Source organism: Yersinia aldovae ATCC 35236 (assembly GCF_000173735.1).
In the GTDB taxonomy this organism is placed as follows: domain Bacteria; phylum Pseudomonadota; class Gammaproteobacteria; order Enterobacterales; family Enterobacteriaceae; genus Yersinia; species Yersinia aldovae.
In genome coordinates, this window is sequence record NZ_ACCB01000001.1 from 115,344 (window position 1) to 173,014 (window position 57,671).

The following is a 57,671-nucleotide window of genomic DNA, read 5'->3' on the forward strand; positions in this document are numbered from 1 at the left end:
TGCAATTCTGAATTTGGCAATCTCAAATTCTCTCCTGCCGAAGTTGCGGTAATGACCACCCTATTATTACGTGGCGCACAGACACCGGGTGAGTTACGCACCCGCACCAGCCGGATGTACGAGTTTGCTGATGTAGCAGAAACGGAGGCGGTGCTGACCCAATTGTCACTGCGTGAAGATGGGCCATTTGTGGTGCGTTTGGCGCGTGAACCGGGTAAGCGTGAAAGCCGCTTTATGCATTTATTCAGTGGCGATGTGGCTACAGCTCCGGCCGTAGATGAGGGCGATAAAAGCAGCGTAAATAGTCTTGAAGCCAGAGTTGCCCAGCTTGAGCAGCAGGTCACTGCACTGACTCGCCGCCTGGATGAAGTGCTGCTCCAACTGGATGATTGATATGAATTTGATAAAAACGTTAGCTGTGGGCAAAAAGATAAGGATTGGTATTGTGGGGCTGGGCGGCATTGCGCAAAAGGCCTATTTACCTATCCTGACGCAAGCACGAGACTGGCAGTTGGTTGGGGCGTTTTCCCCCAATCAGGCCAAAGCGCAACCCGTTTGCGACAGCTACCGGATGCGCTATTTCTCACGGTTGGACACGTTAGCCGCTGATTGTGATGCTGTCTTTGTCCACAGCAGTACCACCAGTCACTTTCAGGTGGTGAGAGCGTTACTGCAAGCGGGCAAGCATGTCTATGTTGATAAGCCATTAGCTGAAACACTTGACCAGTCCGAACAATTGATTCAACTGGCCGCTAAACAGCATTTGGCGCTGATGGTAGGCTTTAATCGCCGTTTTGCACCTTTATATCAACAACTTAAGCAATGGTTGGCCACCCCGGCCTCACTGCGAATGGAGAAGCATCGTCAAGATAGCATCGGGCCAAATGATGCCCGCTTTACCCTGATTGATGATTACCTGCATGTGGTCGATACGGCATTGTGGTTAGGTGGCGCAGGCGCAAAACTGGGTACTGGGCGAGTACAGGTTAATGCCCAAGGGCAGATGTTGTATGCCGAACATCATTTTCAGCAGGCTGACTGCCTGATCACCACCAGTATGCATCGTCAGGCTGGAACTCAGCGTGAAAGTGTGCACGCGGTCAGTCGCGGTGCCTGCTATCAGGTTACGGATATGCGCCAATGGCAACAGGAGTCGGAGGGGCAGGTCATCAATATCCCCGTCCCTGGCTGGCAAACCACACTGGAGCAGCGGGGCTTTACTGGCGCAGTGCATCACTTTATTACCGCTGCCAGTAACCAAACGGCACCACAGGTTTCAGGTGAGGAAGCCATTTACGCACAACGCATGATTGAGCGAATCCTACAACAGCACGCCGAAGGATAACGGGCGCAATCACACCGGCTGAAAAGCCTATTGGTATCAGCAATCTGTTACACCTTGCTGTGGCTATTTATGTGCGGATACGTAAACTGACGCCTGTTCTAAAACAGCCTTAGGCTCGCTTCCATCGGTGTAGCCAGCATTGGGTAAATATGATGCCTGCTGTGCGCAGGTGTGAGTGTTTACGGCGTATTTTAAAAAACAGATCGAAAACAGGTCTACAGACAGATCAGAAGCCCAGCAGAAAAATATATGAATCTACTTAAATCATTGGCTGCGGTCAGTTCCATGACCATGTTTTCCCGCGTATTGGGCTTTGCCCGTGATGCTATTGTGGCGCGGGTATTTGGGGCAGGGATGGCAACGGATGCCTTCTTTGTGGCATTTAAATTGCCTAACTTACTGCGGCGCATTTTCGCCGAGGGAGCTTTCTCTCAGGCATTCGTACCGATTCTGGCGGAGTATAAGAGCCAACAGGGTGAGGAGGCGACACGCACTTTTATCGCTTATGTCTCCGGTTTGTTAACCTTGATACTGGCTGTCGTCACCGTATTGGGGATGCTGGCAGCACCTTGGGTCATTTTTATCACGGCCCCCGGTTTTACCGATACACCGGATAAGTTTGCGCTGACCTCCGCCCTGCTACGGGTGACATTCCCTTATATCCTGTTGATCTCGCTGGCTTCCTTGGTCGGTGCAATTCTTAATACCTGGAACCGATTCTCCATACCGGCGTTTGCCCCCACTTTCCTTAATGTCAGCATGATCGGTTTTGCGCTCTTTGCCGCGCCGTACTTTAACCCGCCGGTGATGGCACTGGCCTGGGCGGTGGTGGTGGGTGGGGTGCTGCAATTGGGCTATCAACTGCCTCATTTAAAGAAGATAGGCATGTTGGTGTTACCACGCCTGTCACTGCGAGATGCGGGGGTCTGGCGAGTGATGCGCCAAATGGGGCCTGCTATTCTCGGTGTTTCGGTTAGTCAAATCTCTCTGATTATTAACACTATTTTTGCTTCATTCTTGGTTTCAGGTTCAGTCTCATGGATGTATTACGCGGACCGTTTGATGGAGTTTCCATCGGGTGTGCTGGGAGTGGCATTAGGCACCATCTTACTGCCGTCGTTAGCGAAGAGTTTTTCCAGTGGCAACCACGATGAATATTCCAGATTGATGGATTGGGGGTTGCGTCTGTGTTTCTTGCTGGCTCTGCCCAGTGCCGTGGCTCTAGGGATTTTAGCCAAACCACTGACGGTATCGTTATTCCAATACGGTAAATTCAGCGCCTTTGATGCGGCTATGACGCAACGCGCGCTGGTGGCTTACTCCGTCGGCCTGATGGGGCTGATTGTAGTAAAAGTGTTGGCTCCGGGGTTCTACTCCCGTCAGGACATCAAAACACCGGTAAAAATCGCCATTATCACGTTGATATTGACTCAGGTGATGAACTTAATCTTTATCGGCCCGCTCAAACACGCGGGGCTATCACTGTCTATTGGTCTGGGGGCTTGCCTGAATGCCAGCTTGCTTTATTGGCAGTTGCGCAAGCAGAAGATTTTCCAACCGCAACCGGGCTGGGCGGTGTTCCTGACTAAACTGGTGATTGGTGTGGTGGTGATGTCGGTCGTTCTGCTAGGGTTGCTATGGGTGATGCCTGAATGGGATGTGGGTGGCATGGCTTACCGCTTGTTGCGCTTATCGGCAGTGGTAGCGGCAGGGGTTATTACCTATTTTGCGGCGCTGGCGTTACTTGGATTTAAAGTGCGAGATTTTGCGCGTAGAACTCATTGATTTGTCAGTAATAACAAAAGGCCCTGCGGGGCCTTTTGTATTTTGTCGTAATAAAAACTACATCCGTTCGACCGTCTGAATACCCAACGTATCCAAACCTTGTTTCAATGTTTTTGCCGTTAACATTGCCAGCTTAAGGCGGCTTTGACGGCTCTCTTCGCTGTCTGCATTCAGGATCTGGCAGTGTTCGTAGAAACTGGAGAACAACCCTGCCAAATCATACAGATAAGAACACATTACATGCGGAGTACCTTCGCGGGCTACGGCAGTAATGACTTCTTCAAACTGCAACAGGCGGGTTGCCAGCGACGCTTCACGCTCTTCGGTGATGACCAATGGCAGTGTCAGGCTGCTCTCATCAATGCCGGCACGTTTAAACACCGATATCACGCGGGTGTAAGCATACTGCATATAAGGTGCGGTATTGCCATCCAGTGCCAACATGTTATCCCAATCAAAGATATAGTCAGTGGTACGGCTTTTAGATAAATCTGCATATTTCACCGCGCCAATACCAACAGCTTCAACCACTTGCTTGAGTTCATCCGCTGGCATATCTGGGTTTTTCTCGGCAATCAGTTTGCCTGCACGCTCAATGGCTTCATCCAGCAAATCGGATAACTTAACGGTGCCACCTGAACGGGTTTTAAACGGTTTGCCATCTTTGCCCAGCATCATGCCGAACATATGGTGTTCCAATGGCACCGACTCGGGCACATACCCTGCCTTGCGTACGATAGTCCAGGCTTGCATCAGATGTTGATGCTGGCGGCTATCGATATAGTACAGTACGCGATCAGCCCCGAGTGTTTCGTAGCGGTATTTGGCGCAGGCGATATCTGTGGTGGTGTAGAGGTAGCCGCCATCCTTTTTCTGGATGATAACGCCCATTGGCTCGCCGTCTTTATTTTTATACTCATCCAGATAGACAACAGTTGCACCTTCACTTTCGACCGCCAACCCTTTGGCTTTCAGGTCAGCGACAATCCCCGGCAGCATTGGGTTATACAGGCTTTCACCCATAACGTCGTCTTGGGTCAGGGTGACATTTAGGCGATTGTAGGCAATCTGATTTTGCGCCATCGTGATATCTACCAGCTTGCGCCACATTGCACGGCAATACTCATCGCCGCCTTGCAGTTTCACCACATAAGCGCGGGCACGTTTGGCAAATTCTTCATCTTCGTCATAGGTTTTCTTGGCTTGTTGATAGAAAAGCTCCAGATCCGATAGCCCCATATCACTGGCATTTTCATTCTGCATTTTTTCCAGATAGGCAATCAACATGCCGAACTGAGTGCCCCAGTCGCCGACGTGGTTGGCTCGAATGACGTTATGGCCTAAAAACTCTAAAGTTCGTACCGCCGCATCACCAATAATGGTTGAGCGCAGGTGGCCTACATGCATCTGTTTCGCGACATTGGGGGCTGAGTAGTCAACTACAATCGTCAGCGGTTCGACCGGTGCAACGCCGAGTTTCGGTGCGGTTAGCGCATACTCAACTTTTTCTGCAACCCATTGGCGGTCAAGGAAGATATTGATAAAACCAGGGCCGGCAATTTCAACTTTGCTGGCAATGCCGGTGAGGTCAAGCTGCTCAATGACTTTTTCTGCCAGTTGCCGTGGTTGCATACCCAGTTTTTTGGCCACGGCCATCACGCCGTTTGCTTGATAATCGCCAAATTGCACTTTGGCAGATTGGCGAACTTGTGCTTCGCACTCCGCCGGAGCACCTGCTGCAATCAGCGCCTGGCTGACTTTATCTGAGAGAAGAGCCTGAATATTCACCGAGTTACCTTAATTACGCACGAAAGAGTTATTAATTGCGCACAGAAATCTCTGTGCCAGTTAATTCAAACAAGACCTGCCCCCACATGGCAAAGCGTATGGGGCGGCGGTCAGGTAGAGTGTTAGCCACAATATGTCAGGATTTATACCATATTTGATTATCGACGTCAGCATCAGGTCTTTGCAGAGCATTAAACTCAAGCCAAGTGGTGATTTTATTAGCAATACATAATCCATAATAAAGAAACGCTTAGATAAAACATGGCTGCTGCGTTGGAATAAAGGTAAATTATAGCCGCTTAAAATCCCTAAATATCCATCAGCATGGAGAGTCAGATGCGCGCCCTGAAAGATATCGCTGAGTTGCAGGACTTATTAACAGACCAACCCCGGTTTGAGCAAAAACTGTCGCGCTTCGCGGCTAAATTAAAACTGGATTTGGCACAATTCCAGGCTGACCATATTTCATTGCGTTGCCATCAAACTGAAACTGCCGAGCGTTGGCGTCGTGGATTACAACATTGTGGTTATTTGATGTCCGAGACACAAATTAATGGACGGTCAATTTGCTTGTTCGATTTAGCACAGCCTCTGGTTGTTGGGCCGTGGCAGATTGATTGTGTTGAATTGCCTTATCCGGGCAAAACCCATTATCCTCATCAGGGGTGGGAGCACATTGAGTTAGTCTTGCCAGGAGATGCACAAACCCTGATGCAACGCGCCCGCGCGCTATTACCCGATGAATTGCCCGCAGGAGTTAGCGTAAAGTTTAGTTCGCCGCAAGGGGAGGATGAGCGATTGCCAAACCCGACATTGGCTGTCACCGATGGTCAGATAACGATTAAATTTCACCCTTATACGTTACGTCAGATTGTCGCCAGCGAGCAGTGTCGCTAACGTCTATGGGTTATTTATTTCGATATTGATTATCACTTATGGTTGTCCCTGTGACTGACGTCTACTCATAAATTTAAAATGAGTGCCATAGTCAACACTTCAGCATGGCTGAGTGAGTGCGGTTGCCGATTTAATGTGACATTGTTTTTAGATTGAAAATTGTCATTCGATATTTGTTTTATTCAGTAGCGAAATTGTTAGGTGGTTTATATACCCCAGATAGCAGGGGGCACCCACTGTCGCAGTAAGATCCGTCAAACGGGGGAAAAAATGACTATATTGGAAATTTGTTGCTATAGCGTCGATTGCGCGCAAATAGCAGAAAAGGCAGGAGCCGACCGGATTGAATTATGCTGCGGTCAGTCTGAAGGGGGGTTAACGCCTAGCGTCGGTGCATTAATGCAGGCCAGAGAAACCGTCACGATACCGGTTCATCCGATCGTGCGGCCTCGCGGTGGTGATTTTTGTTATAGCCATAATGATTTTGCTATCATCAAAAATGACGTTGCCCGGATTCGTGATCTGGGGTTTGCCGGCGTCGTTGTCGGGGTGTTGGATACTGACGGCCATATTGACATGCCACGGATGCGGGAAATCATGTCCCTCAGTGGCTCACTGGCTGTCACGTTCCATCGTGCATTTGATATGTGCCAAAACCCGATGATCGCGTTACAACAACTGGCCGATTTGAACGTTGCACGTATTCTTACCTCTGGCCAGCAGCAGAACGCAGAGTTGGGTTTATCCTTACTGAAAGATTTGGTTGCCGCGACGCAATGCAGTGGGCCGGTTATTATGGCTGGTGCCGGGGTTCGTTTGACTAATATGCAGAAATTTATTGATGCGGGTATTCGCGAGTTGCACAGTTCTGCTGGCCGCACCATTCCATCGACCATGAAATACCGTAAAGCCGGTGTCACCATGTGCGCAGACAGTGATGTCGATGAATTCGCTCATTACTGTGTGGATGGCGAAGTGGTTGAGGCGATGAAGAGTTTATTGGTAATGGGCACGCCACTTTCACGCAGTGCTTAGAACCTGCGGGCTTAACGCTATAGCCTGATTAGAACGCCCCGGCCTATCAAGTCGGGGCGTTTACGCGTTACGGCTTACGAGCGATTAATACCGCTCTGAGTGGGGCCGGGTAGCCTTCCACGGTTTTACTCGGGTCTTGCGGATCAAGGAATTCAGCCAATGATTCGCTGGTCATCCAATCGGTACGGCGCTGCTCTTCAGTGGTCGTCACTGCGCTATCAACGATTCTGACATCAACAAACCCGCACTTCTCCAACCAGGCTTTCAAGGCTGGCGCTGACGGAATAAAGTACACATTCCGCATCTGGGCATAACGATCACCTGGCACCAATACCTGCTGACTATCGCCTTCAACCACTAGCGTCTCAAGCACTAATTCACCCTCGCTAACGAGCTGATTTTTAAGCTGATAGAGGTGATCCAGTGGTGAACGACGGTGATAAAGCACCCCCATTGAGAACACCGTGTCGAAAGCCGCTAATTCGGGCAGTTGCTCAATGCCCAATGGCAGTAAATGCGCGCGCTGGTCGGCCCCTAACAGTTTGCGAATGGCTTCAAACTGGCATAAAAATAGCTGCATGGGATCGATTCCCACCGCCAGGTGGGCACCTTCGCCAATCATGCGCCATAAATGATATCCGCTGCCACAGCCGACATCCAGAATAGTGCGACCTGCCAGTGGGCTAATGTGCGGCAATACACGCTGCCATTTCCAGTCGGAACGCCATTCGGTGTCAATATCTAAACCGTATAAAGAGAAGGGGCCTTTGCGCCACGGCATCAGCGTGCGCAGCATATTCTCCATGCCTTCACGCTGACCGACGGAAATTGGCGGGGACATGTCAGCACGCACGCCATCACGTAACTCCAACGTGGTAGGGGTGAGTTGGGGTAGATGCTCTACGGCGTTAAACCAGGTTTTGAACTTGCCATGCAGCGATTCACGCTGCCAGGCGCTAAGTTGGGCGGGCAGGGTGTCTAGCCACGGGCTTAATGGGCCTTTGGCAATCAGCCGGTAAAAATCGCCAAAATCTATCATTGCGCCTCCCCTGCTTTCAGGGCAATCAGTGAACCAAAATTAAAACACTGAAACCATACTTCTGTGTGTTCAAAACCGGCCTGATGTAGGCGTTTTTTATGGGTTTTTACGGAGTCGGTCAGCATAACATTTTCTAACATACTGCGTTTTTGGCTGATTTCTAATTCACTGTAGCCATTGGCGCGTTTAAAGTCGTGGTGCATATTGAACAGCAATTCGCCGACATCGCTATCGTCGAAGCTGAATTTTTCAGATAACACCAGCGCACCGCCGGGGCGTAACCCTTGATAGACCTGATTAAGCAGGCGTTGACGATCGGCCGGTTCAAGGAATTGCAGCGTAAAATTCAGCACCACCATGGATGCATTTTCCAGCCGGACATCCAGAATATCAGCTTCAACTACCTCAACCGGCGTATCTGCGCGAAAAGCATCAATGTGACGTCGGCAGCGCTCAACCATCGCCGATGAGTTATCTACTGCGATAATTTTGCAACCATCTGCTTTTATGTTGCGACGCATTGACAGTGTTGCTGCACCGAGCGAGCAGCCAAGATCGTAAACCTGGCTATTGGGTTGCACAAAACGCTCTGCCAACATGCCAATCATCGAAATAATATTGGAATAGCCGGGGACCGAGCGCTGGATCATATCGGGGAACACTTCAGCGACTTTTTCGTCGAAGGTCCAGTCACCTAATTTGGCAATAGGTGCCGCAAATAAGCTGTCATGCAGTGGCTTTATAGCCTCAGACGGCTGTTGCGCATCGTTTTGAGATTGAGTGTCGCGGTTTGGCATGACTGTCTTTGGAATAAACAAGAAATTTAAGCCGCATACTATAGCAGAAAGTGGCACCAATAAGAGCAGGAAGCCGTACAAATAAGCGCGATAAAGTGGTTTTAGCCCGTGGGGATTAATCATGAAGGCGGCCATAAGCCGCCCGGACTTGCGGTTGTTCTGGATGCCTGAACGTAGAATACAGATAAACAGAGCAGGTACTGCTACGCGGATCAGGTCAAACTAAAAACCTGATCCCAAGGTAAATAGTAAGTATTTGCAATAACCATTAAAACCAAAGAAACATAAGTGGCACTCATCCCCGAGCGACGCCAGCGAATCTCACGATGACGCAAACCGTAATAATGCAACAGGCGACCGGTTATCAGCATTAATCCGCAAATATGGATCATCCAGGTCTCGGCACCATTCATTTCCATCATAATGAGCAAAATGACAGCAATAGGTATGTATTCTACAGCGTTACCATGTACACGGATGGCGGTCTGTAATTCATAAAAGCCACCGTCGCCATAAGCGACTCGGTACTGGTTTCTCAATTTAACCACATCAAATGAAAGCTTGATCAATAACAGTGCGCCCAACACCACATAAAGCGAGCTAACCATTTTCAACTCCATTGCCCAACATAGACCGGCCGAATAATGATAACCGCACACTGGGTTACTGTCGCTAGAAAAATGGACAGAATGTCATTTCTTTAGGTTGTGTTTAGTGTCTGGAAAGATGAACTTAAAACAGTGTCTCTTGCTCAGGCCAATCCGGTGGTGCGGCTAATGTTGGTATCAGCGCGGCCAGGTGCTGCCAAATCTTCTGTGCCTGCTGTGGCGAGTCACCGTTATCGGGGGTGTGGATGAAGACATAAGGTTGATATTGCTGTGCCCACAAGGGCAGTTTCTGCATCCACGGTGAGAATAGCGCCAGATTATCATCCAGTTGGTCACCACCAATAAACCGCACCAGAGGCTGGCCGGCGGTGACCACGGCATGAACCGGCAAACGTGGCTTCTTACTTTGCGCATCACGCACCGCAGCGGTTGACGGTTTTGCCGCATGAATAGGGCGGCTATCTAATATCACCCGATTGATTGAACGCTGGTGTAAGCCTTGATTAAGGGCTAACTCAGCGGACCCTTTGGCAAAAAATTCAGGATGGCGCACTTCGACCGCATAATGGAAACCCACAGGTAATTTATCGAGAAATTGCCACAGACGATTCAACTCATTTGGCCCGAAAGCGGCGGGTAACTGCAACCACAACTGACCAATGCGGTCATGCAATGGGGCCAGACAGTGGTAAAAAGCCTGCAAATCTTTATCACAGTCACGCAGGGCCGCTTGATGGCTGATGGTAGAGGGGAATTTAAAGCAAAAGCGGAAGTTATCGGGTGTCATATCGTGCCAGCGTTGTACTATTTCCAGCCGTGGCAGTGCATAAAAAGTAGTATTTCCTTCAACACAGTTAAAGTAGCGGCTGTAATCCGCCAAGTCCTTGATACCCAATCGGTTCCAGGTTGGGTGGTGCCATTGCGGCAGTCCTATATACATCTTTTACCCTTCTTACTTGGCGCTACAGCGTTGTTAGCTGCATTCACGTACCCGAATCACTGACCAACGTCAGCTCATCGGGATTTTTTCATTTGCTGCCTGGCTGTAACGCCAATTAGTTTGGATATTCCATTGCTACTAGACGTTGCCGCGTTGTTAGCACAAATTTAACGTTAAGCGCTCAGGGCTGCAAGGATCTCGGTACTGTTGCGTACGCGGGAGATGCGGGGGAAGATTTTTTCAACCGCGAATTGCTGCATTTCAGCGCTGGCAGTACTGCAACCATCTTCTGCAATCACTAGTTCATAACCGTGCTCCCAGGCGGCGCGGGCGGTGGATTCAACGCCAATATTGGTAGCAATTCCCGCCAGTACGATGGTTTTGATCCCGCGGCGACGCAGTTGTAAATCTAAATCGGTACCGTAAAACGCCCCCATTGGTGTTTTATCACTTTGATATCGCTATCTGTCACCGCCAGCTCTGGCGGGAAAGCCCACCATGACTCAGGTAAACGTCCCGCCGGGCTAGGGTTGGGCTGGTCGACAGGTTGTTTCAGCGCCTCAGCAAATGAGTCTGACCAACCCACGCGCACGAAAACCACCGGGGCACCGAGCTTGCGAAAGCGTTCTGCCAGGCCAGCATTGGTCGTGACGAGCTGTTCTGCACTGTAAGGGGCTTTAGCAAAGGGTAAAATTCCCTGTTGCAAATCAATCAGTACCAATGCGGTGGTTTTTGCATCAAGTTTCATGGTGTTATACCTTGGTATCATTGGAGAAATTCTGGACGATAGACTTCATCTGTTGACCAGTTTATGCCAACAAATGTTATCGGACAGACCTTGTGAGGGGATAATTTTGTTAAATGATGTGTTAAAACAGCAATGAAAACGTTTTTGTCGTGCCTGAGCTGTGCGTTCGCTCTTATCTACGCCACGAATTTCCTTTATAATGACTCCCTTTTTTCAACACTCTTTAATCCTAATACCTGTACATATATGCCTATATATGACTTTTTTTGGATAAAATAGGGCGTGTAGCGCATGCAACCATCGATTAGAGAAATTACAGAAATTTTCTGACGCGCCGCTGACTCAATGTCCTGCGTGTCATCAGCCCGCGTTAACGAAACTTATCTCTGCGGCTGGCATTCAATTGCAAGGTCCGGTTGGTACGCGACAGATTTCAAACCGGGCAGTAACAACAAACCAGATAATAAGAGTAAACCAGACAGTAGTAGCTGAGGCTCAAATTAGGGCTCATCAGAAAACAGCCGCACGGAGTGCAGAACGCGTGCGGCATCGGCTGAGTAAAAGGATATTGTATGCGTACTGAGTATTGCGGGCAGTTGAATCTGTCCCACGTAGGCCAGGAAGTGACACTTTGCGGTTGGGTTAATCGTCGTCGTGACCTCGGTGGCCTAATTTTTATCGATATGCGCGATCGCGAAGGTATTGTACAGGTATTCTTCGATCCGGATCAGAATGCGGCTTATAAGCAAGCCTCTGAACTGCGTAATGAGTTCTGTATCCAGATAGCCGGTACTGTGCGCGCACGTCCCGACAGCCAAATCAATAAAGATATGTCGACCGGTGAAGTGGAAATCTTTGCCAATACACTGAATATCATTAACCGTTCTGAGCCGTTGCCACTGGACTCTAATCAGATCAACAGCGAAGAGCAGCGCCTGAAGTATCGCTATCTGGACTTGCGCCGTCCTGAAATGGCCGACCGCCTGAAAACGCGCGCTAAAATTACCAGTTTTGTCCGCCGTTTTATGGATAGCCACGGTTTCCTGGATATTGAAACCCCGATGCTGACCAAAGCAACGCCGGAAGGCGCGCGTGACTATCTGGTGCCAAGCCGGGTGCATAAAGGCAAGTTCTATGCATTGCCGCAGTCACCGCAGCTATTCAAACAACTGCTGATGATGTCTGGTTTTGACCGCTACTATCAGATTGTAAAATGCTTCCGCGATGAAGATTTACGTGCTGACCGTCAGCCAGAATTTACTCAGATCGATGTTGAAACCTCTTTTATGACCGCCGACCAAGTGCGTGAAGTGATGGAGAAGCTGGTGCGCGAACTGTGGCAGGAGACCAAAGGTGTGGATCTGGGCGATTTCCCGGTGATGACCTTTGCTGAAGCCATGCGTCGTTACGGTTCTGATAAGCCGGATCTGCGCAACCCAATGGAATTGGTTGATGTCGCTGATTTAGTTAAAGATGTCGAGTTTAAAGTCTTCTCTGGCCCGGCCAATGACGCCAAAGGTCGCGTTGCAGCACTGCGCGTACCAGGTGGCGCGCAAGTCACGCGTAAGCAAATTGACGAATACGGTCAGTTTGTCAGCATTTATGGCGCAAAAGGCTTGGCATGGCTGAAAGTCAATGACCGTGCCGCTGGCGTTGAAGGCGTACAAAGCCCGATCGCGAAATTCCTCAGTGCTGACGTGCTGGAAGCGATTCTGGCCCGCACTCAGGCTGAAAGCGGCGATATCCTGTTCTTTGGTGCCGACAGCTATAAAGTGGTGACAGATGCGATGGGCGCATTGCGCCTGAAAGTGGGCCGTGATCTGGCATTGACCCACTTGAACACTTGGGCGCCGCTATGGGTGGTTGACTTCCCGATGTTCGAAGATGATAGCGAAGGCGGCTTGTCTGCCATGCATCACCCGTTCACCGCGCCTAAAGACATGAGTCCGGAGCAGTTGGCTGCGGCACCGACCACCGCGATTGCCAATGCTTACGATATGGTCATCAACGGTTATGAAGTCGGCGGCGGTTCAGTGCGTATTCACCGCACTGAAATGCAGCAGCAAGTGTTTGGTATTCTGGGTATCAATGAACACGAACAGCGCGAGAAGTTTGGCTTCCTGCTGGATGCCTTGAAATTCGGCACCCCACCCCATGCAGGCCTGGCTTTTGGTTTGGATCGTCTGGTGATGCTGTTGACCGGTACTGATAACATTCGTGATGTTATTGCCTTCCCGAAAACCACGGCTGCGGCTTGCCTGATGACTGATGCGCCAAGTTTTGCCAATCCTGCTTCACTGCAAGAGCTGTCTATCAGCGTGGTAGCGAAGAAAGGGGCAACAGACGTAGCGGAAGAAGAGAATCAGTAATGAATTATATATACCCAATAGATTTCAAGATGCAAGAAGGCGGCAAGCAAGATACAAATCGGTCGGGAACCGATTTGAACAGCATTTATGCTGCCCGCAGGGGGAGCCTCAGGGATGAGGCTCATTAATCCCGATGAGCTTACACCGGTAAGTGATTCGGATGATTGAGCGAAGCCAACACACTTGCAGTTTGAAAGATGACGGGTATAAGCGCCCCGAATCAATACTGGCGATTATCTACGCCAGATCCAGTGGTCGGGTGTTGATGTTGCAACGGCGTGATGATCCTGATTTCTGGCAGTCGGTGACCGGCAGTCTGGAAGAGGGGAAGCGCCGCGGCAAACCGCACAGCGCGAAGTAAAGGAAGAAGTCGGCATTGATATACTGGGTGAAAACCTTGATCTACTCGACTGCCAGCGTTGTGTGGAATTTGAACTCTTTGTGCATTTGCGCCGTCGCTATGCGCCGGGTGTTACGCGGAATAAAGAACATTGGTTCTGTCTGGCGTTACCCGAAGAGCGGGATGTGGTTATCACCGAACATCTTGCCTACCAGTGGTTAGATGCTGCAGATGCCGCAGCATTAACTAAATCCTGGAGTAATCAGCAAGCGATTGAAGAGTATGTTCTTTATTCAAGCTAGTATTTTTGGAGATAGTTATTTATGGCAGGTCATAGTAAATGGGCCAACACAAAACACCGCAAAGCGGCACAGGATGCTAAGCGCGGTAAGATTTTCACTAAAATTATCCGTGAGCTGGTGACTGCGGCACGTCTGGGTGGTGGTGATCCCGGTGCAAACCCACGTTTACGTGCGGCCATCGATAAAGCGTTATCGAATAATATGACGCGTGACACCCTGAACCGCGCAATTGCCCGTGGTGTTGGTGGTGACGAAGATAACAATATGGAAACCATTATTTACGAAGGCTACGGACCTGGCGGCACTGCCGTGATGGTTGAATGTCTGAGTGATAACCGTAACCGTACCGTATCTGAAGTCCGCCATGCATTCACTAAGACCGGCGGTAATTTGGGAACCGATGGTTCTGTTTCCTATCTGTTTACCAAAAAAGGCGTCATTTCTTACGCACCAGGTTTGGCTGAAGATACCGTGATGGATGCGGCATTGGAAGCGGGTGCCGATGATATCGTGGTATATGATGACGGTGCTATTGACGTGTTCACGGCTTGGGAGTCACTGGGCGCGGTGAAAGATGCTTTGGATGCAACGGGTCTGGTGGCAGAAGGTGCTGAAGTTGCGTTGATTCCATCAACCAAAGCGGATTTGGATGCGGAAACCGCACCAAAACTGTTGCGTTTGATTGATATGCTGGAAGATTCTGATGATGTGCAAGAGGTTTACCATAACGGTGAAATCTCTGATGAAGTGGCTGCAACGTTGTAACGCAGCGTGGTTTGATCCTACTCTTTAACGCGATATATCATCATCTCTGGCCGCGCGATGTGGCCAGTGTTTTAGAGGTATTACAGATTTTGTGTGGCTGTAATGCCTTTATCCAACGATTTCACCGAACGTTATCTCGTTGAGAAGCAATGCGGCAAACAAGGTAAACAAACAGGCATGGCGATCATCTTAGGCATTGATCCCGGTTCTCGTGTCACCGGTTATGGCGTTATTCGCCAACAAGGTCGTCAACTCATCTATCTGGGCAGTGGCTGTATCCGCACGGTAGTTGATGACATGCCGACTCGCCTGAAACTGATTTATGCAGGTGTCACTGAAATTATCACTCAGTTCCAACCTGATTTTTTTGCTATCGAACAGGTGTTTATGGCGAAGAACCCTGACTCAGCGTTAAAACTGGGGCAGGCGCGTGGTGCGGCGATTGTGGCGGCGGTAAACCTGAATTTACCGGTTTCTGAGTACGCCGCCCGTCAGGTCAAACAGACGGTAGTAGGCACCGGTGCGGCGGAAAAAAGCCAGGTGCAACACATGGTGCGCTCACTGCTAAAACTGCCTGCCAACCCTCAGGCGGATGCCGCAGATGCACTGGCAATTGCCATAACCCATTGCCATCTGAGCCAAAATACCCTGCGATTGGGCAATGACCAAATGGTGTTGGCGCGCGGCAGAATTCGTTAACCCATATTTTAATGCGAGCAGGTTAACTGTTATTGTAGGCTGGATATCCATCCAGCCTTTTTTATGCTATAAACAGCCATTATGTTTATACCCGAATGTGGGTAAACGAGGAGAGAGTCAACGTGATAGGGCGTCTCAGAGGTATTATTCTGGAAAAACAGCCGCCATTAGTGCTGCTGGAAACAAACGGTGTTGGCTATGAAGTCCAATTACCCATGACCTGTTTTTATGAGCTACCTAATGTGGGGCAGGAAGCCATTATCTTTACCCAGTTTGTGGTGCGAGAAGATGCTCAACTGCTGTACGGTTTTAATGATAAGCAGGAGCGTGCGCTGTTTCGTGAGCTGATTAAAGTGAACGGCGTCGGGCCAAAACTGGCGCTGGCCATCCTTTCCGGAATGTCAGCGCAACAGTTTGTGGCTGCGGTTGAACGCGAAGATATCACCACGCTAGTAAAATTACCGGGTGTTGGCAAGAAAACGGCCGAACGACTGGTGGTTGAAATGAAAGACCGCTTTAAAGGCCTCAATGGTGACTTGTTCAACAATACCGGTGATATTCAGTTGCCTGCCAGCAATTCGTCACAAATCTCAGATGCTGATATCGAAGCGGAAGCCGCTTCTGCACTGGTGGCTCTGGGTTATAAACCACAAGAAGCCAGCCGCCTGGTGAGCAAAATTGCCAAACCAGGTGCAGATTGTGAAACCCTGATCCGCGATGCGCTGCGTTCCGCATTATAAAGTGAGTTATAAAAGATGATTGAAGCAGACCGCCTGATCTCTGCCAGTGTTATCAGTGATGAAGAGAGCATTGACCGGGCTATCCGTCCGAAACTGTTGGCTGAATATGTCGGGCAACCGCATGTTCGCGAACAAATGGAAATCTTTATTCAGGCGGCAAAGCAGCGTGGTGATGCACTGGACCATGTGCTGATATTCGGGCCTCCGGGGTTGGGTAAAACCACATTGGCTAATATTGTTGCCAATGAAATGGGGGTCAATCTGCGTACCACGTCAGGGCCGGTATTGGAAAAAGCCGGTGATTTAGCCGCGATGCTAACCAATCTCGAACCGCACGATGTGTTGTTTATTGATGAAATCCACCGCTTGTCACCAGTGGTCGAGGAAATCCTCTATCCGGCAATGGAAGATTATCAACTGGATATCATGATTGGTGAAGGCCCGGCTGCACGTTCCATCAAACTCGACCTTCCGCCGTTTACCTTAATTGGTGCCACCACCCGCGCCGGTTCTTTAACCTCTCCGCTGCGTGACCGCTTTGGTATTGTGCAGCGTCTTGAATTTTATCAGGTGGCCGATTTAGAACATATCGTCGCGCGCAGTGCCAAGTGTCTGGGGCTAGAACTAACGGCTGAAGGGGCGCACCAACTGGCTCGCCGCTCCAGAGGAACCCCGCGTATTACTAACCGCCTGTTGCGTCGTGTGCGTGATTTCGCTGAGGTGCGGGCCGATGGCGCTATCAATGGTGATGTGGCGATGAAAGCACTGGATATGCTGAATGTCGATGCTGAAGGCTTCGATTTTATGGATCGTAAACTATTGCTGGCCGTTATCGATAAATTTATGGGTGGGCCGGTAGGATTGGATAACCTGGCAGCCGCGATTGGCGAGGAGCGGGAAACCATTGAAGATGTGCTGGAGCCGTATTTAATCCAACAAGGTTTTATTCAGCGTACACCGCGCGGGCGGATTGCCACCAACCATGCTTATAAACACTTTGGTATCACCCGCGAAGAGTGAGTCTTTTTGATGCAGGGCTGGCATTCGCCAAGCCCTGGCGGGTAGGGCTGTCAGACAGTGGCGGGTTCAGTGCCAGATGTATTAATCATTCGGTTAAGCCACGGGATAAGTAGCGCCATAACCAACGCAATCACCAGTGTGACCATGCCAATTTTGCCAAACACATCCGTATAGATAGGTAAGGTTTCAAGTGGGTCCGTCATGCCTTCAGGTGTTGCGGTAAAGGTAGCTACATAGCCACCAATCAGGAATGAGGCCGCCTGAGTCAGGAACCACATGCCCAGAATGAACCCCATCAGATATTGTGGTACTAGTGCTGCCACCATCGCCAGACCGAGGGCACTTATCATCAATTCCCCAAGACTTTGGAATAGATAAACCAGAACAATAAACCAAGGTGATGTTAGACCTTGCGCATCCGCAAACCACATTCCCGCAGCCGCCGCGGTGAGGAAACCCAGCGAACATAAAAACATGCCTAAAGTAAATTTAGCTGGCATCGACAAGTCGCGGTTTTTACTGCCCAAACGAGTATAGATCGAGGCCAGAATTGGGCTGGCGACCACCACCCAAAACGGATTTAGCGCCTGGAAGCTGACTGGGTTGATGGTAAAACCGAGGATCTCGTGATGGACATTATTGATAGCGAAAAAGTTGAGCGAAGTTGGCATTTGTGCATATAACACGTAAAAAACAATGGCTTCAATCATCAAAATAAAAGCGACATACATTTTATTTCGCCCAAGTTTATCCTGTTTAAACGCTTCTTTAAAAAAGATAAATACGACAATCAGTGATAAGACGATCAGCACCAGATTGGCAATAACCACATGATTCATTAGCCAGGCACAGACACATATCATGACGGCACTGCCGATAAGCACAAGTAGTAGATAGCGCCAATTCAAGGGTTTTGTATCCGGTTCGGAACCGATATGGCTTACCATATGGCGACAACAAAAATACACGAGCAGGGCAAAAATCAAACCTATACCGCAGATATAATAGGTCACGGTATAACCGAAACGCTCTGCAATAACCGGAGCCAATGACAGGGAGATCAAAGAGCCGATATTAATCGACATATAAAACAGAGTGAATGCACCATCAAGACGCGGATCTTTCGGTGGATAACACTTAGAAAGCAAGCTGGCAGGGTTGGCTTTAAATAACCCATTACCCACAGCAATCGTCCCTAACGCGAAGAAAATCAGGTTTGGTTTGTAGAGGGATAAACCGGTAGCAAAATAGCCCAGAGCCAGAACCACAGCCCCCAAGACCATCGTGCGTTTGGTGCCTAATAAATGGTCGCCAACATAACCACCGATAGAAATCAGGCCGTAAACCAATGCAGCAAAAGCACCAAAGGTAACGAAGGCTTGCTCTTGCGAGAATCCCAACTGGTTGACGAAAAAACGGCCAAAATACCCTGAACGCCGTAATAACCAAATCTTTCCCATAGCTCAACAAAGAAGATCATGAAGAAGGGTTTGGGCTGTTGTAATAAACCCGGTGTAGTGGATCTATCCATGAGAGGTCGCCTCTGCGGAATAATGATTCCGTGTCAATTGGGAGCATACAAGCCCATACAGAAATTCAGTGCTTTTCTGCATAACGTCATATTGCTCATTGGTTTGATTGGTTATCAGGGTATTACACTGCCGATTGGCTGTATTTGTGGTTGATCACACTAATTAAAATATAAAAATCAGAATTGATGATTAACGCTTTTTTAATAAACAGAAGGCAATAATACAGTAGGTAATTGTTATAGCAGGCAGGGGAATCAAAGACGTGTGTAATTAAAGGCGATGAACAGGGCTTAAGACAATAAGCCCTAGTTAATAACATGATTATCCGCGCGCTTTTTGCGACAAACTCAGTACAAACATGGCTGCCGCACAAAGCACCACTGAAGGCCCGGCTGGGGTGTCGTAAAAGGCTGAGAATGTTAAACCACCGGTCACAGCAACAATGCCAATACCGATGGCGATACCCGCCATTTGTTCTGGTGTGCGGGCAAATCGGCGAGCGGCAGCAGCGGGAATGATCAGCAGTGATGTGATAATTAACGCACCGACAAACTTCATCGACAACCCGATGGTCAGCGCAGTTACCAGCATCAGCAGCATCCGCACTCGCTCTAAATTCACCCCATCCACATGCGCCAGCTCAGGGCTAATGGTCATCGATAATAGTGCGCGCCATTGCCAGCACAGCACAGCTAAAACCACCACCACGCCGCCTGCAATCAGCCAGATATCGCTTAGCGTCACCGACAGCAGATCACCAAACAGGTAGGCCATGAGATCGACACGCACGTTATGCATCAAACTGACAACCACCAAACCGAGCGAAAGGGCGCTGTGAGCCATGATCCCCAGCAGTGTATCAACCGCCAGTTGCGGGCGGCGTTCCAGCCAAACCAGAATCAAGGCCAGCACCATTGTCATTACAATGACGGCATAAAACGGATTCACATTGAGCAGTAAGCCAAATGCCACACCCAGTAAAGAAGCGTGAGCCAGTGTGTCGCCAAAGTAGGACATCCGACGCCAAACAACAAAAGATCCCAATGGGCCAGCCGCCGTTGCCAGCAATACACCGGCTAACCAGCCGGGCAGCAATAACTCAATCATGCGTCACGACTCCCGCTGTTTTTCAAAATAATCTTTCCGTGCAAATCGTGACGATGATTATGGTGATGACGATATACTGCTAACTGCTCGGCACCACGGTTACCAAACATGGCAATAAATTCGGGGTGAGTTGAAACCACCTCCGGCGTGCCGGAGCAACAGATGTGTTGGTTGAGGCACAACACGTCATCGGTTTTAGCCATGACCAAATGCAGGTCATGGGAAACCATCAAAACGGCACACCCTAGCTCTTTGCGTAATTGCTCAATCAGGTCATACAGTGCCAGTTGCCCATTGACATCAACACCTTGGGTCGGCTCGTCCAGCACCAACAACTGCGGCCGATTTAATAAAGCTCTGGCCAGTAATACACGTTGATTCTCCCCGCCAGACAGCTTTTGCATCGGTTGATCCAACAGGTGTGCCGCATGTACCCGCTGTAGTGCGGGTAGAATTTCTGTTTTTTTGACGCCCGGTTTTAACCGCATGAAGCGGCTAACCGTGAGTGGCAAGGTAGCATCTAAATGGAGTTTTTGCGGAACATAACCAATGCGCAAACCCGGCTCACGAATAACCGAACCGCTGGTAGGGGCAATAAGCCCTAATACCACGCGAACCAAGGTCGATTTGCCTGCGCCATTTGGCCCAAGCAGGGTAAGGATTCTCCCTGGATGCAAAGAAAGGGAAATATCATTGAGCACCCGCCGATTACCAAAAGTGACGGATATCTTATTAAGAGTTACCAGTGTGGACATTATGATTACGTTTGCAGAACCGAGTGAATGTTATAATATTACGCTTTCCCTATTGAAACGTCGAGAATTCGTATTATGTTACATAAAAATAAGTGGCTGGCACGGGCAATGTGGGCCAGTGCAATGTTAATCGCTAACCCATTAAGTGTTGCTTCTGCTGCGGTCGTTACATCAGTGCGTCCGTTGGGTTTTATTGCCTCCGCTATTACTGATGGCATCTTGCCAACAGAAGTATTACTGCCCGATGGCGCATCGCCACACGATTATGCCTTGCGCCCATCAGATGTCCAGCGGTTACGTAGCGCTGACCTGGTTATCTGGGTTGGGCCGGAAATGGAAGCATTTTTGTCAAAGCCGCTAACGCAACTTGCTGATAATAAAAAACTAGCCCTTGCGCAATTGCCGTCGGTCACGCCGTTGTTGATGAAGGGTGATGAACATGATGAAGCTGAAGGGGAAGGTGAGGGGCATGACCATGATCATGCTAAAGATAATCACAGTGACGAGCATCATCACGGCGAACTAAATATGCATATTTGGTTGTCCCCAACCATTGCTAAACAATCCGCAATTGCTATTCACGACAGATTATTGGAACTTATGCCACAAAATAAGGACAAATTAGATGCAAACCTGCGCCGATTCGAGGATCAACTAGCGCAAAATGAAAAAAATATTGCTACTATGCTAAAGCCTGCCCAAGGTAAGGGATACTTCGTTTTTCATGATGCCTATGGCTACTTTGAAAAACACTTTGGCTTAACCCCGTTGGGGCATTTTACAGTCAATCCCGAAATACAGCCTGGTGCGCAGCGTTTACATCAAATTCGAACACAGTTGGTTGAGCATAAAGCGGTATGCGTTTTTGCTGAGCCACAATTCAGGCCAGCCGTCATTAATGCTGTCGCCAAAGGAACTAATGTGCGTTCAGGCACCTTGGATCCATTGGGGAGTGGCATAGTATTAGGCAAGGACAGCTATGTGAACTTTATGTCTCAGTTGTCTAACCAATACGTGAGCTGCCTGAAGTAAGATTAAAAGGATACTCATAAGTGCAGCAGATAGTCAGAACTATCACCTTGGCGTATAACAATCTCCCACGCCCCCATCGTATCATGTTGGGGTCGCTGACCGTAATGACACTGGCCGCCGTTGTTTGGCGGCCATTTGTCTATCATTCGGATCATGAGCCTATCGCTAAAAGTGTGGTATTAGATACCACTCAAACCCGCATTTTGTTGCCTGAAGCCAGTGAGCCTATCGATCAACCCTCGCCGGATGATGAGATTCCGCAAGATGAGTTAGATGCCAAAGATGTCAGCGAAACTGGCGTCCATGAGTATGTTGTCTCCACTGGGGATACCCTGAGCAGCATTCTTACCCAGTATGGTATTGATATTTCTGATGTTTCTCTGTTAGCAACGCAAAACCGTGATCTGAGAAATTTAAAGATAGGGCAGCAAATCTCCTGGACCGTCAATGACACCGGTGATTTGCAGCGTTTGACGTGGGAGGTTTCTCGCCGTGAAACCCGTACTTATGATCGTGTCGGAAATAACTTCAAAGAAACCAAAGAATTGCAGAAAGGTGAGTGGAGTAACAGCGTTCTTACCGGGCGTCTTGACGGTAGTTTTGTTACCAGCGCCAAAAAAGCGGGGCTAACTGGCGCGGAAATTCGTGCTGTAACCAAAGCATTGCAATGGCAATTGGACTTCGCCAAACTGCGCAAAGGTGACCAGTTTTCGGTATTAATGTCACGAGAAATGCTGGATGGGCGCAGTGAACAAAGCCAATTAATCGGGGTGCGTATGCGCACTGGTGGTAAAGATTATTATGCTATCCGCGCCGAGGACGGTAAATTCTATGACCGTCAGGGTTCTGGTCTGGCGCGTGGTTTTATGCGTTTTCCTACCATCAAACAATTCCGCGTTTCGTCTAACTTCAATCCGCGCCGAATTAACCCAGTGACCGGGCGTATTGCACCGCACAAAGGGGTGGATTTTGCGATGCCTGTTGGCACACCTGTATTGGCTGTTGGTGATGGTGAAGTTGTCATTGCTAAACGCAGTGGGGCGGCGGGAAACTACGTCGCTATCCGTCATGGTCGCCAATACACCACACGTTATATGCATTTGAAAAAGTTATTGGTTAAGCCTGGCCAAAAAGTAAAACGTGGTGATCGTATCGCATTATCAGGTAACACCGGCCGTTCAACAGGCCCGCATCTGCATTATGAATTTTGGATGAATCAGCAAGCAGTTAACCCATTGACCGCCAAGTTACCGCGTTCAGAAGGGTTAAGCGGTAAAGACCGCAGCGAATATCTGGCGCTTGCCAAACAGGTCATTCCGCAGTTGCAACTGGATTAACAACACGCCGGTAGCCCTGTGCTACCGGCGTGTTGTTAATCCAGCGGTATATAATTAGCCCATCGCCAATTCCAAGAGTTTCCCATGCATAAAGAAAAAAACGACGCAGCTGGTTTTATTCCGGTATTTCAAAAATCGTTCCTGCACCCACGTTTTTGGGGGTGTGGTTAGGTGCTGGTGCAATGGCGGTGATGGCGTATGTGCCGCCGAAATTCCGTGATCCTCTGTTAGCCGGCATTGGTCGCCTTGCCGGAAAGTTTGCCAAAAGCGCCCGTCGTCGCGCCCGAATTAACCTGCTTTATTGTATGCCAGAACTGCCGGAAGCCGAACGCGAACATATTATCGATCAGATGTTTGCCACTGCCGCACAACCATTAATGATGATGGCAGAACTTTGTTTTCGTGATCCCAAAAAAGTGTTGTCTCGTGTTCATTGGCATGGACTGGAGATATTGGACGGACTGCAACAACAGGAGCGTAATGTTATTCTGTTGGTGCCCCATGCGTGGTCTATCGATATTCCAGCGATGCTCTTGGCCGAGCAGGGCAAACCTGTGGCCGGTATGTTCCACCATCAGCGCAATCCGTTGGTGGATTATTTATGGAATAGTGCGCGTTTGCGCTTTGGCGGTCGTATCCATGCGCGTGAAAGTGGTATTAAGCCTTTTATTAGCTCAGTGCGCCAAGGCTTCTGGGGTTACTATTTACCTGATGAAGATTACGGCCCTGAGCAAAGTGAGTTTGTTGATTTCTTTGCGACTTATAAAGCGACATTGCCAGCGGTTGGCCGCTTGATGAAAGTCTGCCGTGCTGCAATCGTGCCGATGTTCCCGGTATATAGCTATCGTGAGCACCGCCTTGATATCTACATTCGTCCACCGATGGATGATTTGGCCGATGCAGACGATGCCTATATTGCGCGCCGGATGAATGAAGAGGTTGAATTGTTGGTTAAGCCGAATCCAGAACAATACACCTGGATTCTTAAGCTGCTGAAAACCCGCAAACAGGGTGAGATAGAGCCTTATGTTCGTAGGGATATCTAACCGTAGTAACCCTTACCCGGTTTGAATTTAAAAGGCCCGCTACCAGTAAGCGGGCCTTTTGCTTTTAGTCGCTTAAAATAAATTATTCAACACGCAGGATGCGGCTGGTGTTGGTGGTGCCAATCGTCCCCATTACATCGCCCTGAGTGACAATAATCAGATCGCCAGACACCAGGAAGCCTTTATCTCTCAAACAGTTAACCGCTTCAGTCGCGGCGAGAACACCATCGGTATGAGTATCACAGAATACCGGTGTCACACCACGGTAGATGGCGGTCAGATTTAAGGTGTGTACATGGCGTGACATGGCGAATATCGGTAAGCCGGAGCTGATGCGCGACATCATCAGTGCGGTGCGGCCTGACTCGGTCATGGCAATAATCGCAGTGATACCTTTTAGGTGGTTTGCCGCATACATGGTCGACATCGCGATAGCTTCTTCGACATTATCAAATTGCATATCCAGGCGATGTTTTGACACATTGATGCTTGGGATTTTTTCAGCGCCCAGGCAAACTTTTGCCATCGCCGCAACGGTTTCCGCTGGGTACTGACCTGCGGCGGTTTCGGCAGACAACATTACCGCATCGGTGCCATCCAGCACCGCGTTGGCCACGTCCATGACTTCAGCACGGGTTGGCATCGGGTTGGTTATCATTGACTCCATCATCTGAGTTGCGGTGATAACCGCACGATTGAGTTGACGAGCGCGGCGAATCAGTTTTTTCTGAATACCAACCAGCTCAGGGTCACCAATTTCAACGCCTAAATCACCACGCGCCACCATAACAACATCGGAGGCCAGAATGATGTCATCCATCGCTTCATCGCTGGCAACGGCTTCTGCCCGCTCCACTTTGGCGACGATTTTTGCATTACAGCCTGCATCACGGGCCAAACGACGGGCGTAGTTTAAATCTTCACCGGTACGAGGGAAAGAGACTGCCAGGAAATCCACACCAATCTTGGCTGCGGTAATAATATCGGCTTTATCTTTTTCGGTCAGTGCCTCAGCGGAAAGACCTCCTCCTAACTTGTTGATACCTTTGTTGTTAGAGAGTGGGCCGCCAACGGTGACTTCAGTAAAGACTTTCATGCCCTGAACTTCGATAACCTTCAACTGCACGCGGCCATCGTCTAGTAACAAGATATCGCCGGGAACCACATCAGCAGGTAATCCTTTATAGTCGATACCGACTTTTTCTCTGTCGCCTTCGCCTTTCGCCATATTGGCGTCTAACAGGAATTTATCACCGATGTTAAGGAAAACTTTGCCTTCCTTAAAGGTAGAAACACGGATTTTAGGACCTTGCAAATCACCCAGAATCGCTACATGACGCCCTAATCTGGCGGCGATTTCACGGACATTTTTGGCCCGCAATTCATGATCTTCAGCGCTACCGTGGGAAAAGTTCAGGCGGACTACGTTCGCACCTGCAGCAATAACCTTTTCCAGATTATTGTCGCGGTCAGTAGCTGGCCCCAGTGTAGTAACAATTTTAGTCCTTCTAAGCCGTCTGGACATCTCTTACTCCGTTGACTGGTGAAGCATGGTGTTGTTAAAACAGCGGATAATAAACCTGAGTGTAAAATGGGCTTATTTTACGATGACATGCTTTATGACTACATGTTTACCGCCACATGACCTCATACATGTTATCCGCTTGCGGATGTAAAACGATTGATGTGTTCTATGGCCCAATTTGCCGGCTCATAGAGCATCAATGACAACATTACAAAAGCGAGCTATTTATCCCTATCTGCTCAGATAATATTTACCTGAGTTATGACAATGATCATTTTCAGATAATACGTCAAATTATTCGGGCAGAAGATGCGCTAACACAAAACAATGCCATTTCTGCCGCCGTCACCATTTTAGTGCTACCACTATTCGCTACTATTGACTGATGATGAACTTTTATCAAAGCGCGACTCTTTCAATGCATCTTTAACCCGCTTCAGGTTATCTCTGAATTTCGCTCCCCGACGTAGAGTGAACCCGGTTGCCAGCACATCAATTAAGGTCAATTGGGCGATACGGGATACCATCGGCATATAAACATCGGTATCTTCCGGCACATCTAATAGCAGAGATAGCGTAGCCTCATTAGCGAGTGGGGTATCACGCGAGGTAATGGCAATCACGGTGGCATCGTTTTCACGCGCCAAATGTGCCAGTTCTACCAGGCTTTTTGTCCGGCCAGTGTGTGATATCAACACTACCACATCCCCTTCACTGGAGTTCATGCAACTCATACGTTGCATCACGATGTCATCGAAATATATAACTGGGATATTGAAACGGAAGAATTTATTCATTGCATCATGGGCTACAGCGGCGGATGCCCCTAAGCCAAAGAACGAAATTTTCTTCGCTTGTGTCAATAGATCCACCGCCCGGTTAATGGCCGCGATGTCTAAATTGGTTTTCACCATATCGAGGCTGGCCATCGTCGATTCGAAAATTTTCCCCGTGTAAGCGGCTACACTATCATCTTCTTCGACATTGCGGTTTACATAAGGTGTGCCATTCGCCAGACTTTGTGCCAAATGCAGTTTAAAATCAGGGAAGCCTTTGGTATCCAGACGGCGGCAAAAACGGTTAACCGTCGGTTCGCTGACATTGGCCATTTTGGCGAGTGTGGCAATGCTTGAATGGATGGCAGTTTGTGGGGAGGCGAGGATCACCTCAGCGACTTTCCTTTCCGATTTGCTCAGGAGGTCCAGATTATTTTGGATATTTTCCAGCGTATTCATATTGCGAGAGCCACCCATGGGTTTTGCCGATTGCATTTAAAGGAGAAATCTATGTCGGTTTAATGAAAATATACTACGAGCTGGTACCCGTTGGCAGTGGCATCTGATGGTAAGTAAGGCTTTTTCATCAGAATATGACCTGTGTCTAATTTTCATAATGGTAAATAGTTGTCAAAAACGTCATAAAATTACATTTCTAGCAAGCGCCGCCTGATTTGACGCGGCCTGGCGCTTAGGAGGGTGTTTTTTGAGCTTTTTTGAACCGATTTTATCTGGGTTTACTGGCTATGGTCAAAGAGAGTACATTAGTAATGTAAGAAAATTACAAATATCCTGCAACGAGGAGAATAACATGGCGGTAACTAATACAGCCCAGGCAGCCCAGGCGTGCGATCTGGTGATTTTCGGCGCTAAAGGGGACCTGGCTCGCCGCAAACTGCTGCCTTCCCTTTACCAATTAGAGAAAGCGGGTCACATCCACCCTGATACTCGGATTATCGGCGTAGGCCGTGCCGATTGGGATAAAGACGCGTACACAGCCGTGGTAAAGGAAGCCCTCGATACCTTTATGAAAGAGAAGCTGGATGACGAACTGTGGGAAAAACTCAGTTCACGTCTCGACTTCTGTAATTTAGACGTCAATGACAGCAAACACTTTGCCAAATTGGGCAAAATGTTAGACCAAAAAAATCGCACCACTATCAACTATTTCGCCATGCCGCCTAATACTTTTGGTGCAATTTGCAAAGGCTTGGGTGAAGCGGGTCTTAATAAAGAACCGGCGCGCGTGGTCATGGAGAAACCGTTAGGGAAAGATTTAGCCTCTTCGCGGGTAATTAACGACCAGGTTGCTGAATACTTCAACGAGTGTCAGGTTTACCGTATCGACCATTATCTCGGCAAAGAAACCGTGCTGAACTTATTAGCGTTGCGTTTTGCCAACTCTTTGTTTGCATCAAACTGGGATAACCGCACGATTGATCATGTGCAGATCACGGTTGCTGAGGAAGTGGGGATTGAAGGGCGCTGGGGCTATTTTGATCAGGCGGGACAGATGCGTGACATGATCCAGAACCATCTGTTGCAAATTCTGACCATGATTGCCATGTCGCCGCCTGCGGACTTGAGCACCGACCGTATCCGTGATGAAAAAGTGAAAGTGCTGCGCTCTCTGCGCCGTATTGATCACACTAATGTGCGTGAAACTACGGTTCGTGGCCAATATACCGCAGGTTTCGTGCAGGGCAATAAAGTGCCGGGCTATTTGGAAGAGGAAGGCGCGAATAAGAGCAGCAATACCGAAACCTTCGTTTCCATTCGTGTCGATATCGATGACTGGCGCTGGGCCGGTGTACCATTCTATCTCAGAACCGGTAAACGTTTGCCAAGTAAATGCTCTGAAGTGGTGGTGTACTTTAAAAACCCCGCGCTGAACCTGTTCCGTGAATCTTATCAGCAATTACCCCAAAACAAGCTGACCATTCGTTTACAACCGGATGAAGGCATTGAAATTGAAGTGCTGAATAAAGTGCCAGGCCTTGAGCACAAACACCGCTTACAAACCACCAAGCTTGACCTTAGCTTCTCTAAAACCTTTAACGAACAGCATATTGCTGACGCTTATGAACGTCTGTTACTGGAAACCATGCGCGGCATTCAGGCACTGTTTGTACGCCGTGATGAGGTTGAGGAAGCCTGGAAGTGGGTCGATTCCATCATGGATGCCTGGGCTGCTGATAATGAAGCGCCTAAGCCTTACCAATCCGGGACATGGGGGCCAGTTGCATCTGTTGCCATGATCACTCGTGATGGTCGTTCATGGAATGAGTTCGAATAAATATTTAGGTTATGACTATACCCTAAATAATTCGAGTTGCAGGAAGGCGGCAAGCGAGAGACAAATGGGTTGTAAACCACTTTGAACAGCGCTTGCGCTGGCCCGCATGGTGATTCTTTATGGCAGGCAGAAGGCAGGAGTCATTATTCTGCCTGCCATATTTCAACTGACACCTTCGGGTGAGTACATGCCAATCGGCATAAGTGGAGAAAACAACTGATGAAAAGCTGGAAAACGAGCGCAGAACAAGTCATGACCGCAGGTCCCGTTGTCCCGGTGATTGTGATTAACAAGCTTGAGCAGGCAGTGCCGCTGGCGAAAGCGTTAGTGGCAGGTGGTGTTCGGGTGTTGGAAGTCACGTTGCGTACCGCTTGTGCTGTTGAGGCTATTCGTGCCATTGCGAAAGAAGTTCCTGAGGCTATGGTGGGGGCCGGTACTGTGCTTAACCCGCAACAGTTAGCGGATGTGGTTGAGGCGGGCGCGCAATTTGCCATTAGCCCAGGGCTGACAGATGAACTTCTGAAAGCTGCCACTGAAGGCTCTATTCCATTGATTCCAGGGATCAGCACGGTTTCAGAACTGATGCTGGGTATGAGCTATGGCCTGCGTGAGTTCAAATTCTTCCCGGCGGAAGCTAATGGCGGTGTGAAAGCGTTGCAAGCCATTGGCGGCCCATTCTCCCAAGTGCGTTTCTGCCCAACTGGCGGTATTACACCTAACAACTATCGTGATTATCTGGCACTGAAAAGCGTGTTGTGTATCGGTGGCTCATGGTTGGTTCCTGCGGATGCGTTGGAAAAAGGTGACTACGCTCGCATTACAGAATTAGCAAAACAAGCCGTAGCGGGTGCAACGGCATAAACCGTGGTAACTCCCTGAGCTGACGGGAGAATCCGCGCTTTTTTGCTGAAAATAAAACCTCTGTCATACAGGGGTTTTGTTTTTTTGAAATCCCTAACTTATTATTTTTTAATCTCTTTTTTAAAGTATTTATTAAATTGATGGTTTGCTTTCTAAAATCGGCTGTGGTAAAACTAGCGTAGTTAATTATTCTAATTTTATGAGGGTTTTAGGCGTATCACACTGGTTTTAGCATACAAGAATGTAGCTAAAGCGCGTGTGGCTAAAAAAAAGAGATATATTATGATGAAAATTAATGGAATCACTTTCAAACCTTCTACCTGTCAACTCTTCCTGTCAGCCATTTTGGCCAGTGAGCATCACTGGTGCAGCGAGCTATAGCGTCTTTCTTCTCCCATTTTAGTTAAAAATTTATACGCCAAGTGAGTTTCTATTTCTTACGGCCTGCACACGTCTGATCCCTGTGAATTGAGGGGCTACGTGAGGATAACCGTAACAAATAGACCTTAGCGTGCGTTTGTGCGTGTTAGGAGAAGAATGATGATTTATTGGATATTCTTAGGTTTAGCGATTGTTGCAGAGATTATCGGCACCTTATCAATGAAATACGCCAGTATGAGCGGTGAGATGACCGGGCATATTGTGATGTATTTTATGATAACTGGCTCATATATCCTGCTGGCGTTGGCGGTTAAAAAAGTGGCGTTGGGTGTGGCTTATGCGCTGTGGGAAGGGATTGGTATTCTGATTATTACCGTATTCAGTGTGCTGTGGTTTGATGAAAGCCTCTCACCGCTGAAAATAGCCGGTTTAGTCACCTTGGTCGGCGGCATCATGTTAGTGAAATCAGGGACTCGTAAGCCGAACAAACCAAACAGTTCGAGCCGAAATTCAGGTGAGCATCATGCAGCAGCTTGAGTTTTATCATATTGCGTTTCTGATCCTGGCGGTCATTCTTGAGATTATTGCTAATATCCTGCTGAAAATGTCGGACGGTTTTCGCCGGGTATGGATAGGTATCTTGTCGCTATTGTCGGTGTTAGGGGCATTCAGCGCCTTGGCGCAAGCGGTGAAAGGTATTGAGCTGTCAGTGGCTTATGCGTTATGGGGCGGGTTTGGTATCGCGGCTACCGTGGCTGCCGGTTGGATTCTGTTTAATCAACGGCTGAACTATAAAGGCTGGATCGGTTTGCTCTTGCTCTTGGCGGGTATGGTGATGATAAAGCTATCCTAATATCCCCTTTGTACTTGAAGCTGCAGGGGTGTTGGCTGCGCGCGCAAACCCGAATCACTTACCGGTGTAAGCTCATCGGGATTTGTTTGCTGGCCGCCTACCTGCAACTCCAATTACTTTGGGTATATCGAGTGACAGTTTTTAATCGAAGCTGATAAGCGGGGAAATGTACTGAATGGGTCCTTATTTGTTTAAAATACAAGGGGCGTAAGCGACCGGAGTGCCCATCAGTGCAGTCGTCCCGCCGATCGCAAAATCAAATAGCCGCAATAATTTTGATTTCAACTTTATACTTTGGATTCATCAAGTTGGCTTCGACCGTACAACGTACAGGTGCACTGCCATCAACCACCCAGGCATCCCAGGCGGCATTCATACCGGCGAAGTCCGCTTTATCGGCCAGAAAAATGGTCGCATCGAGGATACGGCCTTTATCCGAACCCAGTTGATTCAGCATCATATCAATTGCTGCTAGCGTGTTTGCTGTCTGAGCGGTAATATCGGCATCCAGATTTTCCGGAACACTGGTGTAATAGATTGTGTCGTTGTAGACCACGGCGTCAGACCAACGTTTTTCTGGATTAATGCGCTCAATACTCATTTTCGCTCCTGTGTGTGAATGGCGATGTCAGTTGTTGGGGGATAGGGTAGCATAACAAAGGGCGAGAATGTGTGGTCGCGGGGCGATAGGCTTGGCATAATCAGCGCTGATTTCACTCGGAAGAGAAAGTGTGATAGACGATTTTGCAACAGACGGCGCATTAGCGCAGGCCATTACAGGTTTTAACCCCCGTGAGTCTCAGCGTCAGATGGCTGCGGCAATCAGTGATGCTATCGATACCAAACAACAACTGGTGGTGGAAGCGGGTACAGGTACCGGCAAAACATTTGCCTATTTAGCGCCGGCACTGCGGGCTGATTGCAAAGTGATTATCTCCACCGGCTCCAAAGCATTGCAGGATCAACTCTATTCCCGCGATCTGCCCACCGTTGCTACGGCACTAAAATACAAAGGTAAGATGGCGCTATTGAAAGGGCGCTCAAATTATTTATGTCTGGAACGCCTTGAGCAGCAATCGCTAGCGGGAGGGGAGCTTGCCGGTGAAACGTTGGTTGATCTGGTGCGCTTGCGGGGGTGGTCTGCTGAAACCGTCGATGGGGATATTAGCACCTGTGGGCAGGTGGCGGAAGACAGCTTTGTCTGGCCACTGGTGACCAGTACCAATGATAATTGTCTGGGCAGCGATTGCCCGCTGTATAAAGATTGCTTTGTCGTGAAAGCGCGCCGTAAGGCAATGGATGCGGATGTGGTGGTGGTTAATCATCACCTGTTCTTGGCGGATATGGTGGTGAAGGAGAGTGGTTTTGCCGAACTGATCCCCACCGCCGACGTGATGATTTTCGATGAAGCCCACCAGATTCCGGATATCGCCAGTCAGTATTTTGGTCAGCAACTGACCAGCCGGCAATTGATGGATTTGGCGAAAGATATCATTATCGCTTATCGCACCGAAGTGCGTGACTCCGCGCAATTGCAAAAAAGTGCTGATCGCTTGACGCAAAGCACGCAAGACTTCCGTCTGGTACTTGGCGAACCGGGTTACCGCGGTAACTTGCGTGATATCATGGAACAACCGGCTATCCAGCGCGCCTTATTGCTGCTCGATGATGCGCTGGAGCTGTGCTACGACGTCATGAAGCTGTCTCTTGGGCGTTCAGCGATGCTGGACGCGGCTTTTGAACGGGCTACAGTATATCGTAACCGCCTCAAGCGTCTAAAAGATGTAGCCACCCCAGGCTACAGCTACTGGTATGAATGTAATTCGCGCCATTTCGTGCTGGCACTGACACCGCTGTCCGTCTCAGACCGTTTCCGCGAATTGATCGAAGAGAAGCCCGGCACCTGGATTTTTACCTCCGCTACGTTATCGGTGAACGATCAGTTATCACATTTTACTTTGCGCTTGGGGTTGACCCATGCCAAGACCTTGCTGTTACCCAGCCCATTTGATTATGCCAATCAAGCGCTACTCTGTGTTCCACGCGATCTGCCTGCGGCCAATGAACCGGGGGCGGCGCGCAGACTTGCCGTGATGCTCAAACCCTTGATTGATGCCAATCAAGGGCGCTGTTTTTTCCTGTGTACTTCACACCAGATGATGCGGGGGCTGGCAGAAGAGTTCCGCGCCAGCATGACGTTACCCGTATTGGTGCAGGGTGAAACCAGTAAAGGGCAGTTATTAGCGCAGTTTGTCGCCGCAGGTAACGCGCTATTAGTTGCCACCAGCAGTTTCTGGGAAGGGGTTGATGTGCGTGGTGATGCGCTCTCGTGCGTTATCATCGACAAATTGCCGTTTACCTCACCGGATGACCCTTTGTTGAAAGCGCGTATTGAGGATTGCCGCCTGCGCGGTGGTGATCCATTCAATGACGTACAATTGCCTGATGCCGTTATTACCCTTAAGCAGGGCGTGGGCCGGTTGATTCGTGACATTGATGATCGCGGGGTGCTGGTCATTTGTGACAATCGGTTGGTTATGCGGCCCTACGGAGCCATGTTTTTAAACAGTTTGCCGCCAGCGCCGCGCACCCGGAGCCTGGCGAAAGCCATTGCTTTTCTCAAGCAGCGTGATTGAGGGTAAAGCGAGCAGGGGTGTGCTATCATGCGCGCCCTGTATTGAATTCATTCTACTTTCCTGCCGAGGTTGGTTGGCATGTCCACGCGAATTTTAGCAATCGATACTGCGACAGAAGCTTGTTCGGTCGCACTCTGGAATAACGGCGAAGTTCAGGCTCTGTTTGAACTTTGTCCACGGGAACACACCCAACGTATTTTACCGATGGTACAGCAGATATTGGCTGATTCGGGCTTATCACTGCAACAACTTGATGCACTGGCGTTTGGCCGTGGGCCGGGGAGTTTCACCGGTGTGCGCATTGGTATTGGTATTGGTCAGGGGCTGGCATTAGGCGCTGATTTACCGATGATCGGTGTTTCAACCTTACAGACGATGGCGCAAGGCGCATTGCGCCTAACCGGTGCGACGCGGGTGCTGGCCGCAATAGATGCTCGTATGGGAGAGGTCTATTGGGGGGAGTTCGAACACAATAGCGCAGGGGATTGGGCGGGTGATGAAACCGAAGCGGTGATGAAACCTGAACAGGCTGTGGCCCGTGCGCAGTCGTTAAACGGCCACTGGGCGACGGTAGGTACTGGCTGGCAAACTTATCCTGACTTGATCAGCGGCAGCAACATGGTGCTGACTGACGGGCAAATTGCCCTGCCACATGCTGAAGATATGCTGCCTCTGGCATTGTCATCCTGGGCGAATGGGCAAGCAGTGCGTGTTGAACTGGCTGAACCGGTTTATCTGCGTAATGAAGTCACTTGGAAAAAACTGCCGGGGCGTTAGAAAACGGGCAACTTGTTATCAAGATTAGAGTCTAAAATATTAAGACAGCTAAGAAATAATAAGGGGTAGCAAGTGATGGAGAAAAATACGTCAATAACTCACTCGATGAAATACAGAAGCCGCAAAGGGATGTATGGTTGGCTGGGGCTAGGGGTATTGCTACTTTCGGGTTGCGTAACGGTTCCTCCGGCGATTCAAGGAACCACGGCGACGCCGCAGCAAAATCTTAATCTGGTGAGAACGTCACCACAGACTTTTATGGGTCAGGAAGCACGTTTTGGCGGCACGGTGATTAATGTGAACAACGAACAGCATCGCACCCGGCTTGAAATTGCCAGTGTACCGCTGGATTCTGGTGCGCGTCCTACTTTGGGAGAACCTTCACAAGGGCGTGTTATTGCCTATGTAAATGGGTTCCTTGAACCGGTCGATTTCCGTGGGCATCTGGTTACCGTTGTTGGCCCCATTGCGGGTGTTGAAGCCGGCAAAATCGGTACGACACCTTACAATTTTGTGGTGATTAATGCGACGGGTTACAAGCGTTGGAATCTTGAGCAACAAGTGATGATGCCGCCGGCAATGGGGCCTTGGGGCTATCGTAACCCAGGAATGTGGGGGCCAGGATGGGGCGGTTGGTATAATCCAGGCCCGGCACAGATACAAACTATCGTTACGGAATAAAGAGTTGTTATAATAATTAGCAATATATTTATAGTTGTTATTCTTTGAGAAGGGCGCTGATGTCAGCGCCTTTTTTTATGACGGTTTGCCGCTGAATTAGTGGGCTAAATACGGCAGGTGGATAACCTGTGTGATGATTAAGCAATCAAACGAATGGCCGCCGTTATCGCACTGAAAATCACTAAAACGGTATATAATCAATAGGTTACAGTTTTCCGCGGCAGGGGTTACTATAACTAATTGATTTATTAAATAATTACTGGTTGATATTGGCACCGCTAATTATTTTTGTGATCTCAGCGCTGGAAAATAGTGACCTATATCGCAACCTCAAAATTGTTTAAAAGCAAACTGGTAAGCTGAGTTAAAATATTGTTAAGGTTCTGGTGTGGATTGGTGTCCGACCATAACGACCAATAATCATTTCAGGAGTACTACCTTGGAAAAAGTATGGCTAAAGCGTTATCCGGCAGATGTCCCCGCAGAGATCGATCCGGATCGCTATTCTTCTTTGGTGGAAATGTTTGAGAGCGCGGCTTTACGCTATGCAGATCAGCCTGCGTTTATCAATATGGGGGAGGTGATGACCTTCCGTAAGTTGGAAGAGCGTAGCCGTGCTTTTGCCGCCTATCTGCAACAAGGTCTTGGTTTGCAAAAAGGTGACCGCGTGGCATTGATGATGCCAAATCTGTTGCAATATCCTATTGCCCTGTTTGGCATTTTACGTGCGGGTATGGTTGTGGTGAATGTGAACCCACTGTATACCCCGCGAGAACTTGAGCATCAGCTTAATGATAGCGGGGCTGCCGCCATCGTTATTGTCTCCAACTTTGCTCATACCCTTGAAAAAGTGGTGTTTAAAACTCAGGTAAAACACGTCATTTTAACCCGCATGGGTGACCAGCTATCGACGGCAAAAGGAACGCTGGTGAATTTCGTGGTGAAATACATTAAGCGATTGGTGCCAAAATACTATCTGCCGGATGCTATTTCATTTCGCACCGCGCTGCAAAAAGGCCGCCGCCTGCAATATGTTAAGCCCGACGTGATCAATACCGATATGGCATTTTTGCAATATACTGGCGGAACAACCGGTGTTGCCAAAGGCGCGATGCTGACGCACCGTAATATGCAGTCGAACCTGGAACAGGTAAAGGCGGCTTACGCACCGTTATTGCAACCCGGCCATGAGATGGTCGTCACCGCACTGCCCCTCTATCATATTTTCGCGTTGACCATGAACTGTTTGCTGTTTATCGAGTTGGGTGGGCGCAGTTTATTGATAACCAACCCGCGCGATATTCCAGGCATGGTGAAAGAGCTAAGTCGCTATCCTTTCACGGCGATAACCGGGGTAAATACGCTATTTAACGCATTGTTAAATAACGAGGAGTTTACCAAACTTGATTTCTCCGCTCTGCGTCTTTCAGTTGGCGGTGGAATGCCAGTGCAAAAAGCGGTTGCTGAACGGTGGGAAAAACTGACCGGCAAGCTCCTACTGGAAGGTTATGGTTTAACTGAGTGTTCACCGCTTGTTACCGGCAATCCCTATGATTTGAAGCACCATAATGGCAGCATTGGCTTACCGGTGCCTTCAACCGATGTACGTCTGGTTGATGATGAGGGCCATGAGGTTGCATTGGGTCAGCCAGGTGAACTATGGGTGCGCGGGCCACAAGTTATGTTAGGCTATTGGCAGCGGCCAGAGGCTACCGATGAAATATTAAAAGACGGTTGGCTGGCAACGGGTGATATTGCGACGTTGGATGAACAAGGGTTCTTGCGCATTGTCGATCGTAAAAAAGATATGATTCTGGTTTCAGGTTTCAACGTTTATCCAAATGAGATTGAGGATGTGGTAGCGTTGCATACGAAAGTGCTGGAGTCTGCCGTTGTTGGGGTGCCTAATGAGGTCTCCGGTGAGACGGTAAAACTTTATGTGGTAAAAAAAGATGCGTCACTAACAATAGATGAGTTATTGACCCATTGCCGCCGCTACCTTACCGGGTATAAAGTACCGAGAATTGTAGAGTTCCGTGACGAGTTGCCGAAGTCAAATGTCGGTAAAATTTTGCGCCGAGAACTACGTGATGAGCAGGTTAAGCCTACGGTGGATGACCAAAACGCCGCTTAACCTAAGCGAGTCACCTAATCATCATCAACAACGCCGGTCATCACCGGCGTTGTTGTGTTTGTCATAGACTACCGACTATATAGAGAATGACGTTTTGAATTATCAGTTGATCACTACCAACAGTGCGTTACAGCAGGTTTGCGAACAAGCCAGAACACACACTCATGTCGCGCTGGATACCGAGTTTGTCAGAACACGTACCTACTATCCTCAACTGGGGCTGATTCAACTGTTTGACGGTGAACAACTTTCACTGATTGACCCTTTGCCCATTACGCAGTGGCAACCCTTCCGCGCGTTACTGCAAGATTTGAGTGTCGTGAAGTACCTACATGCGGGTAGCGAAGATTTGGAAGTGTTCTTAAATGCTTTTGAGCAGATGCCAACGCCGATGATTGACACGCAGGTGCTGGCGGCATTTTCAGGGCGCACGTTGTCCTGTGGATTTGCCATGTTGGTGAATGAATTTGAAGGTATCGAGCTGGATAAAAGCGAGTCACGCACGGATTGGATAGCGCGCCCCCTGAGCGAAAAACAGTGTGATTACGCTGCCGCCGATGTGTTTTATCTTTTGCCGTTGGCCGCGAAATTGGTTGAGGCGACTGAAGCCGCAGGGCGTATGGATGCCGCAATTGATGAGTGTGAATTGTTGTGTCGCCGCCGCAGTGAAACACTTGATCCAGAGCTGGCTTACCGCGAGATTACCAATGCCTGGCAGTTGCGCGGTCATCAACTGGCCTGTTTGCAGATGTTAGCGGCATGGCGTTTGCGTCAGGCACGCGAGCGTGATTTGGCGGTTAATTTTGTGGTGCGTGAAGAGAACCTGTGGCAGGTCGCCCGTTATCAGCCGACCTCGTTAGGTGAACTGGACTCTCTGGGCCTGAGTGGGCAGGAGATCCGGTATCATGGGCGCACCTTACTGGCGCTGGTGGCAGAAGCAAATAAAGTACCTGAAGAGCAGCTCCCGCTGCCCGTGGCTAATCTGATTGATCAACCTGGCTACAAGAAGGTCTTTAAAGATATTAAAGCATTAATTACGTCAATCAGTGAGCGCAGTGGATTAAGCAGTGAACTACTGGCATCGCGTCGCCAAATTAATCAGTTACTCAGTTGGCACTGGAAATTGAAGTCGTCTGAGATACAACCTGAATTATTAAGTGGCTGGCGTGGGGATCTGATGTCTGTAGAATTAATGGCGATTTTACAGCAATATTAATCAATATTCAGGGTGGAGGTGACTTCACTCTGGATATATATACAGCCGTTTGAAGGAAATACCCCCTGTAAATAAATACAGGGGATAGTTATTGCGAAGAAATCATTTAGGTGTTTCTTCCGTTTCCGGTAATGTCACGTTAAGTTCAAGCACCGAAATATCATCCCCTTTTTGCTCAAATTGCACATGCAGCATTTCAGGATCGATCTGGATATATTTACAAATAACCGCCAAAATATCGCGTTTCAAGTCAGGCAAATAATGGGGTTCACTGTCCCCACGACGACGCTCAGCGACGATAATTTGCAGCCGTTCCTTGGCTATATTGGCTGTCGGTTTTTTGCGGGACAGAAAAAAGTCTAACAAAGCCATGGTTTATCCCCCAAAAAGGCGTTTCAGGAAGCCCTTCTTCTCTTCTTCAATGAAGCGGAAGGGGCGTTCTTCTCCTAGCAAACGGTCAACGGTATCGTCATAAGCTTTACCGGCATCTGACTCTTTGTCCAGAATAACAGGCTCGCCTTGGTTCGAGGCGCGCAGTACTGATTGGTCTTCTGGAATAACGCCAACCAACGGTATCCTTAGAATATCGAGGACATCTTCCATACTAAGCATATCACCGCGATTAACACGCCCTGGATTGTAGCGGGTTAACAGCAGATGCTCTTTAATGGGCTCCTGGCCTTTTTCAGCACGACGTGACTTAGATGACAATATCCCGAGGATTCTGTCTGAGTCACGTACTGAAGAGACCTCAGGGTTGGTGGTGATAACAGCCTCGTCGGCGAAATAGAGCGCCATTAGCGCACCGCTTTCGATACCTGCCGGAGAGTCACACACCACGAACTCGAAATTCATTTCACCCAGATCGTGCAAAATCTTCTCAACACCCTCTTTGGTCAGGGCATCTTTATCACGAGTTTGTGATGCGGGCAGAATATAGAGATTATCTGTACGTTTATCTTTGATTAATGCCTGATTCAACGTGGCATCACCTTGAATAACATTAACAAAATCATAAACGACCCGGCGTTCACATCCCATAATCAAATCAAGGTTCCGCAGGCCGATATCGAAATCGATGACCACGGTTTTCTTACCTTTTTGGGCCAAGCCGGTTGCGATAGCCGCGCTTGATGTGGTCTTGCCAACGCCCCCTTTACCCGATGTAACAACAATAATGCGTGCCATGAAATGGATTCCTTGTCAAAAGGGCTTAATTTAAAGGTTGTATAGTTAACGCGTTATCCAGCAGATGCAGACGTGCTGCCTGACCGAAATAGCCCGGCGGAATCTGATCACTTAACCAGTACTGCCCTGCGATAGAGACTAGTTCAGCACCCAGATGCGTGCAAAAAATCTGACATTGGGCATCACCGGATGCACCTGCCAGCGCACGGCCTCGCATCATTCCATAGATATGAATATTGCCATCGGCAATTAATTCAGCACCGGCACTGACACTGCTGATAACAATCAAATCGCAATTTCGGGCATAGATCTGTTGGCCAGAACGGACAGGAGTACTGATGATACGTGTCTTGACAGGGGCATTCTCTGGTGGGCTGACGACAGGTTCAGGGGCCATTTTCTGACCTTTGCCTTCGCTCAATAACGGCAAACCTGCCCGTGCTATTGCCCGCTTTTGACGCTCATCCTGACAACCACTGATGCCAACAATACGCAGACCTGCTGAAGTGACAGCCTGTTGTAGATCTTTCCAGTTAGCACCGTTAGGTAACGTTGCAACGTTAATCACAACAGGGGCGTTTTTCAGGAAAGCGGGGGCTTGGTCCACCTTTTCCTGTAAAGCCTGACGGATTACCTCTGGTCGGGCATCATGCAAATGAATGACCGATAGGGTAAAACTACTGCCTTTTAACTCAATTGGCGATTGTGACATCTATCCTGACTCAGTTTCAGCTACGTTTAATCCCCGTAATATCATTCGGGGCACAATATTCCGATGTTCCTAAGCATGTTATAGGTAATATAAAAATAAATCTATCCGTATCAATATATTGAGATCTTAAGTTCACAATTACTCCAAACTGATAGGAAATTACAGCATAAGTTCCTCCTATTCGCTAGCCCCGACCTGCCTATATTTAATTGTTATCACTGTTGTTTTGTACTTGTGTATTTTTTCAACAAATGAATTTGCTGACCTAAAATTTATTTCTACCCATAAAAAGGGCTGTTTTGTATCGAATAGACTTATAGCTCACCAATATTACGGCTTTTAAGATGATGAAATAGAGACAATGAAGAGGTTATTATCCGTTGGTCGAAATACGCAACCGTATTTATTTCAGAAAAATCTCACCTGGGGTCGGGTATTAGTTTTGCTAGTCACTAGTGATTCCTTATTGAGAATGATAATTATTTTGTGATAACTTACGGGTTCGATAAAACATTAGTACAGGAAAATAACGATGAAAAGGAACTTCATCCTGCCATCATTCATCTGTGGTGTAGCTCTATCTTTATCACTTGCGGCACATGCTGATTTTAATTATCACGCTGAAATACCGAAGGATAATAAAGTCCCCACTGACTATTTGGAAAAGCGTAAAGCACTGGCACCCACTGCACCCGACGCGCAATCCTGGCAGCGTCAGGTAGACGAGGCGCAAGCTCGTGCGGATGCAGAGGCGGCAAGACGTAAAAGTGAGAAAAAAGCGAAGTGCGAGGAGCAGGCGTACCACCAAGTCAGGCGTATTGACCGAGACAAGCGCCAATATTATGTACCGCCGCCTTGTATTGGTATCTATTGATATCTGCAACGTGTGAACGTGCAGTCGTGGTATAGTTATCTGCTAATTATGCAGGTTTACTATCGAATTCATCAAATAGAGTCCAGAACATGCTTTGTGCGATTTACAGAAGCCCGAAACGGGATCAAACCTACCTTTATATTGAAAAAAAGATGATTTTTCTCGGGTGCCGGCTGAATTACTCACCCGTTTTGGTCAGCCACAGTTTGCGATGTTGCTGTCGTTAAATGAACGTAAAACCCTCGCTACCGCTGATGTCGAGAAAGTGAAGAACTCATTGGTTGAGCAAGGCTTCTATCTGCAAGTTCCGCCTCCACCAGAAAGCTTGTTAAAAATGCATTTAGGCGAAACTAAAGCATAATGGCGGCGCGGTGTGACCAATGGCGATAAACCCATCGCCATAATCTTTATTTTCATAACGCTCATCGTCATAACATCCACAGCTACAATAGAAGGAAGTTACGGCGTGAAACCCGTCTGACTTGGGATCTTCACACCTGCACAGGGTAGCATTTTAACCAAGGAATACGCCGATGAAATTGTCAATGATCGCACTCGCGCTGGCAGCATTAGTGTCTGCGGGGTGCGCCCATAAAAATACGGCGACACCGCTTATCGTTAGCGCACAGGCGGCTCCTGCGCCCCAATCGATGTTAAGTTCGCCGTCGTCGGCGGGTAACCACACAGCAACTACGTTGTCTCAGCAGGGGCGCTCCCCGGCTGAATTCCCTGCCTATGTTGATGAGTTAAAAGCACAAGCGAGAGCCAAAGGGATTAGTCAGGCGACCCTTGATGTTGCTTTTGCCAACATTCATTTTGTTGACCGGGTTATCCAATCAGACCGTAATCAGTTAGAAAAGAAAGTGACTCTGGATGATTATCTCGCCAAAGTTCTGACTGCGACCAAGATAGAGCAGGGCAAAGAGATTTATCAGCGCTATCAGCCGCAATTATCACAAGTGACCGCACGCTATGGCGTACCCGAACGTTATATTGTTGCGCTGTGGGGCATGGAAAGCGGTTTTGGCAAAATTCAGGGCAAAGAAGATGTGATATCAGCGCTCTCTACGCTGGCCTTTGAAGGGCGTCGGGAAACCTTCTTTACTAACGAATTAATTGCTGCGCTGAAAATAATTCAACAAGGAAAAGTTGATGATCCACAGCTTAAAGGCTCATGGGCCGGTGCGATGGGGCAGAGCCAGTTTATGCCAAGCTCTTTCCTGACCTATGGGGTCGATGGTGATGGCGATGGAAAAATAGATATTTGGAATAATATTGATGATGTATTTGCTTCCACGGCTAACTATCTGTCTACTGAAGGTTGGAAACCCGGCATAGGTTGGGGTCAGGAGGTTGTCTTACCTCAAACTTTTGATGTAAACCAGGCTGGATTGAAAAACGGACAAGCAAAGACAGTCGCTCAATGGCAGCAGTTAGGGTTGACACCGGCTACGGCTGGCCAGTTTGCATCATCTGACCTCCGGGCCTGGGTCATCATTCCGGATGATGTGCGAGGAAGAGCATTTCTGGTTTATGATAATTTCCGGACCATTATGCACTGGAACCGTTCTTACTATTTTGCCATCAGCATCGGTATGATGGCCGATGCTATAAGCCAATAGTCTCTGTTTGCATGGGGAATGGGCTGCGGTGGGGCGTGTCTATCAGCGTGAAACTTCAGGAGAGACAGTATGTATCAACATAGAGACTGGCAAGGGGCTTTGCTGGATTTCCCCGTAAATAAAGTCGTTTGCGTCGGCAGTAACTATGCCGCACATATTAAAGAAATGGGAAGTACAGCCTCTGTCGAGCCAGTGCTGTTTATCAAACCTGAAACGGCACTTTGCGATATTCGCCAGCCTGTCTCTATCCCGAAGGATTTTGGTTCGGTACATCACGAGGTTGAATTGGCCGTTTTGATTGGCACCCCGTTGAAACAAGCGAATGAAGACCGCGTGGCTCGCGCTATTGCAGGGTATGGTGTGGCGCTTGATCTAACCTTGCGTGATTTGCAAGCGGGGTTCAAAAAAGCAGGTCAGCCGTGGGAAAAAGCCAAGGCATTTGATGGCTCTTGCCCCATGTCTGGCTTTATTCCAGTGGCTGAATTTGGCGATGCGCAGCAGGCGGATCTGTTGCTGACAATCAATGGTGAAATCCGTCAACAGGGTAATACCCGTGACATGATCACCCCTATCATTCCGTTAATTATCTATATTAGCCGTTTCTTTACCTTGCGTGCAGGCGATATTGTGCTGACCGGTACACCTCAGGGAGTCGGGCCAATGCAATCGGGTGACATGCTGCAAATCTCATTGAATGGCAAGACGCTGAATACCCGCATAATCTAAGCTAAAATCTGCCGCCAGCGTAATATCCGCAGGCGGCAAGGCTTGCATCTGACCGCTAAAGCGTCTATAACGAGCCGCTTATTTAACGCTATGCTTATTAACTATACCGGATATCGATATGTCACAACTTCCTTTTTGGCAGCAAAAAACACTCGCTGAAATGTCAGATAGTGAATGGGAATCACTGTGCGACGGATGCGGTCAATGCTGTTTGAATAAGCTGATTGATGAGGACACCGATGAGATTTATTTCACCAATGTGGCCTGTGATCAGCTCAATATTAAAACATGCCAGTGTCGTAACTATGAGCGGCGCTTTGAGCTGGAAGAAGATTGCATCAAGCTAACCCGCGAGAATCTGGTGACATTCGAGTGGTTACCACCTACCTGCGCTTATCGCATGGTGGGAGAGGGCCGAGGTTTACCCGACTGGCACCCTTTGTTAACCGGTTCCAAGGCGGCGATGCACGGCGAGCGTATCTCAGTACGCCATATTGCGGTGCGCGAAAGTGAAGTGGTTGACTGGCAAGACCACATTTTAAATAAACCACAGTGGGCCAGATAGTCTGAATTTACTAAGCCAGCTATGGCATACTGGCATCGCAATTTAACCAAGAAACTCAATAAAATGAAATATTCAACATTCGTTGCTGCTATCTTCACCGTTTCAGCGACTTTCGCTAGTATTTACCAGGTTCAAGCCGCTGGGACGTCATTGATTAATCTGGATTGCCAACTGAAAAATGGCGGTAATCTGGCGGCGATATTAGATGGCCCCAATCAACAACTGACCATCGATAAATCCGTTTTTCAGTTCATAAAAGTTAAGCCAGAGGGTCAGGGCGAAGCACTCATATTCCAGAAGGCTAACAGCGAAGAACCGGTTATCGCTTCACTTAATATTTCAGCCATGCCGATACGTCTGGCTATCGTTGATAATGAGCAGGTCAGCCAATATATTTGTACCTATACTTCGGCATAATCTGTTGTTCGCTTAATCGAAAGGGCTACTTTGACTGTGGCCTTTTTGTTATGTATCATGTTGATATTTAAGTTATTTTATAAAATATATGAAAAATAAAAAACAGCAAAAACCATCTTGAATGAGAGGTTTTCTCGAATAAGCTTGATGAATGGTAATAACAGTGTATAATTATTAGTCTGCTAAAATAATAACATAATTAGATCAACGGCAGTTGATAGATAAGATGCTATGCTGGGAAGCTTATTGGTTGGCAGTGTGCTTCTCTGTTGTGCAATGGTCATGCTTAGGCTGTGTAACGTCGGAGTGTACGATGAACGCTTACACCATAATATGACGGCCGGGAAAGTACCGGCACCCTTTCAAAACCCTGGTGACCACTGGGGTTTTTGCTTATGAGCAGCTAAACCGATATAGCAAATCAATTTTTCCCTTTTTTATCAGTAAATGCCTGCTAAAACAGCGAATAGATTAATTCTGAGTCGGCAATGACGCTACCCGCAAAGCAGTTGAGTGAGCCATACATCTGGGGAATTAAATAGCGTGATTGATAACACCGCGGTTATCGCTGCTTCTGCAATCATTGAGGAGGGGGCGGTCATTGGTGCGAATGTACAGATTGGGCACTTTTGCTTCGTTGGTTCTCAAGTCATTATTGGTGCCGGAACAGTACTGAAATCCCATATTGTGATTAATGGTATTACCGAGCTGGGGCAAGACAACCATATTGGGCAATTCTCCTCTATTGGTGAGGTAAATCAGGATCTTAAATATAACGGTGAGCCTACCCGCGTTATTATTGGTAACCGGAATGTGATTGAGCAAAATGTCACTATTCATCGTGGTACGATTCAGGGCAGTAGCCTGACCGCTATGGGTGATGATAATTACCTGATGAGCCATGTGCATATTGGCCATGATTGTATTATCGGTAGCCATTGCTCACTGGCATCGAATGTGGGTTTGGCCGGTCATGTGGAACTGGATGATTTTGTTCTTATTTACGCAGCAAGTGCCATCCATCAGTTTTGTATCATCGGTGCTTATGCACAAATTAATCTCAGTACCTGTGTGGTACAGGATGTACCGCCCTATGTTATTGCGCAGGGGAATAGGGCAAAACCGGTGGGTGTCAGAAGCCAGGGGATGAGTGCCGACGGGAATGAACACCATGCGATTGAACGTGCTTACCAGCTTATCTATCACAGCGGCAAACCGGTGGCTGATGTTAAAGATGAGATTGACGTAATGGCCAGAGAGTGGCAAAGACTGCGAGTTTACAACGCCTTTTTCTCGCGTTCAGCTCGTGGAATTATTCGTTAATCAATTATGGATTGATTAACGAATAAATAAAAATGGCACCATAGCGGTGCCATTAATAGATAAAGATACGTATGGAAATTATCGACCAAACAGATCACGTCTTTTCGGTTTAACAAATTGGCTGATCAGAACCAGAACGCCGATTAACAGGTAGGCGGTAAAAATACCCACCAACCACTGCGGCATCTCCAGTGACAGGAATTCCCATTGTTTTACCGAGCAATCACCGCTGGCGAGAAATACCGCCGGGAACCATTTGTCCAACGGTAGCCACGAGGGGAAGTTGACAAAGAAATCACAGGTGGTAAAAGGCGATGGATGCAGTTGCAGCATCGTATGCACCCAAGCCAACTGAACCCCTCTCCAGGCACTGTAGATCCAGACGGCAATAGCCAGATAACGCAGCGGTGATTTAGGGGCTATTGCACCCAGCAATGATGCGCCGAGAATACCGAATAATGCGGCACGTTCATAAATACACATTACGCAAGGCTGTAGTAGCATAACGTGTTGAAAATAGAGCGCGACTAATTCTAGTGCAAGTGCAGTCAGGGCCATTAATAGCCAAGCACCGCGCCCTTTAGAGCAGCGGTTAAGGAATTGCAACATATCTTTATTTTCCATGCAGTAAGCAATTGTACCGGCAGTGTAAACCAATTCATCTTTGCTGCCAGCCACCCAACTGCAAAATTAGGTAAAAATCAGCGATTTCTCGCGCGTGACAGGGTATCACGAATATCAATTTAACTTTTCGTAAGATATTGGTTTGTTCTGCCAGCGCGTAAACGCCTCTCGGCAAGCCATTGAACGTTGCCGAGAGAAAGTGTAGGGCTGACAGCAGCTATAATGCAAGGTTCAGTGTGTGGTGACAACCCCTGCGGCTATTTTGGCAAGCTTATCCAGCCACTCTGCGTCATCCACTCCGTTGCCGGCACCAATAAAAACTCCACCCCCAGCAGCCCGACTACCGTCATCACAATAGTATAAGGCAGAGCCATATAAACCATGCGGCCATAAGACAGCCGGATTAGTGGTGCCAATGCGGAAGTCAGCAGGAACAAGAAAGCCGCCTGACCATTCGGCGTTGCAACTGAGGGCAGGTTGGTTCCGGTATTAATTGCGACCGCTAATAACTCAAACTGCCCAAGTGAGATAATGCCCTGTTCAAATGCGGTGCGGGCCTCATTGATATAAACGGTACCGACAAAAACATTGTCGGATACGGAGGAGAGCAGGCCATTAAACAGATAAAACAGCGATAACTGCGCCGATGGCGAAGATTGCAACACGAATTGGATGATTGGCGTGAACAGGCTTTGTTCGATTATAACGGCGACCACGGCAAAAAATACGGTCAATAAGGCCGCGAACGGCAACGCTTCCTGAAACGCTTTACCCAGTGAGTGCTCATTCGTGATACCACACAATGAAGTGGCCAGAATAATCACCGATAGCCCTACCAACCCTACCTCGGCCAGATGTAACGCCAGCGCCAACACCAACCAGACGCCAATTAGCGCCTGGATGACCAACTTCATTTTTTCTTGTTTGGTGCGTTTCGCGCCGGCTTGCTTGTCATAATCAGTCAACACCTGGCGCACCCGGCCCGGCAATTGAGCGCCGTAACCAAACAGCTTGAAACGCTCGACAAACAGACAAACTAGCAGGCCGCAACACAGAACCGGTAAGGTCACCGGTAGCATACGCACAAAGAATTCACCAAAATGCCAGCCGGCACTTTTGGCGATAATCAAGTTCTGCGGCTCGCCGACCATGGTCATCACCCCGCCCAAGGCTGTTCCCACACCTGCGTGCATCATCAGACTGCGCAGAAATGCCCGAAACTGCTCCAGTGTTTTGTGGTTCTCCTGGCTCTCAATACCACTGTCATCAGTAATGTCTTTATCGCTATGATTTGACGTAACATGATGATAAATAGTGTAGAAACCAACAGATATGCTGATAACGACTGCAATTACAGTTAATGCATCAAGGAATGCAGAGAGAAAAGCAGAAGCGACGCAAAAGGCTAACGAAAGGATGGTTTTAGAACGGATACTCAGCAACAGTTTGGTAAAGACAAACAACAACAGTTGCTTCATAAAGTAGATGCCTGCCACCATAAATATCAGCAGTAAGAGAACGTCCAAATTAGCAGCTATCTCTTCTGTGACCTGATGTGGGCTGGTCATGCCGATAGCAATGGCCTGAATAGCGAGTAACCCTCCTGGTTGTAATGGGTAACATTTCAGCGCCATCGCCAGGGTGAAAATAAATTCGATTACCAGCATCCAGCCAGCAAGGAAGGGGCTGACAAAGAAGAACACCAGTGGGTTAATGATGAGAAACCCTATTATTGCCAGTTTGTACCAATCGGGTGAGTTACCCAGAAAATTTCTAAGAATAGCTTGTCTGTTTGTCATATCCATCGTCAGTTACAATCCCCTGAATAAATTATTGTGATGCATTACCGCTAAAAGTTATATTTTCCGTTACGTCATTGCTGTAAAAACAGTTCGTATAAACTGCCTGTCATAACAACTGCACAATTTTCGCAACTTTATGACCGCTTTCACCATTTGTTCGGCAGAGTTGCTATATCCGGTTACAGTGGTCTGGTATGATGAGCGCACTAAATTGCTGAAATGTATCGCTACGGAACGTCAAAAAATATGGTTATAAAGGCGCAAAGTCCTGCCGGTTTCGCGGAAGAGTATATTATTGAAAGTATTTGGAATAATCGCTTCCCTCCAGGCACTATTTTGCCCGCGGAGCGTGAACTTTCAGAGCTAATTGGTGTTACCCGCACAACATTGCGTGAAGTGCTGCAACGGCTAGCCCGCGATGGCTGGCTCACTATTCAGCACGGTAAGCCGACGAAAGTAAACAATTTTTGGGAAACTTCTGGTCTCAGTATCTTGGAAACTCTGGCGCGCTTGGATCATGATAGCGTGCCACAATTGATAGATAACTTACTGGCTGTACGAACAAATATTGCGACTATTTTTGTTCGCACGGCAATCCGTAATCATCCGGAGAAGGCTCAGGAAATTCTGGCTGAGGCTAAAACCGTCGATGACAGCGCAGAAGCGTTTACTGCGTTGGATTATGGTATTTTCCGTGGTTTAGCTTTTGCTTCAGGCAATCCGATTTATGGCTTAATCCTGAATGGTTTAAAAGGGTTATATACTCGCGTCGGGCGTTACTACTTCTCTAATCCAGAAGCGCGCCAGTTGGCATTGACGTTCTATAGCAAGCTGTCGCAGTTGTGTGATGATAAAGCCTACGATCAGGTACCGGATAGCCTGCGTGCATACGGTAAAGAGAGTGGTGCTATTTGGCACAGTATGCAGGGCACTATGCCCAGTGATTTGGCGGAAGCCCGTCGCTAGCCGCGTATCGTGATGCAAAGCAAAGGGGCACTGAGTGCCCCTTTTCGTGGCTGTCGGTGGCTATCTAGCACTTATTCGCTTTGGGTGGCACACTATCGAGCAATTCGATGCTGCCATCATCATTCAACTGTTCCATATGAATATCAAATCCCCATAGGCGGTGAATATGTTTCATCACATGCTGACGGCTTTTATCTAATGGTGCCCGATCATGGGGAATGTAACGCAAGGTTAGAGATCGGTCGCCGCGTAAATCCACATTCCAGACCTGAATATTTGGCTCATGATTGCTTAGATTATATTGCGCTGACAATTCATTACGGATAGCACGATAACCCTCCTCATTATGAATGGCTGAAATCTCCAGATAGTTATTCTTATCATCATCAAGCACAGTGAATAGACGAAAATCACGCATTACTTTAGGTGATAGGAACTGGCTAATAAAGCTTTCATCTTTAAAATCGCGCATCGCAAAATGTAGCGTATCCAACCAATCTTTACCGGCGATATCCGGGAACCAGTAGTAGTCTTCTTCCGTCGGCGATTGACAGATACGTTTAATGTCCTGGAACATGGCAAACCCAAGTGCGTAGGGGTTTATTCCGTTGTAATAAGGGCTGTTATACGGCGGCTGATACACCACATTGGTATGGCTGTGCAAGAACTCCATCATAAAACGGTCAGTCACCCGGCCTTCATCGTACAGGTGATTAAGAATGGTGTAATGCCAAAATGTCGCCCAGCCTTCATTCATCACTTGTGTTTGTTTTTGCGGATAAAAATACTGGCTGACCTTGCGCACAATGCGTAATACTTCTCGCTGCCATGATTCCAGTAGCGGTGCATTCTTCTCCATAAAGTAGAGCAGGTTCTCTTGTGGCTCACTGGGGTAGCGGTGTGCCTGCGCCAGCACTTCGCCCTTATCTTTGCGGGGTAAGGTTTTCCATAACGAGTTGACCTGACTTTGCAGATACTCCTCACGACTTTTCTGACGAGCGGTTTCCTCGACCAACGAAATTTTTTGCGGCCTTTTATAGCGGTCAACACCGTAGTTCATGAGTGCATGGCATGAGTCGAGTAACCGCTCAACTTCCTCTACGCCATAGCGCTCCTCGCATTCACTGATGTAATGGCGGGCAAACAATAGATAATCCACGATGGAGCTGGCATCAGTCCATGCGCGGAATAAGTAGTTGTTTTTAAAGAATGAGTTATGGCCATAGCAGGCATGAGCCATCACCAGTGCTTGCATAGTGATGGTGTTTTCTTCCATCAAATAGGCGATGCAGGGATTGGAGTTAATCACAATTTCGTAGGCTAACCCCTGCTGGCCATGTTTGTACTTTTGTTCGGTTTCAATGAATTTTTTGCCAAACGACCAATGGGTATAGTTAATGGGCATACCAATACTTGAGTAAGCATCCATCATTTGTTCTGAGGTTATTACCTCAATCTGGTGGGGATAGGTATCGAGCCGGTAATGTTTTGCCACCCGGTCTATCTGATCCAAATAGACCTGCAACAATTCAAATGTCCAGTCCGGGCCGTCAGTCAGGCGCTTATCTTGCGCAGTTTGTTTCGGTGTTGAAGTTGTCATTAGCGCATCCTCACGGTTTATAACCCTGCAAAATACCAGTCACTTCAATAATCCTAGCTCAATATGAACAAACTGAGGCATGGCAAGACCTTATGTCAATATAGATTATTTTTTAGCGTGAGAAGGGATATTCTCAAAAATGATTTTATCGGGATAATGTCCTGATTATTTGTCTATTTTACAGAATATAAATCTAATAAAATAGCGTTTGGCGATATGCGTATTATCCATGCTATTAATATGGCTAATAGCATCATTTTATTGTCTTTATCCCTCTTGTAGGGTGAAAAATAGGGATTTATCGTTATTTTTCTAAAACCATTGAATGGAGAAGTTATCGCAAGGTAAATTAATTGTGAATAATCTCACAGTCTGTAATTAATCTGTTGGCTAGTTTTTTCCACTGGGTTAACTTTCTGTCAACAGAATATTATGCTTTGTGTCTGATGTTGAGGTGAGGATGATATGCGCGTTGTCATTTTAGGAAGTGGCGTGGTCGGGGTAGCCAGCGCCTGGTATTTAGCGAAAGACGGTCATGATGTTACCGTGATTGACCGTCAAGCGGGGCCGGCACAGGAAACCAGTGCCGCCAATGCGGGCCAGATTTCACCGGGATATGCCGCACCCTGGGCCGCGCCAGGGGTGCCTCTTAAGGCAATCAAATGGATGTTCCAACGCCATGCACCTCTGGCAATCCATCTGGATGGCAGCAGTTTCCAATTACGCTGGATGTGGCAGATGTTGAGAAACTGCGATACCTCTCACTATATGACCAATAAAAGTCGCATGGTGCGTCTGGCCGAATATAGCCGTGATTGCCTAAAAGACCTGCGGGAAGATACCGGTATCCAGTATGAAGGGCGTCAGGGCGGCACATTACAACTGTTTCGCACCGAACAACAATTTGATAATGCGGCGAAAGATATCGCGGTGCTGGATGATGCAGGTGTGCCGTATTCGCTGTTGACCGCAGAGCAACTGGCAACCGTTGAGCCTGCACTGGCTCAGGTTTCGCATAAACTGACCGGTGGTTTACGTTTGCCAAATGATGAAACCGGTGACTGCAAGTTATTTACCGAACGGTTGGCAAAAATGGCAGAACAGGCTGGGGTGAAGTTCATTTTTAATTGCGCCGTGGATCAGTTGCTGGTGGACCGCGATCAGATTGCTGGCGTGCTATGTGGTGATGACATTATCAAGGCTGACGCCTATGTGGTGGCTTTTGGCGCTTATTCTACCTCGCTCCTGGCCGGATTAGTGTCGATTCCGGTCTATCCGCTGAAGGGCTATTCTCTGACCATACCCATTACAAATCCTGATTATGCGCCGGTATCCACGGTGCTGGATGAAACTTACAAGATTGCTATTACTCGTTTTGATGATCGTATCCGCGTTGGGGGAATGGCTGAAATCGTCGGTTTTAATACCCAACTGGCATCCGCGCGACGAGAAACACTGGAAATGGTGGTCGGTGATTTATATCCCCACGGTGGCAATATCAGCGAGGCGACATTCTGGACCGGTTTACGCCCAATGACGCCGGATGGCACGCCTATTGTGGGCAGAACTTCGCTTAAGAATCTCTATTTAAATACCGGTCATGGCACATTGGGCTGGACGATGGCATGTGGGTCGGGCCAATTATTGGCTGACATTATGTATGGCCGCCGGCCGGCTATTTTAGCTGATGACCTCTCCGTCGCCCGGTATAGCGCGGGTTTTCGGCCACTGAATCTCGCGCCTTTACACGATATTCATCCGGTTCGTTAATGAGATTCAACTGATAATGACTGCCGACCCGATATTTCACACCGTTGGCAGTGAATAACTGAAGACTGTTTTGGAAGGAACGCCCATGCCTCGCCCCATTGCCGCTAAGCTGAATTTATCTGCTCTGAATCATAATCTGAATATTGTTCGTCAACATGTTGGTACAAGCAAAATCTGGTCGGTTGTGAAAGCCAATGCTTATGGCCACGGTTTGGCACGAGTTTGGCCGGGGTTGGCCGCCACGGATGGGTTTGCGTTGCTGGATCTCAATGAGGCGGTGCTGCTGCGTGAGCAGGGCTGGCAGGGGCCGATTTTGCTGCTCGAAGGTTTTTTCCAACCACCGGATTTGGCCCTGGTCGATCATTACCGGCTGACCACCACAGTGCATAGTGATTGGCAGCTTGAGGCGATTCGTGCAGCCCGCCTGGATGCGCCGCTCAATATTTATTTGAAACTTAATAGCGGTATGAATCGTCTCGGTTTCCCGTCTGAGCAAGCTGAGGCGGTGTGGCAATGGGCCAATAGCCTGAGCAATGTGGCTGAGGTGACACTCATGAGCCATTTTGCCAATGCAGATAATCATATTGGTGCGGGTGAGCAATTCGCACGGATTCAACACGTCAGCGAACATATTTCGGCGGCGCGCTGCTTTGCTAATTCGGCGGCAATACTGCGCCACCCTGAAACCCATTATGACTGGGTGCGTCCGGGGATCATTCTGTATGGTGCGTCTCCCAGCGGCGACATTGCCGATATCGCCGCTTTAGGTTTGCGCCCGGTGATGAGTTTGCACAGTGAAATTATCGCCTTACAAACGCTGTCAGTCGGGCACAGCGTGGGCTATGGCAGCCACTATTGCGCAAGCGAACCGCATCGTATCGGTGTGGTTGCTTGCGGCTATGCCGATGGTTACCCTCGGCTGGCTCCAGGTGGAACACCAATAAGGGTCGATGGCGTATTAACGCATACTGTCGGAGCCGTTTCGATGGATATGCTAACGGTGGATTTGACGCCATGCCCGCAGGCGGGTGTCGGCAGTAAGGTGGAGGTCTGGGGGGAGCATCTGCCTATCGATAATGTCGCCGCAGCGGCAGGTACGGTAGGTTATGAGTTGATGTGTGCGCTGGCAGGCCGCGTGCCAGTGACCGTCCAGCGCAGCTAGATTAGTGTTAGTTTATTTTTTCCAGTTTGCCGCGAACATGTCTGCTGGCGCGGCGTGCCTGCCATGCCAGTAGGCACCCTGCCAGCATCACGATAGCCAGAGATAACTTAGGCTCAATAGGTAACGCCATCGCCAACAGGCCCAATGCGGCTCCACCGGCCATTTGCACAAAACCGACCAACGCCGAAGCCACACCCGCTTCATTGGCATAGGGTTCCAGTGCATAACTGGTGGCAGGCCCCATCATAAAGGCTAAACCGGCGCAGGCACTGGCAACGGGTAGCATATAAACCAGCCAGTGTTGCTGTAGCTCTGGCGACAATCGAAGGCCATACAACAGACTGAAACACCCGAGTGCCATCAACACGCTACCGGTCATCAGGCAGGCAGGGCGGCCCACTTTTTGGATAATCCTATTGGCAAAGAAGCTCACCGCCATAATCCAAAAACCATTAGCACCAAAAACCAGTGAGAATTGTAATGGACTCAGCCCTGCACCCACCATTAAGACATTCGGTGCCAGCGAGACGTAAGTGAGAGCCATACCCATCGCGCCGGCGTTAACCAGAGCGAATACCAAAAAGCGATCATCGCGCAAAATGCGCAGATAGTTCTTTATCGGCAGCCCGTTCACCGCTTGCGTACCCGCTGGGCGAGTTTCTGGCAGGAAGACGATAATCAGGATTAACACCAACAACCCATATAACGCGAGGAACCAGAAGGGTGCCCGCCAGCCAAATGCTTCTGCGAGTAAGCCACCCAGCAGTGGCGCTAAGGCAGGAACGATATTCAGCGTACCATTAAGAAATCCAAAAGCTCGCGCCGCATCATTGCCACTTAGACGGTCACGCACACCGCTGAATGCCACTACCGCTGTGCAGCATACCGCTACACCTTGTAACAGGCGGGAACTGACGAACATGGTTGGGTTAACGGCAAGGGCGGCCATTATCGCTCCCAGCATGTAAAGAATGATGCCGATAATGGCGATGGGTTTGCGGCCATATTTATCAACCAGCGGCCCGGCAATCAGTTGACCTATGCCTAATACCATAATAAATAAGGCGATTGTCGATTGAATCAGTGATTCACTGCTATTTAGCCCTTTGGCTATGGCAGGGATGGTCGGTAAGTAGAGGTCGATACCGAGCGGGCCAAGCAGGATCAGACTTAACAGCAGAAAAAGGAATTTTTGCATAACAGAAAAACAACATCCAAATGACGAAGGTGGTGAGGATAAAGAATTTACCGACAGATGAAAAGATTTAGCACAACCTAAACTGACGATAGTGACAATGTCACTTATTCACGCTCTTAAGACTCTAGTAGATTACTACAACTGATGATATATCTCTTGTTATTCATTAGTTAACTTGGATTAGTTAACGGCTGGTGCGGTGTTCCAGCCATTGTTCCAGTTTGATGGCGGGAAGGGCTTCTGAGAACAGAAAACCTTGACCAATTTGATAACCCTGCCGACTTAATAACGTGCGTTGGGCTTCATTTTCTACTCCCTCGACAATCACCGACAGTTGCAGGCTTTCGCCAATACGGATGACGGCTTCGCTCAAGGTACGGCTGGTTTCGTCATGTTCAAGGTCGTGGACAAAGCTTTTATCGAGCTTGATCTCGTCTAAATCCAAGCGGCGTAGATAACTTAAGCTGGAATAACCGGTGCCAAAGTCATCCATCGATAACCGTACGCCCATTCGATGGATTTTTTCTATGGTGACGAAAATTGCGGCATTATTTTCAATTAATATATCTTCGGTAATCTCCAGCGTTAGATCCTGTGGTGGTAAATGATTGCGCTGCAAAATATGTAAAATCATTTCAGGCAAACCGGGATTATGAAAGTTGGTGGGTGATAAGTTAACCGAGATCGAGGGCACTTCAATCCCCCGTAACCGCCAATCCGCCAGTTGCCGGCAGGCGGTTTCAATTGCCCAGAGCGCAAGTTCATTGATCAAACCACACTCTTCGGCCAGCGGAATAAAACGCTGGGGCAGGATATTGCCCAATATTGGATGAACCCAGCGACTCAACGCCTCCACGCCATACAGATGCCCATCTTTGAGCATAACTTGCGGTTGATAGAATAATTCAAGTGAGCCGATATGGAATGCGTTACGCAGTGCATCTTCCATGTCCTGACGCTGCTGATTGAGATTATTCATTTCGGCACTGAAGAAATTGAAATGCCCATACCCCATATTCTTTGCTTTGTGCATGGCGATATCAGCATGGATCATTAGCGTATCCAGATCGCTGCCATTTTCCGGGTATAAACTGATCCCAACACTGGCTGAAGGGATAATATTCATATCTGCAATCTGACACGGCTGGGACAGCAGACTGAGCATTTTTTCCACTTTGAGGGTGGCTTGCTGCATGGTGCTGGGGGCTAAAATAATAATAAATTCATCGCCAGACAGTCGGCCAAGGGTGTCACCTTTTGACACGTCGTTACGTAACCGTTGAGCGATGGCGGCGAGCAGTTCATCACCCGCGGCATGGCCGAGTGAATCATTAACCTGTTTAAATCGATCCAGATTAATCACTAATACCGCGAGTGTGTGGCCACGTTCATCAGCCTGTACGATGGCTTGTTTAGCATATACCTGAAACTGATTGCGATTCGGCAGGCCCGTTAGCGAATCATAAAATGCCAGGTGCTGAATCTGTTTACGCGATTGTTCCCGTTCCATCGCTAAAGCGCACAAATTGGCGATCAATTTTACCAGTTGATAATGAAACTCGCTGGGGCCGCGTATTTCTTTGTAATAAAAAGCAAATGTGCCCAGAATCTGCCCCTGGCTGGAGAGAATCGGCGTTGACCAACATGCCAGCAGCCCATGAGGTAGAATTAAGTGACGATAATTATCCCACAGTGGGTCGGTGGCAATGTCCTGGACTTCAACCGGTTTTTTACGAAATGCTGCCGTACCACAGGAGCCATCGAACGGACTAATGGGTACACAGGCCAATGCTGCCGTGTAAGTGAGTGGCAGACCTGGAGCCGCCAGATGGCTGAGGTGGTTTTGTCCGTTGGCCTGCAAGATGCTGGCGGTGACTTCTGGTGCGATGCGCTCAACTTCGTGACACAGCAGTGACATCACATCTTCCAGTGAGTGTTCTTTTATCAGTGCTTCCAATACCTTATATTGCAGCACTTCATACATTTTAGTCAGGGTAATATCGGTTAATACCCCGATGCTATAACTCGACTTTCCCTGTTTATCCACCAGTGAATTGATAACCGCTGAACACCAGTGGGGTTGCTTGTCTTTGCTGTAAAACAGCTCTTTAGGTAACAATTGTTGTTGTGCATTTGGCGAAGTCGAATCGTTCAACACCAATTGTTCAGGATGCGCACTTTGTAGCAGGCCAACCATGTTCTGGCCCAGTGCCTGCTCGGGCGTGTAACCGAATAACTGGGTAAAACCCTGATTAATGTAGACGGCCTGTTGTCCATGTACACTGTTTGCAGCAATGAACATGGCACTGTCACTGCGATCTGTTAATTGCGTTAATAGCTCTACCCATCCCTGAGTCGCTTTTTGCTGTTCAATCAGGAGCGTAATGTCTTTGGCAATTTTCACCATTCGGTTCACGCTGCCATCCGGCCCACGTACCGGTTGATAGATAGCGGCCAGCCAGACCGTTGAGCCATCTTTATGTAACCGTTCAAAACGGCCTTCTAACGACTCGCCAGCTAATAGGCATTCTTTTAAGGTTTGGTATTCCTCACTGGCGGCATAGTTTGGGTGACAAAACATTAAATGATACTGACCAATTACGTCTTCACGTTGATAGCCAAAATAATCCAGATAGTTTTGATTAACGTCGATAATACGGCTGGTAAGATCAAACTCAATAATTGCCAATGAGCTATCCAGGGCGCTTAATAGCGCACTATTTTCATCAAACTCAGGCTGAAGTACTCCTGGCGACACGGCTGTTTTTTGGGATTTCATGGTGAATTCCTATGCGATGCATCCGGTAGCTGTCTTAGTTAAATAACACGGCTGTTATAACTATTCAGATATCACTATTCTTTATTAAAAAAATAGGGTAAAGGATAATTATCAAAATATGAGTTAACTAAAAAATACGGCAGTCTTCTTTATTTCGGCAGAGTGCTAACTTTATGATTAA

50 protein-coding genes and 4 pseudogenes (1 of these 54 only partly in view) are annotated in these 57,671 nt (G+C 48.4%); 34 read left to right on the forward strand and 20 right to left on the reverse strand.

Annotated elements, in window-relative coordinates:
- From YALDO0001_RS00480 to murJ, 3 genes are all read left to right on the forward strand, one after another.
- A protein-coding gene (locus YALDO0001_RS00480) for a YceH family protein (protein ID WP_004698984.1) crosses the window boundary here: on the forward strand, positions 1 to 393 show its 3' portion. Its footprint begins 249 nt before the window's first position; only the last 393 of its 642 coding nucleotides appear in the window; its start codon lies beyond the left edge, outside the window; the stop codon is at positions 391 to 393.
- Position 394: 1 nt separating this feature from the next.
- Entirely contained in the window at positions 395 to 1,345 is a 951-nt protein-coding gene (locus YALDO0001_RS00485) for a Gfo/Idh/MocA family protein (protein ID WP_004698987.1), read from the forward strand.
- Between the two features lie 249 nt (positions 1,346 to 1,594).
- On the forward strand, positions 1,595 to 3,130 hold the full coding sequence (murJ, locus tag YALDO0001_RS00490) for a murein biosynthesis integral membrane protein MurJ (RefSeq protein ID WP_004698989.1): 1,536 nt from the start codon (positions 1,595 to 1,597) through the stop codon (positions 3,128 to 3,130).
- 57 nt (positions 3,131 to 3,187) lie between these two features.
- Here the strand turns inward: murJ and argS are convergent, their stop codons facing one another.
- Positions 3,188 to 4,918 carry an arginine--tRNA ligase gene (argS, locus tag YALDO0001_RS00495; protein WP_004698990.1) on the reverse strand — a complete coding sequence of 577 codons (1,731 nt, stop codon included), beginning with the start codon at positions 4,916 to 4,918 and terminating at the stop codon, positions 3,188 to 3,190.
- A 336-nt stretch (positions 4,919 to 5,254) separates the two neighbouring features.
- Between argS and YALDO0001_RS00500 the strand changes: the two genes are divergently transcribed.
- A complete protein-coding gene (locus YALDO0001_RS00500) occupies positions 5,255 to 5,815 on the forward strand; it encodes a VOC family protein (RefSeq protein WP_042546020.1) in 561 nt (186 codons plus the stop codon).
- Positions 5,816 to 6,085: 270 nt separating this feature from the next.
- Positions 6,086 to 6,850 carry a copper homeostasis protein CutC gene (gene cutC / locus YALDO0001_RS00505; RefSeq protein ID WP_042839178.1) on the forward strand — a complete coding sequence of 255 codons (765 nt, stop codon included), beginning with the start codon at positions 6,086 to 6,088 and terminating at the stop codon, positions 6,848 to 6,850.
- A 67-nt stretch (positions 6,851 to 6,917) separates the two neighbouring features.
- Here the strand turns inward: cutC and cmoB are convergent, their stop codons facing one another.
- The 5 genes and pseudogenes from cmoB to YALDO0001_RS00530 form a co-directional block, all read right to left on the reverse strand.
- Positions 6,918 to 7,889 carry a tRNA 5-methoxyuridine(34)/uridine 5-oxyacetic acid(34) synthase CmoB gene (gene cmoB, locus YALDO0001_RS00510; protein WP_042839179.1) on the reverse strand — a complete coding sequence of 324 codons (972 nt, stop codon included), beginning with the start codon at positions 7,887 to 7,889 and terminating at the stop codon, positions 6,918 to 6,920.
- Positions 7,886 to 8,686, reverse strand: a complete 801-nt coding sequence (gene cmoA / locus YALDO0001_RS00515) for a carboxy-S-adenosyl-L-methionine synthase CmoA (RefSeq protein ID WP_042839213.1) — start codon at positions 8,684 to 8,686, stop codon at positions 7,886 to 7,888. The genes cmoB and cmoA overlap by 4 nt, the downstream gene beginning before the upstream one ends.
- A gap of 212 nt (positions 8,687 to 8,898) precedes the next feature.
- Positions 8,899 to 9,294 carry an MAPEG family protein gene (locus YALDO0001_RS00520; RefSeq protein ID WP_042546016.1) on the reverse strand — a complete coding sequence of 132 codons (396 nt, stop codon included), beginning with the start codon at positions 9,292 to 9,294 and terminating at the stop codon, positions 8,899 to 8,901.
- 124 nt (positions 9,295 to 9,418) lie between these two features.
- Positions 9,419 to 10,234 carry a DUF72 domain-containing protein gene (locus YALDO0001_RS00525; RefSeq protein ID WP_004699002.1) on the reverse strand — a complete coding sequence of 272 codons (816 nt, stop codon included), beginning with the start codon at positions 10,232 to 10,234 and terminating at the stop codon, positions 9,419 to 9,421.
- A gap of 173 nt (positions 10,235 to 10,407) precedes the next feature.
- Positions 10,408 to 10,982: pseudogene (locus YALDO0001_RS00530) on the reverse strand (hydrolase).
- 337 nt (positions 10,983 to 11,319) lie between these two features.
- Here YALDO0001_RS00530 and YALDO0001_RS22490 point away from each other — a divergent pair.
- The 7 genes and pseudogenes from YALDO0001_RS22490 (at position 11,320) to ruvB (ending at position 17,217) form a co-directional block, all read left to right on the forward strand.
- Positions 11,320 to 11,565 (forward strand): FmdB family zinc ribbon protein, encoded by a 246-nt coding sequence (locus YALDO0001_RS22490; protein ID WP_231583150.1) that lies wholly within the window; start codon positions 11,320 to 11,322, stop codon positions 11,563 to 11,565.
- Positions 11,555 to 13,351, forward strand: coding sequence for an aspartate--tRNA ligase (gene aspS / locus YALDO0001_RS00535; RefSeq protein WP_004699010.1), 1,797 nt, complete (start codon positions 11,555 to 11,557; stop codon positions 13,349 to 13,351). The genes YALDO0001_RS22490 and aspS overlap by 11 nt, the downstream gene beginning before the upstream one ends.
- 160 nt (positions 13,352 to 13,511) lie before the next feature.
- Positions 13,512 to 13,993, forward strand: a pseudogene (gene nudB / locus YALDO0001_RS00540) (dihydroneopterin triphosphate diphosphatase).
- A 21-nt stretch (positions 13,994 to 14,014) separates the two neighbouring features.
- A complete protein-coding gene (locus tag YALDO0001_RS00545) occupies positions 14,015 to 14,758 on the forward strand; it encodes a YebC/PmpR family DNA-binding transcriptional regulator (RefSeq protein ID WP_004699015.1) in 744 nt (247 codons plus the stop codon).
- 177 nt (positions 14,759 to 14,935) lie between these two features.
- Entirely contained in the window at positions 14,936 to 15,457 is a 522-nt protein-coding gene (ruvC, locus tag YALDO0001_RS00550; RefSeq protein ID WP_042839214.1) for a crossover junction endodeoxyribonuclease RuvC, read from the forward strand.
- 122 nt (positions 15,458 to 15,579) lie between these two features.
- Positions 15,580 to 16,197 (forward strand): Holliday junction branch migration protein RuvA, encoded by a 618-nt coding sequence (gene ruvA / locus YALDO0001_RS00555; RefSeq protein WP_004699018.1) that lies wholly within the window; start codon positions 15,580 to 15,582, stop codon positions 16,195 to 16,197.
- A gap of 15 nt (positions 16,198 to 16,212) precedes the next feature.
- Entirely contained in the window at positions 16,213 to 17,217 is a 1,005-nt protein-coding gene (gene ruvB, locus YALDO0001_RS00560; protein ID WP_004699021.1) for a Holliday junction branch migration DNA helicase RuvB, read from the forward strand.
- A gap of 50 nt (positions 17,218 to 17,267) precedes the next feature.
- Here the strand turns inward: ruvB and dtpB are convergent.
- The 3 genes and pseudogenes from dtpB to znuC form a co-directional block, all read right to left on the reverse strand.
- Positions 17,268 to 18,748 (reverse strand): annotated as a pseudogene (gene dtpB, locus YALDO0001_RS00565) (dipeptide/tripeptide permease DtpB).
- 322 nt (positions 18,749 to 19,070) lie between these two features.
- Positions 19,071 to 19,856 carry a zinc ABC transporter permease subunit ZnuB gene (gene znuB / locus YALDO0001_RS00570; RefSeq protein ID WP_042546007.1) on the reverse strand — a complete coding sequence of 262 codons (786 nt, stop codon included), beginning with the start codon at positions 19,854 to 19,856 and terminating at the stop codon, positions 19,071 to 19,073.
- Positions 19,853 to 20,611: a zinc ABC transporter ATP-binding protein ZnuC gene (gene znuC, locus YALDO0001_RS00575; RefSeq protein WP_004699029.1), complete on the reverse strand. Its 759-nt coding sequence runs from the start codon at positions 20,609 to 20,611 to the stop codon at positions 19,853 to 19,855. Before znuC ends, znuB begins: the two co-directional genes overlap by 4 nt.
- A gap of 75 nt (positions 20,612 to 20,686) precedes the next feature.
- On the opposite strand from znuC, the gene znuA reads away from it, so the two are divergent.
- The 3 genes from znuA to lpxM all read left to right on the forward strand — a co-directional run bounded on the left by znuA (position 20,687) and on the right by lpxM (position 24,026).
- Complete coding sequence (gene znuA / locus YALDO0001_RS00580; RefSeq protein ID WP_004699030.1) at positions 20,687 to 21,643, forward strand: zinc ABC transporter substrate-binding protein ZnuA; 957 nt, start codon at positions 20,687 to 20,689, stop codon at positions 21,641 to 21,643.
- A 20-nt stretch (positions 21,644 to 21,663) separates the two neighbouring features.
- Entirely contained in the window at positions 21,664 to 22,980 is a 1,317-nt protein-coding gene (gene mepM, locus YALDO0001_RS00585) for a murein DD-endopeptidase MepM (protein WP_042546005.1), read from the forward strand.
- 155 nt (positions 22,981 to 23,135) lie between these two features.
- Positions 23,136 to 24,026, forward strand: coding sequence for a lauroyl-Kdo(2)-lipid IV(A) myristoyltransferase (gene lpxM, locus YALDO0001_RS00590; RefSeq protein ID WP_289844110.1), 891 nt, complete (start codon positions 23,136 to 23,138; stop codon positions 24,024 to 24,026).
- Positions 24,027 to 24,108: 82 nt separating this feature from the next.
- On the opposite strand, the gene pyk is transcribed toward lpxM, so the two are convergent.
- Both pyk and YALDO0001_RS00600 read right to left on the reverse strand, forming a co-directional pair.
- The gene (gene pyk / locus YALDO0001_RS00595; RefSeq protein ID WP_004699036.1) at positions 24,109 to 25,551 is read right to left on the reverse strand and encodes a pyruvate kinase; all 1,443 of its coding nucleotides are present in this window, start codon (positions 25,549 to 25,551) and stop codon (positions 24,109 to 24,111) included.
- A 365-nt stretch (positions 25,552 to 25,916) separates the two neighbouring features.
- Positions 25,917 to 26,786, reverse strand: coding sequence for a MurR/RpiR family transcriptional regulator (locus YALDO0001_RS00600; protein ID WP_042548467.1), 870 nt, complete (start codon positions 26,784 to 26,786; stop codon positions 25,917 to 25,919).
- A 352-nt stretch (positions 26,787 to 27,138) separates the two neighbouring features.
- Between YALDO0001_RS00600 and zwf the strand changes: the two genes are divergently transcribed.
- From zwf to mdtI, 4 genes are all read left to right on the forward strand, one after another.
- The gene (gene zwf, locus YALDO0001_RS00605) at positions 27,139 to 28,623 is read left to right on the forward strand and encodes a glucose-6-phosphate dehydrogenase (protein WP_004699040.1); all 1,485 of its coding nucleotides are present in this window, start codon (positions 27,139 to 27,141) and stop codon (positions 28,621 to 28,623) included.
- Between the two features lie 219 nt (positions 28,624 to 28,842).
- Positions 28,843 to 29,484: a bifunctional 4-hydroxy-2-oxoglutarate aldolase/2-dehydro-3-deoxy-phosphogluconate aldolase gene (locus YALDO0001_RS00610; protein ID WP_004699043.1), complete on the forward strand. Its 642-nt coding sequence runs from the start codon at positions 28,843 to 28,845 to the stop codon at positions 29,482 to 29,484.
- A 540-nt stretch (positions 29,485 to 30,024) separates the two neighbouring features.
- The gene (mdtJ, locus tag YALDO0001_RS00615; protein ID WP_042546002.1) at positions 30,025 to 30,402 is read left to right on the forward strand and encodes a multidrug/spermidine efflux SMR transporter subunit MdtJ; all 378 of its coding nucleotides are present in this window, start codon (positions 30,025 to 30,027) and stop codon (positions 30,400 to 30,402) included.
- Positions 30,389 to 30,718: a multidrug/spermidine efflux SMR transporter subunit MdtI gene (mdtI, locus tag YALDO0001_RS00620; RefSeq protein WP_042546001.1), complete on the forward strand. Its 330-nt coding sequence runs from the start codon at positions 30,389 to 30,391 to the stop codon at positions 30,716 to 30,718. The genes mdtJ and mdtI overlap by 14 nt, the downstream gene beginning before the upstream one ends.
- A gap of 256 nt (positions 30,719 to 30,974) precedes the next feature.
- On the opposite strand, the gene YALDO0001_RS00625 is transcribed toward mdtI, so the two are convergent.
- Entirely contained in the window at positions 30,975 to 31,319 is a 345-nt protein-coding gene (locus tag YALDO0001_RS00625; RefSeq protein WP_004699050.1) for a RidA family protein, read from the reverse strand.
- Positions 31,320 to 31,449: 130 nt separating this feature from the next.
- On the opposite strand from YALDO0001_RS00625, the gene yoaA reads away from it, so the two are divergent.
- The 5 genes from yoaA (at position 31,450) to rnd (ending at position 38,162) form a co-directional block, all read left to right on the forward strand.
- A complete protein-coding gene (gene yoaA, locus YALDO0001_RS00630; RefSeq protein ID WP_004699052.1) occupies positions 31,450 to 33,354 on the forward strand; it encodes a DNA repair helicase YoaA in 1,905 nt (634 codons plus the stop codon).
- A 78-nt stretch (positions 33,355 to 33,432) separates the two neighbouring features.
- A complete protein-coding gene (tsaB, locus tag YALDO0001_RS00635; protein ID WP_004699054.1) occupies positions 33,433 to 34,131 on the forward strand; it encodes a tRNA (adenosine(37)-N6)-threonylcarbamoyltransferase complex dimerization subunit type 1 TsaB in 699 nt (232 codons plus the stop codon).
- Positions 34,132 to 34,206: 75 nt separating this feature from the next.
- Positions 34,207 to 34,812 carry a Slp family lipoprotein gene (locus YALDO0001_RS00640; RefSeq protein WP_004699056.1) on the forward strand — a complete coding sequence of 202 codons (606 nt, stop codon included), beginning with the start codon at positions 34,207 to 34,209 and terminating at the stop codon, positions 34,810 to 34,812.
- 439 nt (positions 34,813 to 35,251) lie between these two features.
- Positions 35,252 to 36,946: a long-chain-fatty-acid--CoA ligase FadD gene (fadD, locus tag YALDO0001_RS00645; RefSeq protein ID WP_004699058.1), complete on the forward strand. Its 1,695-nt coding sequence runs from the start codon at positions 35,252 to 35,254 to the stop codon at positions 36,944 to 36,946.
- A gap of 94 nt (positions 36,947 to 37,040) precedes the next feature.
- Complete coding sequence (rnd, locus tag YALDO0001_RS00650) at positions 37,041 to 38,162, forward strand: ribonuclease D (RefSeq protein WP_004699060.1); 1,122 nt, start codon at positions 37,041 to 37,043, stop codon at positions 38,160 to 38,162.
- A 102-nt stretch (positions 38,163 to 38,264) separates the two neighbouring features.
- Here rnd and minE read toward each other — a convergent pair whose 3' ends face one another.
- Genes minE through minC form a run of 3 tightly spaced genes read right to left on the reverse strand, consistent with a single transcriptional unit; the run spans position 38,265 to position 40,062 of the window.
- The gene (minE, locus tag YALDO0001_RS00655; protein WP_002211180.1) at positions 38,265 to 38,534 is read right to left on the reverse strand and encodes a cell division topological specificity factor MinE; all 270 of its coding nucleotides are present in this window, start codon (positions 38,532 to 38,534) and stop codon (positions 38,265 to 38,267) included.
- A gap of 3 nt (positions 38,535 to 38,537) precedes the next feature.
- Entirely contained in the window at positions 38,538 to 39,350 is an 813-nt protein-coding gene (gene minD / locus YALDO0001_RS00660; RefSeq protein ID WP_004699063.1) for a septum site-determining protein MinD, read from the reverse strand.
- Between the two features lie 25 nt (positions 39,351 to 39,375).
- The gene (gene minC / locus YALDO0001_RS00665) at positions 39,376 to 40,062 is read right to left on the reverse strand and encodes a septum site-determining protein MinC (protein WP_004699065.1); all 687 of its coding nucleotides are present in this window, start codon (positions 40,060 to 40,062) and stop codon (positions 39,376 to 39,378) included.
- A gap of 532 nt (positions 40,063 to 40,594) precedes the next feature.
- Here minC and YALDO0001_RS00670 point away from each other — a divergent pair.
- From YALDO0001_RS00670 to lpxA, 7 genes and pseudogenes are all read left to right on the forward strand, one after another.
- Positions 40,595 to 40,936 (forward strand): hypothetical protein, encoded by a 342-nt coding sequence (locus YALDO0001_RS00670; protein ID WP_004699067.1) that lies wholly within the window; start codon positions 40,595 to 40,597, stop codon positions 40,934 to 40,936.
- Positions 40,937 to 41,025: 89 nt separating this feature from the next.
- Positions 41,026 to 41,297: pseudogene (locus YALDO0001_RS00675) on the forward strand (YcgL domain-containing protein).
- Between the two features lie 172 nt (positions 41,298 to 41,469).
- Positions 41,470 to 42,558: a lytic murein transglycosylase gene (locus YALDO0001_RS00680; protein WP_042839180.1), complete on the forward strand. Its 1,089-nt coding sequence runs from the start codon at positions 41,470 to 41,472 to the stop codon at positions 42,556 to 42,558.
- 69 nt (positions 42,559 to 42,627) lie between these two features.
- Complete coding sequence (locus YALDO0001_RS00685; RefSeq protein WP_004699073.1) at positions 42,628 to 43,284, forward strand: fumarylacetoacetate hydrolase family protein; 657 nt, start codon at positions 42,628 to 42,630, stop codon at positions 43,282 to 43,284.
- A gap of 118 nt (positions 43,285 to 43,402) precedes the next feature.
- Positions 43,403 to 43,849, forward strand: a complete 447-nt coding sequence (gene ycgN, locus YALDO0001_RS00690; RefSeq protein WP_004699075.1) for a cysteine cluster protein YcgN — start codon at positions 43,403 to 43,405, stop codon at positions 43,847 to 43,849.
- Positions 43,850 to 43,912: 63 nt separating this feature from the next.
- On the forward strand, positions 43,913 to 44,266 hold the full coding sequence (locus tag YALDO0001_RS00695; RefSeq protein WP_042839181.1) for a hypothetical protein: 354 nt from the start codon (positions 43,913 to 43,915) through the stop codon (positions 44,264 to 44,266).
- A gap of 543 nt (positions 44,267 to 44,809) precedes the next feature.
- On the forward strand, positions 44,810 to 45,589 hold the full coding sequence (gene lpxA / locus YALDO0001_RS00700) for an acyl-ACP--UDP-N-acetylglucosamine O-acyltransferase (RefSeq protein ID WP_004699079.1): 780 nt from the start codon (positions 44,810 to 44,812) through the stop codon (positions 45,587 to 45,589).
- A 78-nt stretch (positions 45,590 to 45,667) separates the two neighbouring features.
- Here lpxA and dsbB read toward each other — a convergent pair whose 3' ends face one another.
- Both dsbB and nhaB read right to left on the reverse strand, forming a co-directional pair.
- Positions 45,668 to 46,198, reverse strand: coding sequence for a disulfide bond formation protein DsbB (gene dsbB, locus YALDO0001_RS00705; RefSeq protein WP_042839215.1), 531 nt, complete (start codon positions 46,196 to 46,198; stop codon positions 45,668 to 45,670).
- A 272-nt stretch (positions 46,199 to 46,470) separates the two neighbouring features.
- Positions 46,471 to 48,018: a sodium/proton antiporter NhaB gene (gene nhaB, locus YALDO0001_RS00710; protein ID WP_004699083.1), complete on the reverse strand. Its 1,548-nt coding sequence runs from the start codon at positions 48,016 to 48,018 to the stop codon at positions 46,471 to 46,473.
- 243 nt (positions 48,019 to 48,261) lie between these two features.
- Here nhaB and fadR point away from each other — a divergent pair, with 243 nt between their 5' ends.
- Positions 48,262 to 48,981 (forward strand): fatty acid metabolism transcriptional regulator FadR, encoded by a 720-nt coding sequence (gene fadR / locus YALDO0001_RS00715; protein WP_042839182.1) that lies wholly within the window; start codon positions 48,262 to 48,264, stop codon positions 48,979 to 48,981.
- Positions 48,982 to 49,045: 64 nt separating this feature from the next.
- Here the strand turns inward: fadR and YALDO0001_RS00720 are convergent, their stop codons facing one another.
- Complete coding sequence (locus YALDO0001_RS00720) at positions 49,046 to 50,581, reverse strand: SpoVR family protein (RefSeq protein WP_004699087.1); 1,536 nt, start codon at positions 50,579 to 50,581, stop codon at positions 49,046 to 49,048.
- Between the two features lie 465 nt (positions 50,582 to 51,046).
- Between YALDO0001_RS00720 and YALDO0001_RS00725 the strand changes: the two genes are divergently transcribed.
- Entirely contained in the window at positions 51,047 to 52,351 is a 1,305-nt protein-coding gene (locus YALDO0001_RS00725) for a D-amino acid dehydrogenase (protein ID WP_004699089.1), read from the forward strand.
- 85 nt (positions 52,352 to 52,436) lie between these two features.
- Entirely contained in the window at positions 52,437 to 53,513 is a 1,077-nt protein-coding gene (dadX, locus tag YALDO0001_RS00730) for a catabolic alanine racemase DadX (RefSeq protein WP_004699091.1), read from the forward strand.
- A 7-nt stretch (positions 53,514 to 53,520) separates the two neighbouring features.
- Here dadX and YALDO0001_RS00735 read toward each other — a convergent pair whose 3' ends face one another.
- Positions 53,521 to 54,711, reverse strand: a complete 1,191-nt coding sequence (locus YALDO0001_RS00735; RefSeq protein ID WP_004699092.1) for a multidrug effflux MFS transporter — start codon at positions 54,709 to 54,711, stop codon at positions 53,521 to 53,523.
- Between the two features lie 184 nt (positions 54,712 to 54,895).
- Positions 54,896 to 57,490: a bifunctional diguanylate cyclase/phosphodiesterase gene (locus YALDO0001_RS00740; protein ID WP_004699095.1), complete on the reverse strand. Its 2,595-nt coding sequence runs from the start codon at positions 57,488 to 57,490 to the stop codon at positions 54,896 to 54,898.
- Positions 57,491 to 57,671: the final 181 nt, after the last annotated feature.

Excerpts from the sequence above, each read along its gene's own strand:
- YALDO0001_RS00670 (WP_004699067.1), top strand. The coding sequence starts at position 40,595 with ATGAAAAGGAACTTCATCCTGCCATCATTCATCTGTGGTGTAGCTCTA.
- YALDO0001_RS00640 (WP_004699056.1), top strand. The coding sequence starts at position 34,207 with ATGGAGAAAAATACGTCAATAACTCACTCGATGAAATACAGAAGCCGC.
- YALDO0001_RS00600 (WP_042548467.1), bottom strand. The coding sequence starts at position 26,786 with ATGAATACGCTGGAAAATATCCAAAATAATCTGGACCTCCTGAGCAAA.
- cutC (WP_042839178.1), top strand. The coding sequence starts at position 6,086 with ATGACTATATTGGAAATTTGTTGCTATAGCGTCGATTGCGCGCAAATA.
- pyk (WP_004699036.1), bottom strand. The coding sequence starts at position 25,551 with ATGTCCAGACGGCTTAGAAGGACTAAAATTGTTACTACACTGGGGCCA.
- mdtJ (WP_042546002.1), top strand. The coding sequence starts at position 30,025 with ATGATTTATTGGATATTCTTAGGTTTAGCGATTGTTGCAGAGATTATC.
- fadR (WP_042839182.1), top strand. The coding sequence starts at position 48,262 with ATGGTTATAAAGGCGCAAAGTCCTGCCGGTTTCGCGGAAGAGTATATT.
- YALDO0001_RS00720 (WP_004699087.1), bottom strand. The coding sequence starts at position 50,581 with ATGACAACTTCAACACCGAAACAAACTGCGCAAGATAAGCGCCTGACT.
- ycgN (WP_004699075.1), top strand. The coding sequence starts at position 43,403 with ATGTCACAACTTCCTTTTTGGCAGCAAAAAACACTCGCTGAAATGTCA.
- minC (WP_004699065.1), bottom strand. The coding sequence starts at position 40,062 with ATGTCACAATCGCCAATTGAGTTAAAAGGCAGTAGTTTTACCCTATCG.
- YALDO0001_RS00520 (WP_042546016.1), bottom strand. The coding sequence starts at position 9,294 with ATGGTTAGCTCGCTTTATGTGGTGTTGGGCGCACTGTTATTGATCAAG.
- ruvC (WP_042839214.1), top strand. The coding sequence starts at position 14,936 with ATGGCGATCATCTTAGGCATTGATCCCGGTTCTCGTGTCACCGGTTAT.
- tsaB (WP_004699054.1), top strand. The coding sequence starts at position 33,433 with ATGTCCACGCGAATTTTAGCAATCGATACTGCGACAGAAGCTTGTTCG.
- dadX (WP_004699091.1), top strand. The coding sequence starts at position 52,437 with ATGCCTCGCCCCATTGCCGCTAAGCTGAATTTATCTGCTCTGAATCAT.
- YALDO0001_RS00545 (WP_004699015.1), top strand. The coding sequence starts at position 14,015 with ATGGCAGGTCATAGTAAATGGGCCAACACAAAACACCGCAAAGCGGCA.
- YALDO0001_RS00525 (WP_004699002.1), bottom strand. The coding sequence starts at position 10,234 with ATGTATATAGGACTGCCGCAATGGCACCACCCAACCTGGAACCGATTG.
- YALDO0001_RS00625 (WP_004699050.1), bottom strand. The coding sequence starts at position 31,319 with ATGAGTATTGAGCGCATTAATCCAGAAAAACGTTGGTCTGACGCCGTG.
- YALDO0001_RS00695 (WP_042839181.1), top strand. The coding sequence starts at position 43,913 with ATGAAATATTCAACATTCGTTGCTGCTATCTTCACCGTTTCAGCGACT.
- zwf (WP_004699040.1), top strand. The coding sequence starts at position 27,139 with ATGGCGGTAACTAATACAGCCCAGGCAGCCCAGGCGTGCGATCTGGTG.
- minE (WP_002211180.1), bottom strand. The coding sequence starts at position 38,534 with ATGGCTTTGTTAGACTTTTTTCTGTCCCGCAAAAAACCGACAGCCAAT.
- YALDO0001_RS00680 (WP_042839180.1), top strand. The coding sequence starts at position 41,470 with ATGAAATTGTCAATGATCGCACTCGCGCTGGCAGCATTAGTGTCTGCG.
- murJ (WP_004698989.1), top strand. The coding sequence starts at position 1,595 with ATGAATCTACTTAAATCATTGGCTGCGGTCAGTTCCATGACCATGTTT.
- aspS (WP_004699010.1), top strand. The coding sequence starts at position 11,555 with ATGCGTACTGAGTATTGCGGGCAGTTGAATCTGTCCCACGTAGGCCAG.
- YALDO0001_RS00610 (WP_004699043.1), top strand. The coding sequence starts at position 28,843 with ATGAAAAGCTGGAAAACGAGCGCAGAACAAGTCATGACCGCAGGTCCC.
- nhaB (WP_004699083.1), bottom strand. The coding sequence starts at position 48,018 with ATGGATATGACAAACAGACAAGCTATTCTTAGAAATTTTCTGGGTAAC.
- dsbB (WP_042839215.1), bottom strand. The coding sequence starts at position 46,198 with ATGTTGCAATTCCTTAACCGCTGCTCTAAAGGGCGCGGTGCTTGGCTA.
- YALDO0001_RS00500 (WP_042546020.1), top strand. The coding sequence starts at position 5,255 with ATGCGCGCCCTGAAAGATATCGCTGAGTTGCAGGACTTATTAACAGAC.
- minD (WP_004699063.1), bottom strand. The coding sequence starts at position 39,350 with ATGGCACGCATTATTGTTGTTACATCGGGTAAAGGGGGCGTTGGCAAG.
- YALDO0001_RS00740 (WP_004699095.1), bottom strand. The coding sequence starts at position 57,490 with ATGAAATCCCAAAAAACAGCCGTGTCGCCAGGAGTACTTCAGCCTGAG.
- YALDO0001_RS00725 (WP_004699089.1), top strand. The coding sequence starts at position 51,047 with ATGCGCGTTGTCATTTTAGGAAGTGGCGTGGTCGGGGTAGCCAGCGCC.
- znuC (WP_004699029.1), bottom strand. The coding sequence starts at position 20,611 with ATGTCCACACTGGTAACTCTTAATAAGATATCCGTCACTTTTGGTAAT.
- YALDO0001_RS00485 (WP_004698987.1), top strand. The coding sequence starts at position 395 with ATGAATTTGATAAAAACGTTAGCTGTGGGCAAAAAGATAAGGATTGGT.
- znuB (WP_042546007.1), bottom strand. The coding sequence starts at position 19,856 with ATGATTGAGTTATTGCTGCCCGGCTGGTTAGCCGGTGTATTGCTGGCA.
- ruvB (WP_004699021.1), top strand. The coding sequence starts at position 16,213 with ATGATTGAAGCAGACCGCCTGATCTCTGCCAGTGTTATCAGTGATGAA.
- mdtI (WP_042546001.1), top strand. The coding sequence starts at position 30,389 with ATGCAGCAGCTTGAGTTTTATCATATTGCGTTTCTGATCCTGGCGGTC.
- cmoB (WP_042839179.1), bottom strand. The coding sequence starts at position 7,889 with ATGATAGATTTTGGCGATTTTTACCGGCTGATTGCCAAAGGCCCATTA.
- cmoA (WP_042839213.1), bottom strand. The coding sequence starts at position 8,686 with ATGCCAAACCGCGACACTCAATCTCAAAACGATGCGCAACAGCCGTCT.
- znuA (WP_004699030.1), top strand. The coding sequence starts at position 20,687 with ATGTTACATAAAAATAAGTGGCTGGCACGGGCAATGTGGGCCAGTGCA.
- YALDO0001_RS00735 (WP_004699092.1), bottom strand. The coding sequence starts at position 54,711 with ATGCAAAAATTCCTTTTTCTGCTGTTAAGTCTGATCCTGCTTGGCCCG.
- YALDO0001_RS00685 (WP_004699073.1), top strand. The coding sequence starts at position 42,628 with ATGTATCAACATAGAGACTGGCAAGGGGCTTTGCTGGATTTCCCCGTA.